Source organism: Streptomyces sp. NPDC002004 (assembly GCF_053593975.1).
Genome location: NZ_JBSFDP010000005.1, coordinates 338,838 through 394,841, shown reverse-complemented (window position 1 = coordinate 394,841; position 56,004 = coordinate 338,838). Strand labels below are relative to the sequence as shown.

At 72.7% G+C, this 56,004-nt stretch carries 51 protein-coding genes, 1 tRNA gene and 2 pseudogenes (1 of these 54 cut by a window edge); 27 read left to right on the top strand and 27 right to left on the bottom strand.

Features of this window, described 5'->3' with window-relative positions; all coding sequences use genetic code 11:
* From ACWCP6_RS12100 to ACWCP6_RS12085, 4 genes and pseudogenes are all read right to left on the bottom strand, one after another.
* Positions 1–359: pseudogene (locus ACWCP6_RS12100) on the bottom strand (serine/threonine-protein kinase); it reaches 1,223 nt to the left of the window's first position.
* 133 nt (positions 360–492) lie between these two features.
* Complete coding sequence (locus tag ACWCP6_RS12095) at positions 493–2,175, bottom strand: nickel transporter (protein ID WP_450932274.1); 1,683 nt, start codon at positions 2,173–2,175, stop codon at positions 493–495.
* Positions 2,172–3,572 (bottom strand): tetratricopeptide repeat protein, encoded by a 1,401-nt coding sequence (locus ACWCP6_RS12090; RefSeq protein WP_450932273.1) that lies wholly within the window; start codon positions 3,570–3,572, stop codon positions 2,172–2,174. The genes ACWCP6_RS12095 and ACWCP6_RS12090 overlap by 4 nt, the downstream gene beginning before the upstream one ends.
* Before the next feature lie 93 nt (positions 3,573–3,665).
* Positions 3,666–5,204, bottom strand: a complete 1,539-nt coding sequence (locus tag ACWCP6_RS12085; RefSeq protein WP_450932272.1) for a DUF4331 domain-containing protein — start codon at positions 5,202–5,204, stop codon at positions 3,666–3,668.
* A 265-nt stretch (positions 5,205–5,469) separates the two neighbouring features.
* Between ACWCP6_RS12085 and ACWCP6_RS12080 the strand changes: the two genes are divergently transcribed.
* The 3 genes from ACWCP6_RS12080 to ACWCP6_RS12070 all read left to right on the top strand — a co-directional run bounded on the left by ACWCP6_RS12080 (position 5,470) and on the right by ACWCP6_RS12070 (position 7,216).
* Positions 5,470–6,012 carry a sigma-70 family RNA polymerase sigma factor gene (locus tag ACWCP6_RS12080; RefSeq protein WP_450932271.1) on the top strand — a complete coding sequence of 181 codons (543 nt, stop codon included), beginning with the start codon at positions 5,470–5,472 and terminating at the stop codon, positions 6,010–6,012.
* Entirely contained in the window at positions 6,009–6,821 is an 813-nt protein-coding gene (locus ACWCP6_RS12075) for an anti-sigma factor (RefSeq protein ID WP_450932270.1), read from the top strand. The genes ACWCP6_RS12080 and ACWCP6_RS12075 overlap by 4 nt, the downstream gene beginning before the upstream one ends.
* Positions 6,822–6,946: 125 nt before the next feature.
* The gene (locus ACWCP6_RS12070) at positions 6,947–7,216 is read left to right on the top strand and encodes a hypothetical protein (RefSeq protein WP_450932269.1); all 270 of its coding nucleotides are present in this window, start codon (positions 6,947–6,949) and stop codon (positions 7,214–7,216) included.
* Positions 7,217–7,378: 162 nt separating this feature from the next.
* Here ACWCP6_RS12070 and ACWCP6_RS12065 read toward each other — a convergent pair whose 3' ends face one another.
* The 3 genes from ACWCP6_RS12065 to hmgA are packed head-to-tail and all read right to left on the bottom strand — an operon-like array spanning position 7,379 to position 10,731.
* The gene (locus ACWCP6_RS12065; protein ID WP_450932268.1) at positions 7,379–8,584 is read right to left on the bottom strand and encodes a type ISP restriction/modification enzyme; all 1,206 of its coding nucleotides are present in this window, start codon (positions 8,582–8,584) and stop codon (positions 7,379–7,381) included.
* A gap of 27 nt (positions 8,585–8,611) precedes the next feature.
* Positions 8,612–9,361: a GntR family transcriptional regulator gene (locus ACWCP6_RS12060; protein WP_450932267.1), complete on the bottom strand. Its 750-nt coding sequence runs from the start codon at positions 9,359–9,361 to the stop codon at positions 8,612–8,614.
* 32 nt (positions 9,362–9,393) lie between these two features.
* Positions 9,394–10,731, bottom strand: a complete 1,338-nt coding sequence (gene hmgA / locus ACWCP6_RS12055) for a homogentisate 1,2-dioxygenase (protein ID WP_450932266.1) — start codon at positions 10,729–10,731, stop codon at positions 9,394–9,396.
* 154 nt (positions 10,732–10,885) lie between these two features.
* On the opposite strand from hmgA, the gene ACWCP6_RS12050 reads away from it, so the two are divergent.
* From ACWCP6_RS12050 to ACWCP6_RS12030, 5 genes are all read left to right on the top strand, one after another.
* On the top strand, positions 10,886–11,410 hold the full coding sequence (locus tag ACWCP6_RS12050; RefSeq protein ID WP_450932265.1) for a hypothetical protein: 525 nt from the start codon (positions 10,886–10,888) through the stop codon (positions 11,408–11,410).
* Positions 11,411–11,495: 85 nt separating this feature from the next.
* Entirely contained in the window at positions 11,496–12,113 is a 618-nt protein-coding gene (locus ACWCP6_RS12045; protein WP_450932264.1) for a TetR family transcriptional regulator, read from the top strand.
* Between the two features lie 108 nt (positions 12,114–12,221).
* Positions 12,222–14,477 (top strand): molybdopterin oxidoreductase family protein, encoded by a 2,256-nt coding sequence (locus tag ACWCP6_RS12040; protein WP_450932263.1) that lies wholly within the window; start codon positions 12,222–12,224, stop codon positions 14,475–14,477.
* Between the two features lie 201 nt (positions 14,478–14,678).
* The gene (locus tag ACWCP6_RS12035; protein ID WP_450932262.1) at positions 14,679–16,067 is read left to right on the top strand and encodes an aldehyde dehydrogenase family protein; all 1,389 of its coding nucleotides are present in this window, start codon (positions 14,679–14,681) and stop codon (positions 16,065–16,067) included.
* Between the two features lie 46 nt (positions 16,068–16,113).
* Positions 16,114–17,193 (top strand): zinc-binding dehydrogenase, encoded by a 1,080-nt coding sequence (locus tag ACWCP6_RS12030; RefSeq protein WP_450932296.1) that lies wholly within the window; start codon positions 16,114–16,116, stop codon positions 17,191–17,193.
* 272 nt (positions 17,194–17,465) lie between these two features.
* On the opposite strand, the pseudogene ACWCP6_RS12025 reads toward ACWCP6_RS12030, so the two are convergent.
* The 3 genes and pseudogenes from ACWCP6_RS12025 to ACWCP6_RS12015 all read right to left on the bottom strand — a co-directional run.
* Positions 17,466–18,419, bottom strand: a pseudogene (locus tag ACWCP6_RS12025) (DMT family transporter); the annotation flags it as partial.
* Between the two features lie 95 nt (positions 18,420–18,514).
* Complete coding sequence (locus ACWCP6_RS12020) at positions 18,515–19,285, bottom strand: ArsR/SmtB family transcription factor (protein WP_450932261.1); 771 nt, start codon at positions 19,283–19,285, stop codon at positions 18,515–18,517.
* A gap of 78 nt (positions 19,286–19,363) precedes the next feature.
* The gene (locus ACWCP6_RS12015; RefSeq protein ID WP_450932260.1) at positions 19,364–20,005 is read right to left on the bottom strand and encodes a TetR/AcrR family transcriptional regulator; all 642 of its coding nucleotides are present in this window, start codon (positions 20,003–20,005) and stop codon (positions 19,364–19,366) included.
* A gap of 64 nt (positions 20,006–20,069) precedes the next feature.
* On the opposite strand from ACWCP6_RS12015, the gene ACWCP6_RS12010 reads away from it, so the two are divergent.
* The 3 genes from ACWCP6_RS12010 (at position 20,070) to ACWCP6_RS12000 (ending at position 22,289) form a co-directional block, all read left to right on the top strand.
* Positions 20,070–21,221 carry an acyl-CoA dehydrogenase family protein gene (locus ACWCP6_RS12010; RefSeq protein ID WP_450932259.1) on the top strand — a complete coding sequence of 384 codons (1,152 nt, stop codon included), beginning with the start codon at positions 20,070–20,072 and terminating at the stop codon, positions 21,219–21,221.
* An 88-nt stretch (positions 21,222–21,309) separates the two neighbouring features.
* Positions 21,310–21,597: a YiaA/YiaB family inner membrane protein gene (locus ACWCP6_RS12005; protein WP_450932258.1), complete on the top strand. Its 288-nt coding sequence runs from the start codon at positions 21,310–21,312 to the stop codon at positions 21,595–21,597.
* A 56-nt stretch (positions 21,598–21,653) separates the two neighbouring features.
* Entirely contained in the window at positions 21,654–22,289 is a 636-nt protein-coding gene (locus ACWCP6_RS12000; protein WP_450932257.1) for a TetR/AcrR family transcriptional regulator, read from the top strand.
* Here the strand turns inward: ACWCP6_RS12000 and ACWCP6_RS11995 are convergent.
* Positions 22,280–22,741: a MaoC family dehydratase gene (locus ACWCP6_RS11995; protein ID WP_450932256.1), complete on the bottom strand. Its 462-nt coding sequence runs from the start codon at positions 22,739–22,741 to the stop codon at positions 22,280–22,282. The genes ACWCP6_RS12000 and ACWCP6_RS11995 overlap by 10 nt on opposite strands.
* Before the next feature lie 191 nt (positions 22,742–22,932).
* On the opposite strand from ACWCP6_RS11995, the gene soxR reads away from it, so the two are divergent.
* The gene (soxR, locus tag ACWCP6_RS11990) at positions 22,933–23,412 is read left to right on the top strand and encodes a redox-sensitive transcriptional activator SoxR (protein ID WP_450932255.1); all 480 of its coding nucleotides are present in this window, start codon (positions 22,933–22,935) and stop codon (positions 23,410–23,412) included.
* Positions 23,413–23,629: 217 nt separating this feature from the next.
* On the opposite strand, the gene ACWCP6_RS11985 is transcribed toward soxR, so the two are convergent.
* Complete coding sequence (locus ACWCP6_RS11985; RefSeq protein ID WP_450932254.1) at positions 23,630–24,709, bottom strand: RNA ligase (ATP); 1,080 nt, start codon at positions 24,707–24,709, stop codon at positions 23,630–23,632.
* A gap of 189 nt (positions 24,710–24,898) precedes the next feature.
* Positions 24,899–25,627 (bottom strand): 3-keto-5-aminohexanoate cleavage protein, encoded by a 729-nt coding sequence (locus ACWCP6_RS11980; protein WP_450932253.1) that lies wholly within the window; start codon positions 25,625–25,627, stop codon positions 24,899–24,901.
* Positions 25,628–25,750: 123 nt separating this feature from the next.
* Between ACWCP6_RS11980 and ACWCP6_RS11975 the strand changes: the two genes are divergently transcribed.
* Positions 25,751–26,269, top strand: coding sequence for a hypothetical protein (locus tag ACWCP6_RS11975; protein ID WP_450932252.1), 519 nt, complete (start codon positions 25,751–25,753; stop codon positions 26,267–26,269).
* A gap of 72 nt (positions 26,270–26,341) precedes the next feature.
* Here the strand turns inward: ACWCP6_RS11975 and ACWCP6_RS11970 are convergent, their stop codons facing one another.
* Complete coding sequence (locus ACWCP6_RS11970) at positions 26,342–26,944, bottom strand: hypothetical protein (RefSeq protein ID WP_450932251.1); 603 nt, start codon at positions 26,942–26,944, stop codon at positions 26,342–26,344.
* A 304-nt stretch (positions 26,945–27,248) separates the two neighbouring features.
* Here ACWCP6_RS11970 and ACWCP6_RS11965 point away from each other — a divergent pair, with 304 nt between their 5' ends.
* A complete protein-coding gene (locus ACWCP6_RS11965) occupies positions 27,249–30,065 on the top strand; it encodes a penicillin acylase family protein (protein WP_450932250.1) in 2,817 nt (938 codons plus the stop codon).
* Positions 30,066–30,114: 49 nt separating this feature from the next.
* On the opposite strand, the gene ACWCP6_RS11960 is transcribed toward ACWCP6_RS11965, so the two are convergent.
* Both ACWCP6_RS11960 and ACWCP6_RS11955 read right to left on the bottom strand, forming a co-directional pair.
* Complete coding sequence (locus ACWCP6_RS11960; protein ID WP_450932249.1) at positions 30,115–31,509, bottom strand: serine-threonine protein kinase; 1,395 nt, start codon at positions 31,507–31,509, stop codon at positions 30,115–30,117.
* 193 nt (positions 31,510–31,702) lie between these two features.
* Positions 31,703–32,980 (bottom strand): exo-beta-N-acetylmuramidase NamZ family protein, encoded by a 1,278-nt coding sequence (locus ACWCP6_RS11955; RefSeq protein WP_450932248.1) that lies wholly within the window; start codon positions 32,978–32,980, stop codon positions 31,703–31,705.
* Positions 32,981–33,201: 221 nt separating this feature from the next.
* Between ACWCP6_RS11955 and ACWCP6_RS11950 the strand changes: the two genes are divergently transcribed.
* Genes ACWCP6_RS11950 through ACWCP6_RS11940 form a run of 3 tightly spaced genes read left to right on the top strand, consistent with a single transcriptional unit; the run spans position 33,202 to position 36,319 of the window.
* Entirely contained in the window at positions 33,202–33,969 is a 768-nt protein-coding gene (locus ACWCP6_RS11950) for an SDR family oxidoreductase (protein ID WP_450932295.1), read from the top strand.
* Positions 33,966–35,699, top strand: coding sequence for an AMP-binding protein (locus ACWCP6_RS11945; protein WP_450932247.1), 1,734 nt, complete (start codon positions 33,966–33,968; stop codon positions 35,697–35,699). Before ACWCP6_RS11950 ends, ACWCP6_RS11945 begins: the two co-directional genes overlap by 4 nt.
* 26 nt (positions 35,700–35,725) lie before the next feature.
* Positions 35,726–36,319, top strand: a complete 594-nt coding sequence (locus tag ACWCP6_RS11940) for a TetR/AcrR family transcriptional regulator (protein ID WP_450932246.1) — start codon at positions 35,726–35,728, stop codon at positions 36,317–36,319.
* Positions 36,320–36,422: 103 nt separating this feature from the next.
* On the opposite strand, the gene ACWCP6_RS11935 is transcribed toward ACWCP6_RS11940, so the two are convergent.
* From ACWCP6_RS11935 to ACWCP6_RS11925, 3 genes are all read right to left on the bottom strand, one after another.
* The gene (locus ACWCP6_RS11935) at positions 36,423–37,637 is read right to left on the bottom strand and encodes an acyl-CoA dehydrogenase family protein (RefSeq protein WP_450932245.1); all 1,215 of its coding nucleotides are present in this window, start codon (positions 37,635–37,637) and stop codon (positions 36,423–36,425) included.
* 4 nt (positions 37,638–37,641) lie between these two features.
* Positions 37,642–38,673 carry a phosphotransferase family protein gene (locus tag ACWCP6_RS11930; protein WP_450932244.1) on the bottom strand — a complete coding sequence of 344 codons (1,032 nt, stop codon included), beginning with the start codon at positions 38,671–38,673 and terminating at the stop codon, positions 37,642–37,644.
* Positions 38,674–38,956: 283 nt separating this feature from the next.
* The gene (locus ACWCP6_RS11925) at positions 38,957–39,253 is read right to left on the bottom strand and encodes a hypothetical protein (protein ID WP_450932243.1); all 297 of its coding nucleotides are present in this window, start codon (positions 39,251–39,253) and stop codon (positions 38,957–38,959) included.
* Positions 39,254–39,428: 175 nt separating this feature from the next.
* Between ACWCP6_RS11925 and ACWCP6_RS11920 the strand changes: the two genes are divergently transcribed.
* On the top strand, positions 39,429–40,364 hold the full coding sequence (locus ACWCP6_RS11920; protein ID WP_450932242.1) for an NADP-dependent oxidoreductase: 936 nt from the start codon (positions 39,429–39,431) through the stop codon (positions 40,362–40,364).
* Positions 40,365–40,493: 129 nt separating this feature from the next.
* Here ACWCP6_RS11920 and ACWCP6_RS11915 read toward each other — a convergent pair whose 3' ends face one another.
* The 4 genes from ACWCP6_RS11915 to ACWCP6_RS11900 all read right to left on the bottom strand — a co-directional run bounded on the left by ACWCP6_RS11915 (position 40,494) and on the right by ACWCP6_RS11900 (position 42,739).
* Complete coding sequence (locus ACWCP6_RS11915; protein WP_450932241.1) at positions 40,494–40,817, bottom strand: DUF202 domain-containing protein; 324 nt, start codon at positions 40,815–40,817, stop codon at positions 40,494–40,496.
* Positions 40,814–41,206 (bottom strand): YidH family protein, encoded by a 393-nt coding sequence (locus tag ACWCP6_RS11910; RefSeq protein ID WP_450932240.1) that lies wholly within the window; start codon positions 41,204–41,206, stop codon positions 40,814–40,816. Before ACWCP6_RS11910 ends, ACWCP6_RS11915 begins: the two co-directional genes overlap by 4 nt.
* Positions 41,203–41,727: an NUDIX hydrolase gene (locus ACWCP6_RS11905; RefSeq protein WP_450932239.1), complete on the bottom strand. Its 525-nt coding sequence runs from the start codon at positions 41,725–41,727 to the stop codon at positions 41,203–41,205. The genes ACWCP6_RS11910 and ACWCP6_RS11905 overlap by 4 nt, the downstream gene beginning before the upstream one ends.
* A gap of 115 nt (positions 41,728–41,842) precedes the next feature.
* Complete coding sequence (locus ACWCP6_RS11900; protein WP_450932238.1) at positions 41,843–42,739, bottom strand: DMT family transporter; 897 nt, start codon at positions 42,737–42,739, stop codon at positions 41,843–41,845.
* 221 nt (positions 42,740–42,960) lie between these two features.
* On the opposite strand from ACWCP6_RS11900, the gene ACWCP6_RS11895 reads away from it, so the two are divergent.
* From ACWCP6_RS11895 to ACWCP6_RS11875, 5 genes are all read left to right on the top strand, one after another.
* Entirely contained in the window at positions 42,961–44,616 is a 1,656-nt protein-coding gene (locus tag ACWCP6_RS11895; protein ID WP_450932237.1) for an FAD-binding dehydrogenase, read from the top strand.
* Positions 44,617–45,024: 408 nt separating this feature from the next.
* Positions 45,025–45,975: a hypothetical protein gene (locus ACWCP6_RS11890; RefSeq protein WP_450932236.1), complete on the top strand. Its 951-nt coding sequence runs from the start codon at positions 45,025–45,027 to the stop codon at positions 45,973–45,975.
* 372 nt (positions 45,976–46,347) lie between these two features.
* Positions 46,348–47,913: an APC family permease gene (locus ACWCP6_RS11885; protein WP_450932235.1), complete on the top strand. Its 1,566-nt coding sequence runs from the start codon at positions 46,348–46,350 to the stop codon at positions 47,911–47,913.
* Between the two features lie 93 nt (positions 47,914–48,006).
* Positions 48,007–48,780: a molybdopterin-dependent oxidoreductase gene (locus ACWCP6_RS11880; RefSeq protein ID WP_450932234.1), complete on the top strand. Its 774-nt coding sequence runs from the start codon at positions 48,007–48,009 to the stop codon at positions 48,778–48,780.
* A complete protein-coding gene (locus tag ACWCP6_RS11875; RefSeq protein WP_450932233.1) occupies positions 48,764–49,408 on the top strand; it encodes a cytochrome b/b6 domain-containing protein in 645 nt (214 codons plus the stop codon). The genes ACWCP6_RS11880 and ACWCP6_RS11875 overlap by 17 nt, the downstream gene beginning before the upstream one ends.
* A gap of 66 nt (positions 49,409–49,474) precedes the next feature.
* On the opposite strand, the gene ACWCP6_RS11870 is transcribed toward ACWCP6_RS11875, so the two are convergent.
* Positions 49,475–50,872 carry a GntT/GntP/DsdX family permease gene (locus ACWCP6_RS11870; protein ID WP_450932232.1) on the bottom strand — a complete coding sequence of 466 codons (1,398 nt, stop codon included), beginning with the start codon at positions 50,870–50,872 and terminating at the stop codon, positions 49,475–49,477.
* 95 nt (positions 50,873–50,967) lie between these two features.
* Positions 50,968–51,495 carry a gluconokinase gene (locus tag ACWCP6_RS11865; protein WP_450932231.1) on the bottom strand — a complete coding sequence of 176 codons (528 nt, stop codon included), beginning with the start codon at positions 51,493–51,495 and terminating at the stop codon, positions 50,968–50,970.
* Between the two features lie 131 nt (positions 51,496–51,626).
* On the opposite strand from ACWCP6_RS11865, the gene ACWCP6_RS11860 reads away from it, so the two are divergent.
* Positions 51,627–52,328: a FadR/GntR family transcriptional regulator gene (locus ACWCP6_RS11860; protein ID WP_450932230.1), complete on the top strand. Its 702-nt coding sequence runs from the start codon at positions 51,627–51,629 to the stop codon at positions 52,326–52,328.
* Positions 52,329–52,403: 75 nt separating this feature from the next.
* Here ACWCP6_RS11860 and ACWCP6_RS11855 read toward each other — a convergent pair whose 3' ends face one another.
* Both ACWCP6_RS11855 and ACWCP6_RS11850 read right to left on the bottom strand, forming a co-directional pair.
* Positions 52,404–52,817, bottom strand: a complete 414-nt coding sequence (locus ACWCP6_RS11855; RefSeq protein ID WP_450932229.1) for a YchJ family protein — start codon at positions 52,815–52,817, stop codon at positions 52,404–52,406.
* Positions 52,818–52,911: 94 nt separating this feature from the next.
* Positions 52,912–52,996, bottom strand: a tRNA-Leu gene (locus tag ACWCP6_RS11850).
* Positions 52,997–53,185: 189 nt separating this feature from the next.
* On the opposite strand from ACWCP6_RS11850, the gene ACWCP6_RS11845 reads away from it, so the two are divergent.
* The 3 genes from ACWCP6_RS11845 to ACWCP6_RS11835 all read left to right on the top strand — a co-directional run bounded on the left by ACWCP6_RS11845 (position 53,186) and on the right by ACWCP6_RS11835 (position 55,935).
* Positions 53,186–54,520 (top strand): M20/M25/M40 family metallo-hydrolase, encoded by a 1,335-nt coding sequence (locus ACWCP6_RS11845; RefSeq protein WP_450932228.1) that lies wholly within the window; start codon positions 53,186–53,188, stop codon positions 54,518–54,520.
* Positions 54,521–54,803: 283 nt separating this feature from the next.
* Positions 54,804–55,037 carry a chaplin ChpH gene (gene chpH / locus ACWCP6_RS11840; protein WP_450932227.1) on the top strand — a complete coding sequence of 78 codons (234 nt, stop codon included), beginning with the start codon at positions 54,804–54,806 and terminating at the stop codon, positions 55,035–55,037.
* A gap of 136 nt (positions 55,038–55,173) precedes the next feature.
* On the top strand, positions 55,174–55,935 hold the full coding sequence (locus tag ACWCP6_RS11835) for a chaplin (RefSeq protein ID WP_450932226.1): 762 nt from the start codon (positions 55,174–55,176) through the stop codon (positions 55,933–55,935).
* Positions 55,936–56,004: the final 69 nt, after the last annotated feature.

Here is a 56,004-nt window from a genome sequence, read left to right as displayed (position 1 = left end):
GGTTTGACGTCGCGGTGCAGCACCCCGGCCTCGTGCGCGGCGCACAGCGCGGACAGCACGTCACCGCCGATCCGGGCGGCGCGCTGCGGCGGCATCGGGCCCTCCGCCTCCAGCACGTCGGACAGCGCGAGGCCGCGGACCAGCTCCATCACGATCCAGGGGCGGCCCTCGTCCGTCGCCACGTCGTAGACGGTCACCACGCCGCGGTGCGAGATCCGGGCGGCCGCCCAGGCCTCGCGCTTCAGCCGCGCGTACAGCCTGTCGACGTCCGCCCCCGGCAGCCCGGCCGGTGCGCGCACCTCCTTGACGGCGACCTCGCGGTGCAGCACCTCGTCGCGGGCCCGCCACACCGTGCCCATGCCGCCCTCGCCCAGCGGGGCCAGCAGCCGGTAGCGGCCCGCGATCAGCCGCGCACCGCCCGGTCCCGCACTCTCCGGCTCTCCGGTCACGGGCGCCCCCCATCCCTGCCGTGCGATCCTCCACAAAAGTAGCTCAACCGACCGCGGATGCAGCCCCCCTGAACACCAATCCGGCACCGAGGGCCACCACGACGAGTGCGGATCCCAGGGGAGCGGTGCGCCGCACCAGCGCCGCGGCCCGTCCGCGGGCCCAGTGCGGCCGCTTCGCGAGGGCCCGGGCCATCCGGTCCCCGGCGCCGACCACGGCGAAACCGGCCGCCGTCAGGGTGAGCGCGAGCCCGGCGCCGTACGCGAGGACGAGCAGGAAGCCGAACCAGGCCTTCCCCAGGGCCGCGGCGCCGACGAGGACCACGACGGCGGAGGGGCTCGGCACGAGCCCCCCGGCGAAGCCGAGCAGGATGGTGCCCCGCAGGGTCGGCGCCACCGGGTGGGTGTGGGTGAAGCCGCCGTGGGAGTGCTCGACGCCGTGGGCGTGCGCGTGGCCGTGCGCACGGGTCCGGTCGTGGCCGTGCTCGTGGCCGTGGGCCTGTTCGCCGTGGTGGTCGTGCGGGTGCGGGTGGCCGTGGGCGTGCGCGTGATCGTGGTCGGGCGGCCGGACGTGCTCCTCGCGCTCCCGGTCGTGGGCGTGGCCGTGGGCGCTCTCGCCCGAGTGCCCGTGCCCGCCCCGGTGTTCGTGTCCGTGGCCTTCCGGTGACGCCGGTACGTGCCCGTGCCCGTGTCCGCGGTTGCGCCACGCCCTGCGCAGGAGGTTCGCTCCCGCCAGCGTCACCAGGACGCCGCTCGTCATGCCCAGCCATGCGATCACGGAGGGCGCCGCCGCGGAGCCCGCGGTCACGAGGAGGCCCAGGGCGACGACACCGAGGGTGTGCGTGACGGTGACCGAGGCGGCGAGGGGGAGGACGTCGCGCAGCGAGGCCCGCCCGCGGGCGGCGGCCGCCGCGGCCATCAGCGTCTTGCCGTGCCCGGGCGCCAGGGCGTGCAGCGCGCCGAGGACCAGGGCGGTGCCCAGGGCGAGCGCCGCGAAGCCGGGGGTGAGATCGTGGCGGGCCACCAGACGGTCCAGGGCGCGGGTCCAGCGGTCGGCCCCGCGGGGCAGCACGGAGGAGGCGGGCGCGTCACGGTGCTCGGGCACGAGAGCCGCCCCGCCCGGCCGGATGCGCAGGGAGGCCGTCGCCCGGTCGGACGGGGACGAGAGCAACTCCTTCGGATAGTGCGTCAGTTCACCCGACACGGACGTCCGGGGGACGTCCGAGGCGGTGAGCGTCGCACGGTCGCCGCGCGCTGTGACCTCGCGCCAGCCGGGTCCCGAGTCCACGGCGGCGTGGAAGCGCAGCGCGACGTTCCCCTTCGGCAGGGGAGCCGTCCAGCGGCACTCGACCCGCAGGGTGTTCAGCCCCGCCTGTCCCGGCCGGGTGCGCGCACGGCTCGCACGGACGGTGAGGGCGGTGCGGTGCCCGTCGGCCGTGACCCGGCTCGCCCGGGCCGCCGCCGTGCACCGCTCGCGCGCCCAACGCGCCATGCCCAGCCGTGCGATCCCGGGCCGGGCCTGTGTCGCCGGGATCTCCGCGAGGTCCTCGACATGGTCGACGCGCAGCGTTCCGGGGGCGGCGACGAGACCGTCGTAGCGGTTGACGGTGAAGTTGCCGAGCGGATGCGCCTGCGCGCTCGCCGCGGGGATCAGGACGAATGCGCACGCGATCAGCAGTACGGCCACGCGGGCGGCGGCGCTCCTGCCTCGCGGTTCCCGGGTCCTCACTCGGTCTCCTTCAGCGCCGTGCGGGCCGCACGGGAACCCAGCGGCGAGAAGCCCGGATTCAGCTTCAGGGCCGCGGACAGCGAGGTGCGGGCCTGCTTCGTACGGCCCGTGGCGCGTTCGATCATCCCGCGGTGGTAGAGGAACACGGCGTTGCGATATCCGGTCGCGGTGGCGCGCCGGGCGTAGGGGAGAGCCTTGGCGTTCTCGCCGTTGACGTGCAGCGCCCAGGCCAGCGCGTCCGCGGTGTGCACCGTGTGGCGGCGCGACCACTCGGCGCGGGCCGCACGCAGGGCCGATGCCCGGTCCCCGTGGTCCGCGGCGGCGAGTGCCGTGTCGAGGTCGGCGTCGACGCCGTTGGCGCGGGCGAGGGCGATCCACGCGTCCACGAGCGCGTACTGCTCATGGGCCTTGGCCCGGTCGCCCTTGCGGCCGCGGGCCTCGTACAGCTCGCCGAGTTCGACGAGGGCCGTCGGCAGGGGGCAGCGGTCCACCACCTCCTGCATACCGCGGATCGCCGCCGCACGGTCGCCGCGCGCGGCCTGCGCACGCGCACGGCCCTCCAGGGCGGGCAGATAGGTGTCGTCGGCGGCCAGGGCCTGCGCGTAGTACGTCAGCGCGCTCCGGTACTTGCCCTGGTTCCAGTCGAGTTGTCCCAGAGCGCTCGCCACGTACGCCACGTCGCCGGGCGACGTCGAGGTGGCGAGCGCCCGCTTCAGGACGCTCCGGGCCGTGGTCACGTCGCCGCGCAGCTCGCGCACATAGGCGTACCGCGTGAAGACCGGGACGCCCGGGCGCCGGGAGTCCGCCCGGTCGACGGCCTTCGACGCCTCCCGGTAGCGGCCGAGTTCGACGAGGGCGTCGACGCGGGAGGACAGCGCGCGCTCGCTGTACGGATTGCGGGCGAGTGCGGCGTCGGCATAGCGGAGCGCGCCCGTGAAGTCGTGGCGGGCCGCGGCGAGGGCGGCGCGCCCGGCGAGCGCCGGGTCGTTTCCGGGCCGCAGTCCGAGGGAGCGCTTCAGGGCCCGCTCGGCCTGCGGATAGCGCGCCGGGTCGCCCTTGGTGCGGGCCTGCTCGACATAGCCGAGCCCCAGGGCCGCCCAGCCGCCGTAGTCCTTCGGCTGGGCCCGGAGATGAGCCTGCAGACTGCGGATGCTCGCGTCGAGATCCCCGTGGGCGAACTGCTCGGGTGAGACGCCGCCGGGTTCGGACGCCACGGCGGCGACCCCGCCGTCGTGCGTGCCCAGCAGGGCGGCGCCCGCGGTGAGGGCGACGGCCAGGGAGGCCGCGCAACCGGCGAGCCACACCGCCCGCCACCGCCGCGACCCCGTCGTGTGCTCCTGGGCGCCTTCGCTGTCCGGTGCGCTCTCGTCCGTACGCCGGGACATGCCTCTCCTCATGTGGCTCGGTGGAACCGGAATTCGTCGTGGTGCGGCGCGGCCCGCGCCGTGGGGGGACGGCTGTGCGCGGGCCGCGCCAGTCGGTGGGGCCGGTCAGTAACCCCGGCTCCGGGTGCGCCGGCGCCACCACATCAGGCCGCTGCCGATCAGCAGGAGGCCGGCGGCGCCCGCCGCGGCGGAGGCGACGAGCAGCATGGTGTCGCTGCCACCGTCCGCGCTCGTGGGCGTCAGCCCGCCGAGCTGACTGCGCAGGGTGCTGTCCTTGCTCTGGGCCGTGCCCTTGGCGAGCGCCCCGCGGGAGCCGGACGTCGGCAGGGCCAGATACGGGAAGGAGTGGCCGAACGACTTGTCGTTCTTGTCGACGGCGTCGCCCAGGTCGTTCTTGGAGCCGACGAGTTCGCCCTCGACGACCTGGAGCGCCTCGTCGACCACGTCGTCGGTGAGCCGGCGGCCGTTCGGGAAGCCCGCGTTGTCGCCGTCGAGCACACCGAGCCGCTTCGGCTTCGCGGTCGGCTTGATCGAGGTGTTGAGCCGCAGCTCCTCCGCGGGCCGTACGCCGGGCGGCTGGTTGAGGCCCTTCACACCCTTCAGGAAGACGTCCACGAGATCGTTGCGGGGTTCCTTGGGAGCCTTGATCTTGTAGATCGACTCGATGAGCTTCGGCAGCTCGGGATTGGTCACGTTCTGCAGGAACTGGGCGTCGTTCCACGGTGCGGACGCGTTGAACTTGTCCTTGTCCTGCTGCGGGTTGACCACCTCGTTGACGAGGGGGTTGCCGAGCCGGGAGACCTGCGTCCAGTCACCGCGCGCGTCCTGGCGCTGCGTCGTCGACCAGATGCCGACGATCGGCTGGCCGTACGACTCGCGGATCAGGCTGTTCGGCACCTGGAGGGCTATCGAGTTGACGTTGTAGCCCTTCAGCGTGTCCCGCCCGACCTCCGAGAGGTTCCCGCCGTACAGCAGGTCGAAGACCCGCAGATCCAGGAAGAACGGGTCGTCGGCCTGCCCCGCGAAGGTCGTCGAACCGTCCGCGAGCGTGCGGACGGCCTGGTCGCGCAGCTTGCCGTAGTACGGCATCGACGCCTTGCCGACGTTCGACGGGGCCACCGGCTCGTCGTGCGCGACCTTCTTGTGGAACACGACGTGCTGGTTGTGCAGCTTCAGCAGATCGACGTCGTAGGTCTGCGTGATGTTCAGGTCCGGGTCGTCGAGGCTGGTGACCGGGCCCGTGTTGTACAGGAACGTCTTGCCGTTCTTCCTGTGGGTCTTGAAGGTGAAGCGGTAGATCAGATCGCCCTGCGCGTCCCCGTTGTTGTCGATGTGCAGGTCGTACTGGGCGTCATCGGCGAACGGGTAGAAGTTCGGCCCGCCGGCCGGCTCCTCGAACGGGATCCAGTTCGCCACGATGGTCGTCGTGTCGGGCCTGTCGGGGCTCACGAAGGCGTACACGTCCGTGTTGTCGTACTGGGGCTGGCCCGAGATCAGCGGGGCCTCCCGGTGACTGGAGGCGGATGCCGCCCCCGGTTCCAGCGCGGTCACACCGACGGCCGCGAGCCCTGCTGCGGCCAGTGCGCCGCTCACGAGGGCCGCGAGACTCCTGCGTCCCGCGCTGCTCCTGGAGAAAGGTGTCATGCCATCCGTCCTCACGTCCCACTTGCCTGACACCGGGCATTCGGAGCCGTCGCGGGGGCGGATTGGTGGCAATCGAAATTGATGTGGCGGACCCGACCGCGATGGATGTGGCGGACCCGACCGCGCCACGGGAACGGACCGTGGTTTTCTCGCTCCCGGACCCGCGCAGCGGGCCCGCTGATCCGTAATCCCATCCGGAGAGGCGCTCGCAGCGAATGCCTCGTGCGAGGGAGCGGTCCGCAGACGGCCGCGGAGAGGGGAACGGGTGGAGGCGGAACGACTTCTGGTGCTCGTGGCCGAAGGAGACCAGAAGGCATTCGAGAACCTGTACGCACTGGTGTCCGGGCCGGTGTTCGGACTGGTGCGCAGGGTGGTGCGCGACCCGGCCCAGTCCGAGGAGGTGGCCCAGGAAGTGCTGCTCGACGTATGGCGCTCCGCCGCACGCTTCGACCCAGGACGGGGCAGTGCCCTCTCCTGGGTCCTCACCCTTGCCCACCGCCGGGCCGTCGACCGGGTCCGCAGCGCCCGCGCGGCGGACGAACGCGAGCAGCGGGAGGGCCGCCGCGCCCAGGGGCCGGCCTTCGACCAGGTCGCCGAGGCGGTCGAGGCGGGGCTCGAACGCGAATGGGTGCGGCGCTGCCTGGACCGCCTCACGGCGCTGCAACGGCAGTCCCTCACCCTCGCCTACTACGACGGATACACCTACCGTGAGGTGGCGGAGCGGCTCTCGCTGCCGCTGGGCACGGTCAAGACGCGGATGCGCGACGGTCTCACCCGGCTGCGCAACTGCCTGGGAGGTGCCGCATGAGTCTCCTCGACCGGCTGCTGGGCCGCGACCCGCATTCGCTCGCCGCCCCCTATGCGCTGGACGCCCTGGAACCCGCCGAGCGCCACCGCTTCGAGAGGCACCTCGGGCGCTGCGGCCGCTGCCAGGCCGAAGTGCGTGCGCTGTCCGAGGACGTGGTCCGGCTCGCCTGGTCCATCGCGGCCCCGCCGCCGGCCGCACTGCGCGACCGGGTCCTGTCCGCCGTGCGCGCGACGCCGCAGGAGACGGCCCCGCAGGGCGATACGCGCACTCGCACGGCGGCCCGGCCGGGCGGCGCACCGGACGGGCCCGCGCGGGTGCGGGGAGCGCGGGGCGGCCGGCCGCTCTTCGTCCCCTTCGCCACCGCCACGGCGGCCGCCGCCCTGGTGGTCGCCTCGCTCTTCGCCGTGCAGGCCACCCGCACCGAGGACACGCTCAACCAGGAGCGGGCGCAGGCACGTGAGATCGCCCACGTCCTGGCCGCTCCCGACGCGCGCGCGACCAGCGGGCACGACGGCAGGGGACGCGGCATGAACGTCGTCGCCTCGGCCACCCAGGGGCGCGCGGTGGTGACCGTCACCGGACTCGGTGCACCGCCGAGCGGGCGCGTGCACCAACTGTGGCTCATGCGCCCCGACGTGCCACCACGCTCCCTCGGCCTGCTGCAAGGCGACGCGCCGTTCGTCGCCGGCGGGCTGGGGACGGCTGCCACGTCACTGGCTGTCACCATCGAACCGGCCGGCGGCTCGCCGCGGCCCACCTCGGCGCCGCTCGTCCAACTCGCCTTGAATTCAGTCGGATTCGGAGAGTAATCGCAAAGTGATCGTCAACACCCTTACGAGAAAGGTGAATCACGGGACCGCGATACACGAGTGCCCCTGAGGAGCGATAGGGTTAGCCTGCCCGGGCAGGGTGTCTCGTACGGGTGGGGAGTGACATGGAACAGATAACAGTGCGCAGCAGGCCACGGGTGCCTGCGATCACTTGCGGGAGCAGCGCGACCAGCTCGCGCCTCGACCGTCATCTCGCGGTGCTGGGCGGTCCCGCTGTGCCGCGTCATGAAATCGTCGAGGCCACGTCCCTCATGCGTGAGCTGACTGCGCGTGACGCCACGCACGACCGCACCGGCAGGGGGGCACGGGTGAGGCGGGTCTCGCTCTTCGCGCCGCTGCGCCGACTGCGGCGGTCGCTGTTCGGCGGGCACTGACCCTTTCGCTCCGGCACGCCGCGCCATCGGCACGCCGCAGTTCGTCGGTACGCCGCCTCCCCGGTCCCCGCCCCGTTCTCCCCACCGGGGCGGCGGCCGACCGGCCTTGCGGACCGACCACCCGCGACGGCCACGGCGCCGGGAGGCGCCGCACCCCACCGCTCACAGCAGCGCCAGCTGCCCCTCCGGGCCCTCCTCCTCGTGATCGAGTACCGAGGTGGGGCGGCGCGATGACTCCGGCACCGGGAGGATCCCGCCGCCGGACAGCTCGCTCGTCGTGATCGACGGGCCGTCCTCCAGAGCCTCCGTCAGCTCCCGCTGCTGCGGCGACAGTTCCGCCAGCAGCGCCAGGACCGTGATCAGTTCCAGGAGTTCCGACGTCCACTGCTGCGGCCAGGACGTGGGAACGATCGACTCCAGCGTGCCCGGTTCCCCGGGCTCCGTGCGCCGGGTGAACCACCGCTCCAGGACGCGCACGCCGCCGACCTGGAAGTCCCAGGCCGAGGCCGGGACCGGGGCGACGCGGCCCTCGTCGATGTGCAGGGTCTCCTCGTCGCGGTCGTAGTGCAGCCCGCAGGGGCGGGCCGGCAGCGGCGCGCGGACATAGGGCCGACGCCCGCCCGGCAGCTTGGGCCGCTCGCCCTCACCACGACGCATCAGCCACAGCATCCGGCGCCCCAGCGCGGTGCCACGCGTCCAGACGCCGGGGTCGGCGGTGAGGGGAACACGGCAGCCCCCCGGGTGCGGGCGGCCCACGGCCAGGGCCCAGCCGAGGACGTCGACCGGCGCGGGGCGCAGGCCCAGGCGGGCGCCCAGGTGGTCGAGGAGGCCCGGCGCCAGATTGGGTTCGAGACCGCCGGGGCGCCGGAACAGGGGGCGGATCCGGCCGGGCCGCCCGGCGGGGGAGTGCCCGTCGGGGAGCACCGCGGACGCCAGCAGCACGGGACCCCCGGCATCGGGGACCTGGCCCTGCTCGACGAGGAAGAGCTGGTGCTCGTCGGCGACCCGCCACAGTTCGGGGCGCGCCGCGTCGATCAGCCGCTGGTCCGGTATCAGCCACTGCTCGTCGAACGGGCCGTGCAGCACCCGCACCGGATCCGGACAGGGGCCCGACTCACGGGCCAGCCTGCCGGTGCCGGTGGCCCGGCCCGGCAGCTGGGCGACCGGTGTGTGCAGGGTGCGGGAGCGCGTCGGCCCGAACAGTGCCTCGCGGCCGGGAGCGTCGGCGCGCACCAGGGCCGCCCAACGCGCCTTCAGCGATGCGGTGTCCGGTGCCATCGGCCAGGCGCGTCCCAGCCGCAGCGGTGCGACGGACCACGGCAGGAGATCCGCGAGGAGCGGCGCGTCGTCGTGGGTCACGCCCGGCATCGTACGACGAGGGGTCCGGCGGCCGCCTCAGTGCGCATCGAGCGTGACCGTGAACGAGAAGCGGTCGCCGCGGTAGTGGATCACGGCCACGTCCAGGACACGGCCGTCCTCGTCGTAGGTGATGCCCGTGTAGTGCAGGATCGGGCTGAGCAGCGGCACATCGAGCAGCCGGGCCGTCTCCGGATCCGCGAGGCGGGCCTCGACGGTGTCGGTGATACGGCTGATGCGGACGCCGACCACGTCCCGGAGCACCTTCGTCATCGGCCAGCGCTCCAGATCGCCGAGGTCGATCCGCCCGGCCAGCTCCGGGCGCACCAGATTGCGGGCGTGGTTCGTCGGCTCGCCGGTCTTCTCGTCGCGGCGCAGCCGGTGGTACGCGGCCACCTCGGCCAGATCCGGGAAGTGTTCGGCGCACTCGGGCGGCACGGGGACGATGCCGTGGTCCAGCAGCCGGGTCGTCATGCCCGACTGCTGGGCCACGATCGCGTCCACGGAACCCAGCAGCCGCACGGGGGCGCCGCGCCGCGCCGCGGGCTCGATGAAGGTGCCGCGCCGCCGGTGCCGGGTGATCAGCCCCTCGTCCTCGAGTTCCTTCAACGCCTGGCGCATCGTGAGCACGCTCACGCCGTAGTGCCCCGCGAGCTGCTCCTCGGTGGGCAGCCGCAGCGGCGCGTCCGGCGTCCGGCCGAGTATGGACGCGCGCAGCGACTGCGACACCTGGTACCACAGGGGCAGCTTGCGGTTGAGGACGATCGAGTCCGGGGCGAAAGCGGTCACGGGCACTCCGTACTAGGACGGGTTACGGCCGTTCACGGCCGGAAATGACGCTCAAGACCCTCCCACACGGCGTCGTAACCGCGCTGCAGATGGTCGGCCGAGGCCGCCTGGGCGGTCGCGGTCACCGGCCAGCGGGTCTCGAACATGAAGGCAAGACCGTCGTCGATCTTCTGGGGCTTCAGCTCGGCGCTGCTCGCCCGGTCGAAGGTCTCACGGTCCGGGCCGTGCGCCGACATCATGTTGTGCAGCGAGCCGCCACCCGGGACGAAGCCCTCCGCCTTGGCGTCGTAGGCACCCTCGATCAGGCCCATGTACTCGCTCATCACATTGCGGTGGAAGTACGGCGGCCGGAAGGTGTCCTCGCCCACCAGCCAGCGGGGCGCGAACACCACGAAGTCGACGCCCGCGAGGCCGGGGGTGTCGCTCGGCGAGGTCAGCACCGTGAAGATCGAGGGGTCCGGGTGGTCGTAGCTGATGGTGCCGATCACATTGAAGCGGCGCAGGTCGTAGACGTACGGCACATGGTTGCCGTGCCAGGCGACCACATCCAGCGGAGAGTGGTCGTAGACGGCTGTCCAGAGATTGCCGCAGAACTTGTTGACCACCTCGACCGGGCCCTCGACGTCCTCGTACGCGGCCACGGGCGCCTTGAAGTCGCGGGCGTTGGCCAGGCCGTTGGCCCCGATCGGGCCCAGGTCCGGCAGCTGGAAGGGGGCACCGTAGTTCTCGCACACATAGCCGCGCGCCGTCGGGCCCTGTCCGCCGCCGGACGCGGCGTCCAGCAGCTCCACACGGAAGCGGACCCCGCGAGGAATCAGGGCCACATGGCCGGGCTCCACATGCAGCAGCCCGAACTCCGTGCGCAGCAGCAGTCCGCCGCGCTCGGGAACGATCAGCAGCTCACCGTCGGCGTCGCTGAACACCCGGTCCATGGAGGCGTTGGCGTGGTACAGGTGCACCGCCATGCCCGTGCGCTGTGTGACATCGCCGTTGCCGCCGAGCGTCCACAGGCCGGCGAGGAAGTCGGTGCCGGGGGCGGGCTCCGGCAGGGGGTTCCAGCGCAGCCGGTTGGGGTCGGGCACGGTCTCGGTGAAGGGCGCCGAGCGCAGGGCGCCGTTGTCCGTGCGCACGAACGCCGGGTGCGCGGCCGACGGGCGGATCCGGTAGAGCCAGGAGCGGCGGTTGTGCGCCCTCGGCTCCGTGAACGCCGAGCCGCTCAGCTGCTCGGCGTAGAGGCCCAGCGGGGCGCGCTGCGGGGAGTTGCGTCCGTCGGGCAGGGCGCCCGGCACCGCCTCGGAGCTGTGCTCGTTGCCGAAACCCGAGAGACAGGTCAGCCCCTCGGCGGTCTTCCGCGCGTCGTCGACGCTCATCTTCGCTCCCTCGTCACTCATTCCTATGCATCACCGTAGGATTCCGTGATCCGCCGCGCAAGAGGGATCCGCGGGAGCGCCCCACGACGACGGCGGGCGGCGAAGGTGAACGCTCCTCTACTCTCCGCACGGCCCTTCCTCTACGCTCCGGGGGATGCCGTCGCCGTACCGGATACGCACCGCGCCCACCGCACGCGCCCGAATCGGGCGGTGCCTCGCCCTGTGCGCACTGCTCACCGCCGCAGGCGTCGGCTGCGGCCCCGCGGACCACGGCGGCGCGGCCGGCACCCTGCTCGGCACGACCGACGGCGACGGCCGCCACTACCGCCAGGTCGACCCGGCCGGCGCGCCGGAGGTCGGCCTCGCCGTCCGGCCCGGCGCCCGCGGCGGCTGGGACGTACGGCTCACGCTGCGCAACTTCCGCTTCTCGCCCGCCGGTGCGGGCAGCCCGGCCGCCCCCGGCCGCGGAAGCGCGCAGCTCTCGCTCGACGGCCGTCCGCTCGCCCGCCTGCACGGCCCGCGCTACCACATACCCGCAGGTCTGCTCTCCCGCGGCACCCACGAGGTCACCGCCCGCCTCTGCGCCGACGACCGCACCGTGTGGGCCGTGGCCGGCAGGCCGGTGGAGAGCAGAGCCTCCCTGACGGCGCCCCGCTCGACCCCCGCGGCCGCCCCCTGATCCCGATGCGGCCCCACGGCCCGCTGTTCCCGTACCGCCCCGCACCTCCCCGCAGGGGAAAGCCCACCCGTATGCGAAAGGCGCCATGAAGCACGTACCCCCGTCGCACTCCCTGCGCCGCACCCCCGTCCAGCGGCGCAGCGCGGAACGGCTGGCCCGCATCCTCGACGTCTGCGCCGATCTGCTCGACGAGGTCGGGTACGACGCGCTCAGCACCCGGGCGGTGGCGGCCCGCGCGGGTGTGCCGATCGGCTCCGTGTACCGCTTCTTCGGCAACAAGCGCGCCATGGTGGACGCGCTCGCCGCCCGCAATCTGGAGCGGTACACGGAGCGCATCGCCGAGCGCATGGACGGCGTCCGGGCCGGTGACTGGCGCGCCGCGATGGACGCCGTGCTCGACGAGTACCTCGCGATGAAGCGCACGGTCGCCGGATTCTCGCTCGTCGACTTCGGCAACCAGATACCCGTGGGAGCCCCCGGCTCCGGCCCCAACCACCTGCTCGCCGACCGCCTCACCGACCTCCTCGCGGCCCATCTGGAACGCGAGCCGGACGACGCCCTGCGCCGCACCTTCCTCGTGGCGGTGGAGTCCGCCGACGCGCTCGTCCAGCTGGCCTTCCGGATGAGCACCACGGGAGACGAGCGGATCATCGACGAGACGCGGGAGCTGCTGCGGGCGTATCTGGCCCGCAGCCTGGACTGAGGTGTTCCCCCGGTCCCTGCCGCCGCGTGACTCTCGCCTCCGTGCATACCGGTCGGTATGCTCGGGTCGCCCGCGCGCCAGCGCCGCCACCCGCACCGGGGAGTGCCCATGCCCGCACAGGAGACAAACCGGACCGCCCTGCGTGTCTGCCCGCTCTGCGAAGCCACCTGCGGACTGACCCTGACCATCGAGGACACCCGGGTGACCGGTGTCCGCGGGGACCGCGACGACGTGTTCAGCCGCGGATTCATCTGCCCCAAGGGCGCGTCCTTCGGCGCCGTCGACACGGACCCCGACCGGCTCACCACGCCCCTCGTGCGCGAGAACGGCAGGCTGCGCGAGGCGACCTGGGACGAGGCGTTCGACACCGTCGCCGCGCACCTGCGGCCGATCGTCGAGGAGCACGGGCCGAACGCCGTCGGTGTCGTGCTCGGCAACCCCAACGTCCACACAGTGGCCGGGGGGCTCTACCCGCCCGCGCTGATCGGAGCGCTCGGCACCCGCTCGCTCTTCACGGCCAGCACGGTCGACCAGATGCCCAAGCACGTCTCCAGCGGCCTGCTGTTCGGCGACCCCTTCGCGATCCCGGTGCCCGACCTCGACCGTACGGACCACCTGCTGCTGATCGGCGCCAACCCGCTGGAGTCCAACGGAAGTCTGTGCACTGCGCCCGACTTCCCCGGACGGCTCAGGGCGCTGCGGGCGCGGGGCGGCACGCTGACGGTCGTCGACCCGCGGCGCACCCGCACCGCGCGGCTCGCCGACCGGCACGTGGCGATCCGCCCCGGCACGGACGGGTTCCTGCTGGCGGCCATGGCGCAGGTCCTCTTCGAGGAGGAGCTGACCCGGCCGGGCGCGCTCGTGGACCTGGTGGACGGCATCGACGAGGTGCGCGAGGCCGTGCGGGAGTTCACCCCCGAGGCCGTCGCCGAGCGGTGCGACGTACCCGCCGGGACCGTGCGCACACTCGCCCGGGAGCTCGCCGCCGCACCGACCGCAGCCGTGTACGGGCGCATCGGCAGCAGCACCGTCTCCTTCGGGACGCTCACCAGCTGGCTCGTCGACGTCCTCAACGTGCTCACGGGCAACCTCGACCGGCCCGGCGGAGCCCTTTTCCCGCTGTCCGCGACGGACAGGGCCCCGCGGCCGGCCGGACCCGGCAAGGGGTTCGCACTGGGCCGCTGGCGCAGCCGGGCCGGGGGTCACCCGGAGGCCAAGGGGGAACTGCCCATCGCCGCACTGGCGGAGGAAATCGACACTCCCGGCGACGGCCCGGGCGGCGGCCCGGTCCGCGCCGTGATCTCCATCGCGGCAAACCCGGTGCTCTCCGCGCCCGACGGGCACCGCCTCGACAAGGCCCTGGAGTCCCTCGACTTCATGGTCAGCGTGGACCCGTACCTCAACGAGACCTCGCGCCACGCCCATGTGGTGCTGCCCCCGCCGCGGCCCTCCCGCAGCCCCCACTTCGACTTCGCCTTCAACGGACTCGCCATACGCAACCAGGTGCGCTACACGCGCGCCGCGGTGCCCCTCGACCACGGCGCCATGGCGGAGACGGAGATCCACGCCCGGCTGGTGCTCGCCGCGGGGCGTGGGACGCACGGAGCGCAGCCGGAGGCCGTCGACGCGATGGTCGTCGACCGGACCCTCGGCAAGGAGGTCGCCGATCCGCACTCCCCGGTGCACGGCCGCGACCCGCGCGAGCTCGCGGGGCTCCTCACCGGTGCGAACGGCCCGGAACGCCGGCTCGACATGATGCTGCGACTCGGCCCCTACGGCGACGGATTCGGGGCAGATCCGAACGGGCTGAACCTGGAGCGGGTGCTGGCCCACCCGCACGGCATCGACCTCGGACCGCTGCGGCCCCGGCTGCCGCAGGCGCTGCGCACCAGGAGCGGACGCGTCGAACTGCTTCCGGAGCCCATCGCCGAAGAACTGCCGCGCCTGGCCCGGGCCCTGCGTGAACCGTCGGACGGGCTGGTCCTGGTCGGGCGCCGCCATCTGCGGTCCAACAACAGCTGGATGCACAACGTCCGCCCCCTCACCGGGGGTTCCAACCGCTGCACCCTTCAGGTCCACCCGGACGACGCGGCCCGGCTCGGCCTCGCCGACGGCGTGGCGGCGCGCATCAGCGGCGCCGGGGGAGAGGTCACCGCCCCGGTGGAGATCACGGACACCGTCCGGCCCGGCGTGGTCAGCCTTCCGCACGGCTGGGGCCACGACCGCCCCGGCACCCGCCTGAGCGTCGCAGCCCAGGACCCCGGCGTGAACGTCAACCAGCTGCTCGACGGCACCCTGCTCGATCCGCTGTCGGGGACGGCGGTGCTCAACGGGGTGCCGGTACGGGTGGGCGCGGCAGGGTGACCGGCACCGGACCTCCGCCGGGCAAGGCCGGGTGACCGACATCGGACCCCGCCGGGCGCCGCCGGTTGACCGGCCCGCCCGGCCCGGTGGCACGATGCCCGGGGAGACCTGCGCGACATCGGCGCGGGGACCTCTGGCGCCCAAAAACTAACACCGCTAGTTTAGGGCGGGTACGACAGCCGCAGCCCGGGAGGAAACACGATGAAGCCCCACGACGGCATGTACATCGACGGCGCATGGCGCACCGCCGCGGGCAGCGGCACGATCGCCGTCGTGAACCCCGTCGACGAGCAGGTGATCGGCCATGTCCCGGCGGGCACCGCCGAGGACGTCGACGCCGCCGTGCGCGCCGCCCGAGCCGCCTTCCCCTCCTGGGCGGCCACCCCGCCCGCCGAGCGCGCCGCCCGGATCGCCGCGCTGCGCGACGCGCTCGCGGCCCGCGCCGACGAGATCGCCGAGACCGTCACCGCCGAACTCGGCTCGCCCCTGGCGTTCTCGCAGCAGGTGCAGGCCGGTCTGCCCATCGCCGTCGCCGGGACGTACGCCGAGCTGGCGGCCTCGTACTCCTTCGAGGAGAAGGTCGGCAACTCGACCGTCCTGTCCGAACCGGTCGGCGTCGTCGGGGCGATCACCCCCTGGAACTATCCGCTGCACCAGATCGTCGCCAAGGTCGCACCCGCCCTCGCCGCAGGCTGCACCGTCGTCCTCAAGCCGGCCGAGGACACGCCTCTGACGGCCCAGCTCTTCGCCGACGCGGTGCACGAATCGGGGCTGCCCGCCGGTGTGTTCAACCTGGTCACCGGGCTCGGCCCGGTCGCGGGCCAGGCACTCGCCGAGCACGCGGACGTGGACCTGGTCTCCTTCACGGGCTCGACCGCGGTCGGAAAGCTCATCGGAGCCACGGCGGGCGGCGCCGTCAAGCGGGTCGCCCTGGAGCTGGGCGGGAAGTCGGCCAATGTCATCCTGCCGAGCGCCGACCTCGCCAAGGCGGTGAACGTCGGCGTCGCCAACGTCATGTCGAACTCCGGCCAGACCTGCAGCGCGTGGACCCGGATGCTCGTCCACGAGGACCGGTACGACGAGGCCGTCGCCCTCGCCGCCGAGGCCGCGGCCAAGTACGGCGACCGCATCGGCCCCCTCGTCAACGCCAAGCAGCGCGACCGCGTGCGCGGCTTCATCGAGAAGGGCGTCGCCGAAGGCGCCCGGGTCGTCGCCGGCGGTGCCGACGCACCGCGCGATCAGGGCTACTACGTCAGCCCCACCGTCTTCGCCGACGTCACCTCCGAGATGACCATCGCTCAGGAGGAGATCTTCGGCCCCGTCGTCTCGATCCTGAAGTACACGGACGAGGACGACGCGCTGCGCATCGCCAACGGCACCGTGTACGGACTCGCGGGCGCCGTGTGGGCCGGCGACGAGGCGGAGGCCGTCGCCTTCGCCAGGCGCATGGACACCGGTCAGGTCGACATCAACGGCGGCCGCTTCAACCCGCTCGCCCCCTTCGGCGGCTACAAGCAGTCCGGCGTCGGCCGGGAGCTCGGCGCGCACGGGCTCGCCGAGTACCTGCAGACGAAGTCCCTCCAGTTCTGAGCCCCGCACAGCTCTCAGGTCCGCCCCTCCCGAGGAGTACGTGAACGTGGTCCGCGCCGCCGTCCTGCCCGCCGTCGGAGCTCCGCTGGAGATCACCGACATCGTCCTGCCCGAGCCGGGTCCCGGCCAGGTGCGGGTGCGCCTCGCCGCCGCCGGGGTCTGTCACTCCGACCTGTCCCTGTCCGATGGCACCATGCGGGTGCCCGTTCCCTGCGTGCTCGGCCACGAGGGTGCGGGCACCGTGGTGTCCGTCGGCGAGGGCGTCACGCATGTCGCGCCCGGCGACGGCGTCGTCCTCAACTGGGCACCCTCCTGCGGCGCCTGTTTCCACTGCTCCATCGGCGAGGTTTGGCTCTGCGCCAACGCCCTCGTCGGCGCCGGCGCGGTCTACGCCAAGGCGGCCGACGGCACGGACCTGCACCCCGGACTGAACGTCGCCGCGTTCGCCGAGGAGACCGTGGTGGCCGCGGGCTGCGTGCTCCCCGTCCCCGACGGGGTGCCGCTCACCGACGCCGCCCTCCTCGGCTGCGCCGTGCTCACCGGCTACGGCGCGGTGCACCACGCCGCGCGCGTCCGCGAGGGCGAGACGGTGGTCGTCTTCGGCGTGGGGGGCGTCGGCCTGGCCACGATCCAGTCGGCCCGTATCGCCGGAGCCTCCACGATCGTCGCCGTCGACGTCTCGTCCGAGAAGGAGGGCCTCGCGCGCGGCGCCGGGGCCACCGAGTACGTCGTCGCATCCGACGACACCGCCCGCGACATCCGCAAGCTGACCGGTGGTCAGGGTGCCGACGTCGCCGTCGAGTGCGTCGGCCGCGCCCGGACGATCCGTACCGCCTGGGATTCCACCCGGCGCGGCGGCCGCACCACCGTCGTCGGCATCGGCGGCAAGGACCAGCAGGTCTCCTTCAACGCGCTGGAGGTCTTCCACTGGGGCCGTACCCTCGCCGGTTGCGTCTACGGCAACTCCAACCCCGCCCAGGACCTCCCCGTACTCGCCGGCCACATCCGGGCCGGCCGCCTCGACCTGGGCAGCCTTGTCACCGACCGGATCGCCCTCGACGGCATCCCGGCGGCCTTCGACAACATGCTCGCCGGCAAGGGCGGCCGGGCCCTGGTCGTTTTCTAGGGACAGGAGGGCCCTTCGGCTTCGGGGCAGGACGGCCCCTCGGCCTCGGCTCCGTCGGGATCCCCGCGGGTCGGGCCCGTTCGCACCGACGCCGGCGTGGTCTCCGGCTCCCTCGGCTCACACCCGGGGGAGGGAGCCCGCGCCGCGCCGGGGCACGGAGTGCGCCCGGCCGCGGGGACGGTCGTGCCTGCTGCACGCCGCGCCCCCGGGGCCGCCGATGTGCTGCGCGCCCATCCGCAGCGGACCGACCCGTCAACGCCCGGGCCGCACCGGCCCGTCACCGGCGCTCGCCGCCCCCGCGAACGCGACACGGCGACCCCTGCCAGGCACAGTGCCCCGCCGCCGAGCGTGAGCGGACCGGGCACCTCGTCGAGCGCCACCCAGGACAGCAGCACGACGAAGGCGGGAACGGCGTAGGTCGTGGCGCCCATGCGGCCGGCCGTGGTCCGCGCCAGGGCGTAGGCCCAGGTCGTGAAGGCCAGCGCGGTCGGGAACAGGCCCAGATACAGCATGTCGAGGGTCGCGGGGACGGGCGCCCGGGCGGCGTCGTGGACGAGCTGCCCCGCGAACGGCAGACAGCAGACCGCCCCGATCAGACACCCGAACGTCGTCGCCTGCAGCGCGCTCGCCGAACCGAGCGCGGGCTTCTGCGCCACCACCCCGCACCCGTAGGCAAGCGCGGCGAGCAGGCACAGTGCCACGCCCAGCACCGAAGCACGGCCCTGGCCCGACATCGACATGCCGACGGCGACGACGCCCGCGAACGACACGGCCATGCCGCCCAGCAGACGCGGCGGCAGCGGATCGCCGAGCAGACGCGAGCCGAGCAGCGCCATGACCAGGGGGCCGACGTTCACCAGCAGCGCCGCCGTGCCCGCGTCGACCTTCTGCTCGCCCCAGTTCAGGGCCACCATGTAGCCGCCGAACCACAGCACCCCCGACAGCGCGATGCCCCGCCAGGCCGTACGCGGCGGCAGGCCCTCGCGCCGGACGGCGCACACCACGCCGAGCGCGGCCGCACCGACCCCCATCCGCCCGAGCGCGAGCGCGCCCGGCGCATAGGCATGCCCGGCGCTGCGCACCGCCACGAAGGCGGAGGCCCACAGCACGACGGTCACAGTCGCCGCGAGGGCGGGCAGCACCGCCGAACGGCGCCAGGAGGAAGGTGACTCGGGCAGGGCCCGCACCGTGGGGTGCGCCGGGGACTCGGCTGGGGAGTTCGTCATACGACGAGGCTAGGAGCGGGACGGTTCGGCGCCGACCGAACCGTGTGCGGTACGGTCCGCCCGCAACCGCATCGGTGCCCCCGGAGGGACACGGCTCAGCGCAGCGCGGACGGCTCGATCCCCAACGACGCCGCCAGGGCGTCCTCTCCGGCCTGCGTGACCTTCACCGCGCGCTCCGAGCCGATCCGTACGCACCACCCCGCCGTCAGGGCGTGCCGGCACAGCGCGGCTCCCGCCGTACCGGCGAGGTGCGGGCGGCGCTCGGTCCAGTCGAGGCAGCCCCGGGCCAGCGGCCGCCGCCCCGTGCGCTCCAGCGCGATGCCCTGCTCGGCGAACCAGCTCAGCCCGTCGTCGGTGAGCGCGAACCCGGTGTCCTGCCGCAGCAGCCCCCGCGCGGTGAGCGCATCCGTGACGGCCATGCCGAGCCGCCCGGCGAGATGGTCGTAGCAGGTCCGGCCGCGCGCCATCGCCGAGCGTGCGCCGGATGCGGCGAGGGTCCGCGGGGCCGCGGCCCGGGGCGCGGCGTGCGCGGTCAGGTCCTCGACCAACTGCGCGACCCGGTCGTCGGCGAGGCGCACGTACCGGTGCCGGCCCTGCCGCTCCTCGGCGAGCAGCCCGCCCGCGACCAGTTTGCCCAGGTGCTCGCTCGCGGTCGACGCGGTGACTCCGGCGTGCCTCGCCAGTTCACCGGCGGTCCAGGCGCGCCCGTCGAGCAGGGCCAGCAGACACGCGGCCCGCGTCTCGTCGGCGATCAGAGCGGCCAGGGCGGCCAGTGCCGGTGCGGCGGTGTTCCCGGACGGGCGGGACGTCCCGCCCGCCGCGGCGGAAGGGGCCGCGGCGGTTGCGTACGCGTTCCTGGAGACCATGACACCAGCATGCGCGCCCGACGATGCGGCGACGGCCGAAAGGTCGTCGCAGGGCGCCGCCGTGGCACCCCGGGTCCGTCAGGCCGTGCGTGTGAGCTGCTCGTACTGCAGGGACAGACCGTCGAGAAGCGCCGTGAGACCCGTGGCGAAGGCCCGGTCGTCGATCAGCTCCTGGCGCTCGGCGAGGAGGTGGGCCTGGCCGAGGTGGGGGTAGTCCGCCGGATCGTAGGCGGTCTCGTCGTCGACGAATCCGCCGGCGAAGGAGCCGAGCGCCGAGCCGGTCACGAAGTACCGCATCAGTGCACCGATCGACGTGGCCTGCGCGGGCGGCCACCCCGCCCCGACCATCGCGCCGAACACGGCGTCCGCGAGCCGCAGACCCGCCGGGCGGCGCCCGGGGCCGCGGGCCAGCACCGGGACGATGTTCGGATGGTCGCGCAGCGCCGCCCGGTAGGAGACGGCCCAGTCGTGCAGGGCGGTCCGCCAGTCCCGGCCGTCCTCGAACATCGACAGGTCGACCTGGGCGCTCACCGAGTCCGCGACCGCCTCCAGGATCTCGTCCTTGGTGCGGAAGTGGTTGTAGAGAGAGGGCCCGCTGACCCCGAGTTCGGCGGCGAGACGGCGGGTCGACACCGCCGGGAGCCCCTCGGCGTCCACGAGCGCCCGGGCCGCTTCGACGATGCGGTCGGTGCTCAGCAGGGGCTTGCGCGGTCGGGCCATGCGGCACATAGTAGGGCTGCCACACAGAAACTAGCAGTGCTAATTTAAATCGGGAGTGGTCACCGTGAACCTCGAGCTCAGCGAGGAGCAGTCCGCCGTCCGGCGGCTCGCCAGGGACTTCGTGGACCGGGAGGTCGCTCCGTACGCCGCCACATGGGATCGCGCCGAGGCGGTGGACCGCTCCGTGGTCGGGAAGCTCGGCCGGCTCGGCTTCCTCGGCCTGACCATCGACGAGGAGTACGGCGGCTCGGGCGGCGACCACCTCGCGTACTGCCTGGTCACGGAGGAGCTGGGGCGCGGCGACTCGTCCGTGCGCGGCATCGTGTCGGTGTCGCTGGGCCTCGTCGCCAAGTCGATCGCGCACTGGGGCAGCGAGGAGCAGAAACGCCGCTGGCTTCCGGGCCTGACGTCCGGCGAGTACGTCGGCTGCTTCGGCCTCACCGAGCCGGGCACCGGATCGGACGCCGGCAACCTCGCCACCAGGGCCGTGCGCGACGGTGACGCGTACGTCGTCAACGGCACCAAGATGTTCATCACCAACGGCACCTGGGCCGACGTCGTCCTGCTCTTCGCCCGCACCGGCGACGCCCCCGGCCACAAGGGCGTCTCCGCCTTCCTCGTGCCCACCGACACCCCGGGGCTGACGCGGCATGAGATCCACGGCAAGCTCGGCCTGCGCGGCCAGGCCACCGCCGAACTCGTCCTGGAGGACGTGCGGGTCCCGGCGTCGGCGATGATCGCACCCGAGGGCAAGGGCTTCTCGGTCGCCATGTCCGCGCTCGCGAAGGGCCGTATGTCCGTCGCCGCCGGCTGCGTCGGCATAGCCCAGGCCGCGCTCGACGCCGCCGTACGGCATGCGACCGAGCGCGAGCAGTTCGGCAGGACCATCGCCCACCACCAGCTCGTACAGGAGCTGATCAGCGACATCGCCGTCGATGTGGACGCGGCGCGCCTGCTCACCTGGCGCGTCGCCGATCTGATCGACCGCGGGCAGCCCTTCGCCACCGAGTCCTCCAAGGCCAAGCTGTTCGCGTCCGAGGCCGCCGTCCGTGCCGCGAACAACGCCCTGCAGGTCTTCGGCGGGTATGGCTACATCGACGAGTACCCGGCGGGCAAACTGCTGCGCGACGCCCGCGTCATGACCCTCTACGAGGGCACCAGCCAGATCCAGAAGCTGGTGATCGGCAGGGCGCTGACGGGCGTGTCGGCCTTCTGACGCCCGGCCCCGCGCCGGGTGCGGTCTGAGTACCCGTCTGAGTACTCCGACGGATGTGGCCCGGGCCCCGTCCGGCGAGGCTGGGCGCATGACTGATACATCCGTCAAGCAGCAGAGCACGGCGGCGTTCTACGGCCAGGCCGCCGCCTCCTTCTCCGTCGCCCTCCTCGCGACGGCCATCGGCATCTACAGCCTCCGGGCCGACGCCTGGGTCCGTGGTTTCCTCGGCATCGCCGTCCTCTACCTCGTCACCTCCTCCTTCACCCTCGCCAAGGTGATCCGTGACCGGCAGGAGGCCGGGCAGCTCGTCACCCGCGTCGACCAGGCGCGGCTGGAGAAGCTGCTCGCGGAGCACGACCCCTTCACAAAGCTCTAAGCGACCGCTCAGCTTCGGGGTATGGTGTTCGTCCTGGAAGAGGGAAGGGGCCAGCGATGACCACGGCGGAGGAGACGGCCGGCGGCGAGAGCCAGCCGTGGGGTGAGGTCACCCCGGACGCGGCCCGGAGGCTGCTCGTCGCCGCGGTGGAGGCCTTCGCCGAGCGCGGGTACCACGCGACGACCACCCGGGACATCGCGAGCCGGGCCGGGATGAGCCCGGCCGCGCTCTACATCCACTACAAGACGAAGGAAGAGCTGCTCCACCGCATCAGCAGGATCGGCCACGAGAAGGCCCTGGAGATGCTCCGTTCGGCGGCCGACGCCGAAGGCACCGTGGCGGAGCAGCTCGCCGACGCCGTCCGCTCCTTCGTGCGCTGGCACGCCGCCCAGCACACCACCGCCCGGGTCGTGCAGTACGAACTCGAGGCGCTGGGCGACCAGGCGCGCGAGGAGATCCTTGCGCTGCGCCGGCGTACCGATGCCGTCGTGCGCGACCTCATCGAGGACGGGGTGCGGGCCGGGGAGTTCGACGTCGCCGACGTGCGGGGCACGGCGACCGCGGTGCTGTCGCTGTGCATCGACGTGTCCCGCTGGTTCAACGTCGCCGGACGCCGGACGCCCGACGAGGTCGGCGCGCTCTACGCCGACCTCGTGCTGCGGATGGTGGGGGCCAGGAGCCCTCAGAAGTAGTAGCGGGACACCGACTCGGCCACACAGACCGGCTTGTCGCCGCCCTCGCGCTCGACGGTGACGGCGGCGGTCACCTGGACTCCGCCGCCGGCCTCCGTGACGTCCTTCAGCACGGCCGTGGCCCGCAGGCGCGAGCCGACCGGTACGGGGGCGGGGAAACGGACCTTCTCGGTGCCGTAGTTGATGCCCATCCTCATGCCCTCGACCCGCATCACCTGGGGCACCAGGGCCGGCAGCAGCGACAGGGTCAGATAGCCGTGGGCGATCGTCGTCCCGAACGGCCCCGCGGCCGCCTTCTCCGGGTCCACGTGGATCCACTGGTGGTCGCCCGTGGCGTCCGCGAAGAGGTCGATCCGCTTCTGGTCGATCTCCAGCCAGTCGCTCGGGCCCATCGGCTCGCCGACCGCTGCGCGCAGCTCGTCGGCGGACGTGAAGATCCTCGGCTCTGCCATGTGTCCCGGCCTCCCAAACGTTGTCTAAGCGCTTGCTCAGCATGGTCGGCGGGGTGGGTCCCTGTCAACGGAAAGCGGTGCCCGCGGGGCAGGATCCCGCGGGCCGGTGCCGGGCATCAGGCACGGCGGGGTCCCGGGCCGGGCGCCCGGCGGGCGGATCGTTGCGGTGGGGGATCGGTAGGGTTGGAGGAGTGCCCCAGATTCCTGAGAAGGTCCACGAACTCACCGTCGGCCAGCTGTCGGCCCGCAGCGGTGCCGCCGTCTCGGCGCTGCACTTCTACGAGTCGAAGGGGCTGATCAGCAGCCGCCGGACGTCGGGCAATCAGCGGCGCTACCACCGGGACGCCCTGCGCCGTGTCGCCTTCGTGCGGGCCGCGCAGCGGGTCGGAATTCCGCTGGCCACCATCCGTGACGCGCTCGCGGAGCTGCCCGAGGAGCGCACGCCGACCCGGACGGACTGGGCCCGGCTCTCCGAGACATGGCGGTCCGAGCTCGACGAGCGGATCGCGCAGCTCGCCCGGCTCCGGGACCACCTCACCGACTGCATCGGCTGCGGCTGTCTCTCCCTGGAGACGTGTGTCCTGTCCAACCCCGACGACGTCTTCGGCGACCGGCTCACCGGATCCCGGCTCCTGGGGGAACGCCGGGGCACGGGGGAGCGGGGCGAGTAGGGGTCGCTGCCGCGGGTTCCCCGAACCCACCCACTTTCCCGGCCCGGGACGTCGCCCCGGACTCCGGCCACCGGCCTCGAACGGCTGCGTCCCCGTCGCCGGGCGGGCTCGAACCCGCCGAGGTGTGGGGCCGGGAAGAGTCCCACCGCTGCCAGTACCCCCGTATCCGGCAGCGGTGGGAGATCGGTTGCCCGGCGGCACGGGCACCGGCACCGCCCTACTCGAACTCGGTGCCGCCCTTGCGGGTCAGATAGGCCGGGCTGACCGCCTTGGCGATGGCGCGCCCGCCCGTGACGGGGCTGTACCGCTCGACGGCGGGCCGGATCACGACCCCCTCGCGCAGATGGACCCCGCGCCCGGAGACCGTCTCGCGCCCCGAGGCCGCTGCGAACACCCGGTCGACGTCGTAGGGCCCCTCGTACAGCCGCGGTACCAACGGCAGTTCGCCGTCGAGCAGCTCGGCCGGGTCCAGCCAGACGACCGAGCCGTCGATCTCCGCGGCCACGTCGAAGACCGCGTAGCCGAGGGTGTCCCGGCGCCCGTCCGCCCCGTACGTCAGGTCCTGCACCCCCGCCCCGTACACCTCGCCGAAGATCCCGACCCGGCGTGCGCCGAGCCGCTCGGCGATCCGGGCAGCGGCCTCGGCGACGCCGTGCCCGCGGACCGCACGCCAGTACAGGTTCCGCGGATCCTCCCGCAGCGCCAGCGACTTGGCCCCGAATCCCTTGGACGAGACGAGCACCCGGTCGCCGGATCCGCCGTCCGCGACGATGTACGTGAGCAGGCACGCCGTCCCGTGCAGCTTCTCCGTGAGCACCACCGGCTCACCCGGTTCGAAGATGTCCGGGTGGCGCTGGATGTTCTCGATGTCGACCCAGGGGACGAGGTCGGGTGCGGCCTCCACTTCGCCGTTCATCCGGGGCGGGATCGGCGGCACCCACTTGGTGATGCCGAGGCGATCGGTGAAGTCCGTGCCGTCGGCCGCCGCCCGGGTCAGGTCGACGCCGGCCAGCGCGGCGGGCCGGCAGACGATGCCCTGCGACAGCTCTCCGCGCAGCCGTACCGCCTTGACCCGGTCGGCGTTTCCGCCCGCGAGCCGTCCGGTCAGCCCCAGCTCCTCGATCAGCGGGGCCGGGAGCACGGCCTGCTCGGGGATGTAGACCGCGGCTTCGCCGGTGCGGTACGCGCCCTTGGCGACGACGGCGCGATACAGGCCCACCTGGGCGAGTTCGAGGGCGTCGGCGTTGGGGTGGTCGTGAACGGTCAGCACTTCGGCGGTGACGCGCAGCGTCGACATGGCGTGGGCTCCTGCTCCTTGGGCGTGCCTCAGTCGTGTGTCATCGCGCACCACTGTTCCGGTGGAAAATTCAGGGGGCCAACGGATTTACGCCTGATACCGTCGCGCCCGGCCACGCCGTCGCCCCGTCGCCCCTTCCCCGGTCCCGCCTGCCGTCCTGCGCGCTCTGCCCCGTCGTCGGTCCCGCCGTCACCCGCTGCGGCGCGCTTCCTCGTACTCCGCCAGTCCCGCCGTCACCAACTCCGCGTTGGACGCGGCCCGTCGGCCGTCCGGCAGGAGCAGCGTGTCCTCCAGGCCGATACGGGTCGCGAGGCCCAGCCGGGCGGCGAGACGCAGGACCGGCCAGGCGCTGCCGTCCACGCCGTGCAGCAGCACGGGCCGGCCGTGTGCCGTCCCCGTCGCGGCGAGCAGCGCCCGCGCGGCGTCCTCGGCGCCTTCAGGCTCCGGATCGGTCACCTCGGCGAGCACCCGGAGCACCCGGGGGCCCAGTGGCGAGGCCGCGAACCGCGCCGCGGCGTCCGTCCCCGACCACAGGCCCGCCTCCACGGCGACCCCCCGCTCCAGCAGAGCCGCGGCGACCCGTTCGGCGCCCGGCTCGTGCCAGTTCACGGACGCATGGTCGGGCAGCACGGTCCAGGACCGGATCCGCTCCGCCCTGCGCGCCGGGTCCTCCTCGGTCCAGGCTCCCGTGGTGACCCCTACGGGTACGCGAATCCGGGAACGTATCCCATCGAGGGTCGCCGCCAGAACACGCGGCGACAACGAGTCCTGTCCGCAAGGGGTCTTGGGGTGCACATGCACATCGAGGGCACCGGCCGCGACGGCCTCCGCCGCCGACTCCGCCAGCGCCCCCGGTGAACCGGGCACCACCGCACCGTCGCCCGCTCCGCGGGCACCGTTCAGACAGACCTGCACCATGCCCCCGATGGTGCCATCCGCCACCGACAACCGGCCCCAGCCGGAAGGGCCGCACGGGCCCGGGGCACCACGGGGGCGCCCGGGACGGGAACCGTAGCCGACCGGTCAGGAGGAGATCCGCCGATGAGCGTCGCCGTCTGTTCGCTGAAGTGGGAAGCCGCACGCACCGGGCCGCAGCGCATCACCTACGACAAGGACGGGTACCACCTCGTCCGCTTCCCCTACGCCGCCGACGAGGAGTCGTACGACCCGTGGCGTATGCACGACCCGGCGCACGGCGGAGCCCGGCCGTCGGCGTTCCCCGACACCCGCTCCGGGCTCATCTGGCCGAGTCACGACGGCTGGGCCCTGCTCTCGGCGCTGGTCTTCTGGGCCCCGTACACGGGCCAGGCCGAGTACCGGGCCCGCTTCGTCCGCGACCCGCTGGGCGCCTCGACGGGATACGACTCGACCGCGACGAACGACTCGGCGGCCACCCGGGGCGGTCAGTACCGGACCTATCTGTGGCAGATGTTCGTGCATCCGGGCACCCCGGTCGGCCTGAAGATTTCTGCGCGCGGCCCCGGGGACACCAAGCTCGCCACCGCACTGATCGCGGCCGAGTTCAAGCTGGCCGTCCACACGGACGTCATCACCCCCTGAGCCGCACACCGGTGTCGCCCGAGCCCCCTGCGTGCCGAACGGTCACCCCCGCGCGAACGGCACGCCGGGACGTCACGCCGACACCAACACCCGCGCCCGCCGGGCCTCCTCCAGCGCACCGGAGGTCAGGACGGGGCTCGGCACCACGATGCCGCAGGTCGTGCAGACCGGACCCGACGACGGCTCGTGGTCCAGATCGTGCCGCCAGACGAGCCGGGTGCCACGGCACACCGGGCAGGAGGAGCCCGGTGTGCGCTCCAGTGCCGCGATCAGCCTGCGCAGCACCTCCGCCAGGGGCTGCGCAGGGTGCACCTGGGGATCGTCGCACCAGGCCACCCCGAATCCGCCCCAGGTGAGCCGGTGCCAGTCGTCCACGCTGCCGGGCCTGCGCAGCCCGTCGTGTTTCTCCTTCCTGCGGCGCTCCGCGAACTCGGCCTCGTAGGCCAACCAGACGGCCCGTGCCTCCTCCAGTTCGTCGATCGCGGACTCCAGTCGCGCCGGGTCGGGGGAGCGGTCCTCGGGACCGAATCCCGCCCGGACGCACAGGTGGTCCCAGGTCGCCCGATGCCCGTACGGGGCGAACCTCTCCAGGCACTTGCGCAGCGAGTACCGCCGCAGTGCCAGATCGTTGCGCGGGTCGCGCACCTGTCTCGCGAGACTCCGGAAACCGGCCATCGTCCTGCACCTCCGTCACACCTGCACACGTACTTCGTACTCGAAACTCGGCCCCGTACTCCTCCGTGCGGGGCCCCGTAGCTCGGCGTCGTCGTACGGACGTCGCCGAATAGACGTTCCGGCCTGTCGATCGGCTCCCCGGCCGGGCGGATTCGAGCCATTCGATTTCCGATGGCGGCCATCAGTGGGGCGCCCCGGGCGGCTCGGTCGCGTGTGGCGATTCCGAAAAAGTGACGCCTGCTCATCTTCAACTACCCGCGTACCGCCGGTAACCTCCGGCCCAACTTCGTCGGGAGGAGTAGGAATGCGACGGCGCATCCCACGGTTCACATCCCTCGCCGCCACCGCGGTCCTCGTGCTCACCGCAGGTCTCCTGGCGCCCCCGGCACAGTCGGCCGCCGCCGACGACCCGCCACCGGGCGCCGACTACTGCCACGGCCAGTGCGCGGACGTCCTCCCGCCGGGGGCGAACGGCAGTGCCACCCTCGCGGAGATACTCGGCAACCGCCTCTTCGGCATCCAGCCGCCCCATGCGGACGACCAACTGGGCCCGTACGACGCCCTTTCGTCCGGCTACCAGTCCCTCACCGACGACTCGCTGACGCAGTTCTTCGCCGACTCGTCCTTCGGCGTCCCGGACGGGCAGGCCGCTTCGGTCACCCGTCCCCGCGACGACGTGACGATCACCCGGGACAAGACCTACGGCGTCCCGCACATCAAGGGGACCACGCGCTACGGCACCGAGTTCGGCGCGGGCTACGCGGCCGGGCAGGACCGGCTGTGGCTCATCGACCTGTTCCGCCACATCGGCCGCGGCGAGCTGACGTCCTTCGCGGGCGGTGCGCCCGCCAACCAGGGCCTGGAGCAGGAGTTCTGGCCGCAGGCCCCGTACACCGAGGAGGACCTGCAGAAGCAGGTCGACTGGATCCGTACGCACAACGGGCCGCGCGGCGAGCAGGCGATGGCGGACGCACAGGCCTACGTCGACGGGCTCAACGCCTACCGCGAGCAGTCCAAGAACGGCCGGTACTTCCCCGGTGAGTACGTCCTCACCGGCAAGATCGACGCGATCACCAACGTCGGTGAGATCCAGCCCTTCAAGCTGACCGACCTGATCGCACTCGCCTCGGTCGTCGGCGGACTGTTCGGCAACGGCGGCGGGGGAGAGGTCGACAACGCGCTGTCCCTGCTGAAGGCCCAGCAGAAGTACGGCGTCGTCGAGGGCACCAAGGTGTGGGAGTCCTTCCGGCAGCGCAACGACCCCGAGACCGTGCTGACGGTCCACGACGGCTCGTCCTTCCCGTACGTCGGAAAGCCGAAGAACCCGCGCGGCGGCGCGATGCCCGACCCCGGCTCGGTCCAGCGCGAACCGCTTGTCTTCGACCGCACCGGCGCCGCGAAGACCGGGGCGAAGGCGCCGGTCAAGGCCCCGCCGAAGCTGAAGCCGCTGCAGGGCATGTACGACAAGGGCGTGTTCCCGCCCGGCCTGTTCACCTCGAAGGCGACCAAGCGCGGCATGTCCAATGCGCTGCTCGTCTCCGGCCGGCACACCGCGAGCGGCCATCCGGTCGCCGTCTTCGGGCCGCAGACCGGCTACTTCGCGCCGCAGCTGCTGATGACGCAGGAGATCCAGGGCCCAGGCATCAGCGCCCGCGGCGTCTCCTTCGCCGGGGTCGGCATGTACGTGCAGCTCGGCCGCGGCCAGGACTACGCATGGTCGGCCACATCGGCGGGCCAGGACATCACCGACACCTACGCCGTCCAGCTCTGCGAACCCGACGGCTCCCGGCCCACCGAACAGTCCACGCACTACCTCTACCGGGGCACCTGCACACCCATGGAGACCCTGGAGAAGCACAACTCCTGGAAGCCGACGCTCGCCGACTCCACCGCCGCCGGCTCCTACACCCTGCGGGTGCACCGCACCAAGTACGGCGTCGTCACCCACCGTGCGACCGTCGGCGGCAAGCCCGTCGCATACACCTCGCTGCGCTCGACCTACCGGCACGAGGCCGACTCGATCATCGGCTTCCAGATGCTGAACGACCCGTCGTACGTCACGAGCGCCGCCACCTTCCAGAAGGCGGCGCAGCACATTTCGTACGCCTTCAACTGGTTCTACGCGGACTCCCGGGACATCGCCTACTACAACAGCGGCGCCAACCCGGTGCGCGCCGACGGCGTCGACGCGAGCTTCCCGGTGCAGGCAGAGCAGGCCTACGAATGGCGCGACTTCGACCCGGCCGACAACACCGAGGAGCAGACCCCGCCCGCCCAGCACCCCCAGTCCGTGAACCAGGACTACTACGTCTCCTGGAACAACAAGCAGGCCAAGGACTACAGCGCCGCCAACTTCAGCCTGGGCGCCGTCCACCGCGGCAATCTGCTCGACGGGCGGGTGAAACGGCTCGTCGACGAGGGCGGCGTGACCCGGGCCTCGCTCACCCAGGCCATGGCCGAGGCGGCCCTCACCGATCTGCGGGGCGAGCAGGTGCTGCCCGAGCTGCTGAAGGTCGTCCGCAGCAAGCCGGTCGACGACCCCAAGCTCGCCAAGGCCGTGGAACAGCTGGAGGCCTGGCGCCGGGCCGGCGCCCAGCGCAACCAGACCTCGGCGGGCTCGCACACCTACGCCCACGCCGACGCCGTGCGCCTCATGGATGCCTGGTGGCCGCTGCTCGTCCCGGCCGAGTTCAAGCCCGGCCTCGGCGACGGACTGTACGACGCGCTGACCTCCGAGCTCGGCGTCGACGAGTCACCGTCCGCGGGCCACGGCCCCACGGGCGGGCACGCGGGTTCCGCCTTCCAGTACGGCTGGTGGGGATATGTCGACAAGGATCTGCGGGCCGTGCTCGGGCAGCCCGTGAAGGGCCCGCTCGCCCGCACGTACTGCGGCGACGGCAAGCTCGACGCGTGCCGTGACGTGCTGCTCACCACGCTCGGACAGGCCGCCGACAAGTCCGCCGCCGAGGTGTACCCGGGCGACGACAGCTGTCACGCGGGCGACCAGTGGTGCGCGGACGCCATCGCCCAGCGTGCCCTGGGCGGCATCACCCACCGCATGATCCAGTGGCAGAACCGTCCGACGTACCAGCAGGTCGTCGAATTCCCCGCACATCGCTAGACCGGCAGGACCGGGGCCGGGGTGAGCGCCCCGGCCCCTTGGCGGCGGGTCAGCGGATGCGGCCCGCCGCCAGCACCACCCGCGCCAGCTCCGGGTGGCAGATGTCGCTGTGCGCCCCCGCGGGCGGCCCGCCGCGCCGCACCACACCGGCCGCGTCGACGCTGATGAAGCCGGTGGCGGGCAGCCCGGAGCCGAGCGCGTCCGCGAGCGCCAGGCGGGTCGCGCCGTCGACCGACTGCACGCCGTCGTGGCCCATCGCGCCCCACGTGGCGCCGTCCAGGCCGAACACCGACGTGGCGTCCCCGGACATCCGCGAGGCCAGCGGGTACATCACGCCGAGTGCCGTGTCGTGGCGCGAGAAACAGCACACCAGCGGCCCGTCCACGCGTCGTTCCCGGCCGTTGAGGGCTCCGCTGCCGTGCATCCCGTGCGGCAGCCGGGCCGCGAACGCGTAGTGCGAGAAGGCGCCTTGGAGCAGCGTCACCGACTTCACCGACCGCACCCCGTCGGGGAGCCCGTCCAGCGCGAACGACACCAGCCGCCCGCCGAAGCTGTGCCCGACCAGATGCACCCGCACCCCGGGCGCGGCCTGCGCGAGATGCCCGACCGCCGGGCCGAGGCCCTTGGCGCCGACGGTTCCGGCCCGGCGCTTCATGGTGAAGTACGTGACCTGGCGCAGCAGTTCCCGTGCGCCCTCCCAGACCTTCGCGAGGCCGTCCCCGAGGAACGGGGTCTGCTGCCCCGGCGCAGGAGCGGCGCCCGCGGTTCCTGCGTGGCCCGAGCCGTTCGGGGCGCCCGCCCCTTGCGCCGCACCGGTTCCTTCGGCCGTGCCCGCCGCGGCCGTTCCTCCCGCCGGTCTCGCCCCGACCGCGGCCAGCGCATCGGCGAGGCCCCGGCACACGGTCAGGGGGTCGTCGTGCAGCATCGCCGGGTCGCCCTCGCCGTCCGCGTCCGCCGCGCATGCCTGCGGGCCGGCCGTGGCGAGCCGCCGTACGAGCTCCACGTACTCGTCGAGTGCCGCGGGGTCGTCGGGCCGCTCGTCGAGGAGCTGCGCGATCCGGGACAGCGCGGCCGCACAGTCCGGGAAGACCGCGGCGAGCGCCTGCCGCGTGCCCGGGTCCAGCGAGGGGCCCGCGGCGACCGCGTGCGCATGCGGGTAGTCCGGGATCGGCTCGTCCGTGAACCGCATCGACGGCCACAGCACCCCGACGTAACCGAGCCGTGCGCCGGGCGCCAGCGAGGGGAACGGCGCGAAGAAGCGGTCGTAGAGCCAGATGGCCGTGGAACGGTCGTTGTTCCAGCCGTGCGCGAACACCACGAGATCCCTGACGTCCCGGTCACGGAGCTGCGCGGTGAGCCGGTCGCGCTGGTGGACGTCGACGTCGCCGTCCGCGTCGAAGGTCAGTTCCCAGTAGGGGGCCACGCCCACGTCCGGCTCCGCCATGACCAGCCTCCCTCGGCCCGCAGTCCGATGTGCGCGCATCGTCCTGCGGGGCGGGGGAGTTGGCCAGAGTCGCGGGCGGCCCGGTTCCGCTGCGGACCGCGCACCGGTGCCTACCGGTGGCGGACCCCGGTGCCCGCGGACGCCGCCCCGAGCCCTTCGCGCCGGCGGCCGCGGGGCGCGCCGGACGGCGGGGTCAGCGGTAGACCAGGTACTTCTCGCGCACCTTCCGGAACCCCGCCAGCTCGTCCTGCCACGCGGCCACGACATCGTCCGCGGACGCCCCCGCGTCGATCATGGTCCGCACCCGGGTGCTGCCGGTCAGCTTGTCGATCCAGTTGTCGGAGCGCCAGGCGAAGCCGCTCCACACCTTCTTCGCCGTCACCAGCAGCGCGACGCCGGTGCGCACCGGGTCGTAGGCGGCCCGGTCCCGCACATGGATCTGCACCCCGCCGATCGTCGTGCCCTGGAACTTCGAGAACGTCGGCGCGAAGTACGCCTCGCGGAAGTCCACGCCGGGCAGGCCGAGCGCCCGGGCGGCCTCGGCCCAGCGCCGGTCGATGCCGTCGGCCCCGAGCAGTTCGAACGGCCGTGTGGTGCCGCGCCCCTCGGACAGGTTCGTACCCTCGAACAGGCAGGTCCCGGAGTAGACGAGCGCGGTGTCGGTCGTCGGCATGTTGGGGCTCGGCGGCACCCAGGGCAGCCCGGCGGCCTCGAAGAAGTCCGTGCGCTTCCAGCCCGTCATGAGGACGGTGTCCAGCGGCACGGGCTTCGCCAGGAACTCGCCGTTGAACAACCGCGCCAGTTCGGCCACGGTCATCCCGTGCGCCTGGGAGATCGGCTGCCGTCCGACGAACGTCGCGAACTCCTTGTGCAGGACGGGTCCGTAGGCGCCGCGCCCCGTCACCGGGTTCGGCCGGTCGAGCACCACGAACCGCTTGCCCGCCATCCGGGTCGCCTCCATGCAGTCGTACAGCGTCCAGATGTACGTGTAGAAGCGGGCGCCCACGTCCTGGATGTCGAAGACGACCGTGTCCACGCCCGAGGCGGTGAAGACGTCCGCGAGCGGCCGGCCGCTCTTCAGATAGGTGTCGTAGACGGGCAGCCCCGTCGCCGGGTCGTCGTAGCGGCCCTCCGAACCGCCCGCCTGGGCGGTGCCGCGGAAGCCGTGCTCCGGGCCGAAGACCGCCACCAGGTTCACCCGCTCGTCGGCGTGCATCACGTCCACGATGTGCCGGACGTCCCTGGTGACTCCGGTGGGATTGGTGACGACGCCGACCTTCCGGCCGGCGAGCAGCGCATAGCCGTCCGCGGAGAGCCGCTCGAACCCCGTACGCAGTTTTCCGTCGCGCTTCGCGTCGCGTTTCCCGTCACGCTGCGCGTCCTCGTCGCCGTTGCCGTGGACGGCCGCGGGTACGGCGGTCGCCGCCACGGTCGCGGTCGCGGCCAGCAGGCCCCGTCGGGACAGGTTCATCGGCAGACCTCCGGTTGATCGCGGATACGCCCGGGACGCCGGGTCCGGACGTCCGCCCGGAGCCGACACGGCCACGCACGCTAGCGTGCGGACGGCCCCCGGGGAACGAGGCGGACAGCGGCGCCCGGGTGGTCGTGCCCCTCTTCCCCTCATCTGACCGACCGCTTAGTCTGTCGTCGGAGCCGTGGCCCTGCGCCGCACGTCGAAGTCGAAGGAGACCGATCGTGGACACCCTGCAAGGGACGGGAGTCGTCGTCACCGGAGCCGGAGGCGGCATCGGAGCGGCACTGGCACGCAGGTTCGCCGCGGCGGGCGCGCGCGTCGTCGTCAACGACCTGGACGCCGGGAAGGCGAAGGCCGTCGCCGAGGAGATCGGCGGCACCGCCGTCCCCGGCGACGCGTCCGCGATCATCGACGACGCCAGGGACGCGCTCGGCGGCCGGGTCGACGTCTACTGCGCCAACGCCGGCCTCGCCTCCGGCGGTACCGAGGACGCCGACGAGCAGGTGTGGGCCGCCGCCTGGGATGTCAACGTCATGGCTCACGTACGCGCCGCCCGCGCCCTGCTCCCCGACTGGCTGGAGCGCGGCAGCGGCCGCTTCGTCTCGACCGTCTCCGCCGCCGGGCTGCTCACCATGATCGGCGCGGCCCCCTACAGCGTCACCAAGCACGGCGCGTACGCCTTCGCCGAGTGGCTGTCGCTGACCTACCGGCACCGTGGCCTCAAGGTCCACGCCATCTGCCCGCAGGGCGTGCGCACGGACATGCTCACCGCCGCCGGATCCGCGGGCGACATCGTTCTCGCGCCCACCGCGATCGAGCCGGAGGACGTGGCGGACGCCCTCTTCGCGGGAATGGCCGACGACCGATTCCTGATCCTGCCGCACCCCGAGGTGGCCGACTTCTACCGGGTCCGCGCCGCCGAGCCCGACCGCTGGCTGGACGGCATGTCCCACATCCAGCAGAAGTGGGAGGCGGCCGGACAGTGACCACCCCCTCCTCGTTCCCCTCCTCCTCCTCGACCTCTTCGTCCTCCTCGCCCTACGCCGCACGGCCCTGGCTGGCCCAGCTCAGCGACGCCCAGCGCGCCCCGGTCAGCCCGGCCGACTCGCTGGTGCACGCCTTCCGCGCGGTCGCCGCCGCGTCGCCCGGCCGCACCGCCCTCGCCTACTTCGACGCCCGCCTGAGCTACCGCGAGACGGACGCGCTCAGCGACGCGGTCGCCGGGCACCTGGCCGCCCGGGGCGTGGCACCGGGCGACCGGGTCGCCCTGATGCTCCAGAACACCCCGCACTTCGTGATCGCCCTGCTCGGCGCCTGGAAGGCCGGCGCGATCGTCGTGCCCGTCAATCCCATGTACAAGTCGGCGGAGGTCGGACATGTGCTGCGGGACGCCGAGGTCACCGCGCTCGTGTGCGCCGACCGTGCCTGGGAGGCGTATCTGCGCGCCTGCGCAGCCGACTCGCCGGTACGCGTCGTGCTCACCGCCTGCGAACGCGACCTCCAGAGCCGTGACGACCTGCGCGTCCTCGCCTTCGAACGGATCCCGCAGGCAGCCGACGCCGAGGACCTGCTGACGGTGGCCCGCACGGGCACCCCGGCTCCGGACGGCCGGGCGCCGGGCCCCGACGACATCGCCCTGATCAGCTACACGTCGGGAACCAGCGGCACCCCCAAGGGCGCCACCAACACGCACCGCAACATCATGTACAACGCGGAGCGGCAGCGCACCGGCCACGGACTGCCCGAGGGCTCCGTGTACTTCGGGCTCGCCCCGCTCTTCCACATCACGGGCATGGTCGCCCAGCTCGCCGCCTGCTTCACCGGCGGCGGGACGCTGGCCCTCGCCTACCGCTTCGAGGCGGGCGTCGTCCTCGACGCGTTCCTCGAGCACCGTCCCGCGTACACCGTGGGGCCCGCCACCGCCTTCATGGCGCTGGCCGCCCACCCGGCCGTCACGCGCGACCACTTCGCCTCCTTCCGGATCATCTCCTCGGGCGGCGCGCCGCTGCCGCCCGCCCTGGTGGAGAAGTTCCGCGCCGGCTTCGGCCCCTACATCCACAACGGCTACGGCCTCACCGAGTGCACCGCCCCCTGCGCCTCCGTACCGCCCGGCAGGCAGGCCCCCGTCGACGCGGCGTCCGGCACTCTCGCCGTCGGCGTGCCCGGCCCCGAGACGCTGGTGCGGATCGTGGACGAGCTGGGCCGCGAGGTACCGCTCGGGGAGCAGGGCGAGATCCTGGTGCGTGGTCCGCAGGTGGTGCCCGGGTACTGGCGCCGCCCCGAGGCCACGGAGAAGGCGTTCCCCGGCGGCGAACTGCGCACCGGGGACATCGGCTTCATGGACGCCGCCGGCTGGCTGTACGTGGTCGACCGCAAGAAGGACATGATCAACGCGTCCGGCTTCAAGGTGTGGCCGCGCGAGGTGGAGGACGTCCTCTACACCCATCCGGCGGTCCGCGAGGCCGCCGTCGTCGGAATCCCCGACGGCTACCGCGGAGAGACCGTCAAGGCGTACGTCAGTCTGCGCCCCGGCGCCGGCGCGGCGCCGGAGGAGCTTGCCGCGTACTGCAAGGAACGGCTGGCCGCGTACAAGTATCCCCGGCAGGTCGAGATCCTGGACGACCTGCCGAAGACGACAAGTGGGAAGATCCTCCGGCGGGAACTGCGTTCAGCAGGCGGGGCCCCAGCGCAGAGCTCCGCCGAGGACGCGAGCTGACGACACGGAAAGGCAGGTGGCGGCAAGTGCCCAGGACGACGGACGGCGACGGGGTGCCCGTCCCGCAGCGACTGCTGGCGGCCGCCACCCGCCTCTTCGCCGAACAGGGATACGACCGCACGTCGGTCCAGGAGATCGTCGAGGCGGCAGGCGTCACCAAGGGGGCCCTGTACCACTACTTCGGCTCCAAGGAGGACCTGCTCCAGGAGGTGTACGCCCGTGTGCTCCGCCTCCAGCAGGAGCGGCTCGACGCGTTCGCGGACGCCGACGAGCCGGTCGAGAAGCGGGTGCGCGACGCCGCGGCCGACGTCGTCGTGACGACCATCGAGAACCTCGACGACGCGTCGATCTTCTTCCGGTCGATGCACCACCTCAGCCCCGAGAAGAACAAGCAGGTACGGGCCGAGCGACGGCGCTACCACGAACGCTTCCGGGCGCTGATCGAGGAGGGCCAGCGCAGCGGCGTCTTCTCCACGGCCACCCCGGCCGACCTGGTCGTCGACTACCACTTCGGGTCGGTCCACCACCTCTCCACGTGGTACCGCCCCGACGGCCCCCTCACCCCCCAACAGGTCGCCGACCACCTGGCCGACCTCCTCCTGCGGTCCCTGCGCCCGTAGGGGCGGGGTGCCCGGCCCCGGGACCCGCGAGCAGGCGTTCGGCAGGCCTCGGGCCCGGCCCCCGCAAGGGGCCGGGCCCGAGGCGCTCACGAGGTCATGGCCCCTAGAGGAACCGCTTCAGCTCCCGCCGCGCCAGCGACCGCTGGTGGACCTCGTCCGGCCCGTCCGCAAGCCGCAGCGTCCGCGCCCCGGCCCAGAGCTCGGCCAGCGGGAAGTCCTGGCTGACCCCGCCCGCACCGTGCAGCTGGACCGCCTTGTCGAGGATGTCCACGACCGTGCGCGGCGTGGCGATCTTGATGGCCTGGATCTCCGTGTGCGCGCCCTTGTTGCCGACCGTGTCCATCAGCCAGGCCGTCTTGAGGACCAGCAGCCGCAGCTGCTCCACGGCGACCCGCGCGTCCGCGATCCAGGTCTGGACGACGCCCTGCTGCGCCAGCGGCTTGCCGAAGGCGGTGCGCGAGACCGCCCGCTCGCACATCAGGTCGATGGCCCGCTCGGCCATGCCGATCAGCCGCATGCAGTGGTGGATACGGCCCGGCCCGAGCCGTGCCTGGGCGATGGCGAAGCCGCCGCCCTCCTCACCGACCAGGTTCGCCACGGGGACCCGGACGCGGTCGAAAACGACCTCGGCGTGGCCGCCGTGGTAGTGGTCCTCGTACCCGTACACCTGCATCGCCCGCCGGACCTCCAGGCCCGGTGTGTCCCGGGGCACCAGCACCATGGACTGCTGGCGCCGGATGTCGGTCCCGTCCGGGTCCGTCTTGCCCATCACGATGAAGATCCGGCAGTCCGGGCTCATCGCCCCGGAGATGTACCACTTGCGGCCCGTGATGACGTACTCGTCGCCGTCCCGCTCGATGAGCGTGGTGATGTTGGTGGCGTCGGACGAGGCCACATCCGGCTCGGTCATCGCGAACGCCGACCGGATCTCGCCGGCGAGCAGCGGTTCCAGCCACTGCTTCTTCTGCTCGTCGGTGCCGAACTGCGCCAGCACCTCCATGTTCCCGGTGTCCGGGGCCGCGCAGTTCAGCGCGGTGGGCGCCAGCTGGGGCGAGCGTCCGGTGATCTCGGCGAGCGGGGCGTACTGGAGGTTGGTGAGCCCCGCCCCGAACTCCTCGTCGGGCAGGAAGAGGTTCCACAGCCCCTGCCGGCGCGCCTCGGCCTTGAGCTCCTCGACGACCGCCGGGGTGTCCCACGGCGAGGCCAGCTCCGCGCGCTGCTCGTGGGCGACCGCCTCCGCCGGGTACACGTACTCGTCCATGAAGGCGAGGAGCCGTCGGCGCAGTTCCTCGGTGCGCGCGTCGAACGCGAAGTCCATGGGGTCAGCCTTCCTGTCGTCCCTGGAGAGTGGTGAGGCCGTGCTCGATGAAGGCGGGGACCAGTTCGCCGATCCGGTCGAAGCCGGCGCCGACCGTCTGGCCGAGCGTGTACCGGTAGTGAATGCCCTCCAGGATCACGGCGAGCTTGAACCAGGCGAACGCCGTGTACCAGGACACCGCCGACACATCGCGTCCCGACCGTGCGGCGTACCGCTCGATCAGCTCGGCCGCCTCCGGGTGTCCGGCCGCCGTTGCGGTGGTGCTGATGGGGGAGTCGGGCAGCTCCAGCGGAGTGCTGTACATGGCCAGCAGACCCAGGTCGGTCAGCGGGTCGCCGAGCGTCGACATCTCCCAGTCGAGGATCGCCCTGATCCGGTCGTCCCCGCCGATCAGTACGTTGTCGAGCCGGTAGTCGCCGTGCACGACGGTGGGGGCGGGCGAGACGGGCAGCTCACGGCCGAGCGCGGAGTGCAGCTCGTCGATGCCGGCCAGGTCGCGGTTGCGTGAGGCGTCCAGCTGCTTGCCCCAGCGGCGCAGCTGCCGGTCGAGGAAGCCGTCGGGGCGGCCGAAGTCGCCGAGGCCCACGGCCTCCGGGTCGACCGCGTGCAGATCGACGAGCGTGTCGACGAGTCCGAGCACGGCGGCCCGGGTCCGCTCGGGACCGAGCGGCGCCAGCTGCTCCGCCGTGCGGTACGGAGTGCCCTCCACGAACTCCATCATGTAGAAGGGTGCCCCGAGCACCTCCTCGTCCTCGCACAGGAGTACGGGCGCGGGGACCGGCACGCTCGTCGGGTGCAGGGCGCTGATCACCCGGTGCTCGCGCTTCATGTCGTGCGCGGTGGCCAGGACGTGCCCGAGCGGCGGGCGGCGTACCACCCAGCGGCCGCTGCCGTCCGTGATGGTGTACGTGAGGTTCGACCGCCCGCCCTCGATCAGCCGGCCGGCCAGCCGCCCGTCCGTGAGGCCCGGGCGCACCTGGTCGAGATGGTCCCGCAGCCGGTCGAGGTCGAGCCCCGGCGGGTGGTCTGAGCTCATGCTTCAACTCCTTGTGTCGAACACGTCGGCATCATCATGCCGACCAGTCGGTATGTCGTCCAGTGTGCGATCCGAACGTGACCGGCGTCTCGCGCGGCCCCTCGCCGCGCACGGCGACGGCCCCCCGGACACACCGATCCCCCGAACCGTGGCCATGGCCTGGGTCAGAGCCTGCCAGTTGACGCCGATTCGGGGGAGTGCCGGGGAGGACGGAGTGCGGGTGCGTCCGGGAGGGGCCGTGACGTGCCCGGGCGGGCGGGCCCGGGGGTGTCCGGTGGACCGGTCAGTGGTCGTCCCAGTGGCCGTCGTGCGCCGCGTGCCGGTGGCCGTCGTGGAGGTAGTCGAGGTGGTCCCCGTGCATGACCGCGGTGTGCCCGCAGCCCTCGCCGTGCTGGTGGTCGTGACCGCTGTGCGTGACATGCCCGCCCGGCTCGCACTCGTCCCAGTGGTTCTCGTGCAGCCGGTGCAGATGGCCGTCGTGGGCGTAGTCGACGTGGTTGCCGTGCGGCACCTCCGTGTGTCCGCACGTCGGACCATGGATGTGGCCGTGGACGGGGTGCTCCTGGTGGAGGGTGGTCATGTCGCTCACCTTCGGTGAAATTCCCGTGCCGTCGTCGGCACGATGACCCTCTCAGGCTAGCCCGCTATGTCGGGCTTATTCATCTATGTCAGGTTCGTTAACACCAGGCATGTCGGACGGTGGCGTGCCCGGTCCTGCCGTTGTCGTGCGGAACTCTCCCGAGGTGTGCGAGCGAATGAAGGCGATCAGCTATCCCCGCTACGGCGGTCCCGAGGTGCTCGAGTACGGCGAGCGGCCCGACCCCAAGGTGGGACCCGACTCGGTGCTGGTGAAGGTCAGGGCCGCAGGGGTCAACCCCGTCGACTGGAAGTGCCGCGAGGGCCATCTGGACCGCGTCCTCGACGCGGTCTTCCCCGTCGTCCCGGGCTGGGACGTCGCCGGGGTGGTGGTCCAACCCGGCGCCGCCGTCACCGAGTTCGCCGTCGGCGACGAGGTCATCGGCTATGTGCGCGAGGACTTCCTCGGCCGCGGCACCTTCGCCGAGTACGTGGCCGCGCCGGTGCGCACGCTCGCCCGCAAACCGCGCAACCTCTCCTTCGAGGAGGCCGCCGGGCTGCCGCTCGCCGGGCTCACCGCCTACCAGGTCGTGATCAAGGCGCTCGACGTGAAGGAGGGCGACGTGGTCCTGGTCCACGCGGCCGCCGGCGGCGTCGGCTCCGCCGCCGTCCAGCTCTGCCGCCACCGGGGCGCTCGCGTGATCGGCACCGCGAGCGAGCGCAACCACGACTTCGTGCGCTCGCTGGGCGCGGAGCCGGTCGCGTACGGCGACGGCCTCGCCGAACGCGTCCGCGCCCTCGCCCCGAAGGGCGTGGACGTCGCGTTCGACACCGTCGGCGGCGAAACCCTGAAGCTCTCCGCGGGACTGCTCGTCCGCGGCGGGCGGCTCGCCTCCATCGCCGACGCAGAGGTGATCGGGCTCGGCGGCCGCTACGTCTTCGTGCGCCCCAACCCCCACGACCTCGCCCATCTCAGTGAGCTCGCCGAACAAGGCGTGGTCACCGTCCACGTCGACGAGACGTTCCCCCTGGAGCGCACGGCGGACGCCCAGCGCAGGAGCGCGGAGGGACGGACACGGGGGAAGATCGTGGTGACGGTGGACTGGGAGGAGTGAGACCGGCGCGAGGCGACGGGCGGGAGGCGACCCACCGAAGGGGCCCCGGCCGCCGCGCCCGGGGACGGCACGGCCGCGGTCCCGGGGGCGCCGACGCGCCCTCGGCGCACCGCCGCGACCCCCGGGGCCTCAGAAAACGACCGCCAGCGCGCACACGGCCAGCGCCACCGCACACGCGGCGGCGGTCGTGGCGGTGCGCGGCGTCAGCCGGGGCGGATCCGCCGGATGCCCGGCGAGGGTGCGGATACGGCGGTGCGCCACCGCCAGGAAGCCCAGCCACAGCAGGCAGGCCGCCGCGCACGCCACCGCGCCGACCGTGCTCGGCCCGCGGAGCGACGCCTTGGCGGCCAGCACCGCGGCCACGGTCGCCGACAGGGTCGTACGCCGCCAGGCGAGGCGGGTGCGCTCCGGCTGGAGACCGGGGTCCCGCGCCTTGCCCGGTGAGGGCGTCATCCTTCCCAGCCCGCAAGGACGATCACGACCATCGCGATCGCGACCACCGCCACCGCGATGCTCAGCAGTACCGGGAAGCGTGACACGGGCAGATCCTCGCCGCGCCGCATGGCCCGCTCGCACCGCACCCAGTGGTTGACCGCGCGCAGTGAGCACAGCACGCCCGCCGCGAGCAGCGCTAGCGCGAGCCCGGCGCGCCATGCCCAGCGCAGGTCCGGCAGGAACTGGTCCACCGCGAATCCGCCGCCGATGAGCGCGAGCGCGGTCCGCAGCCAGGCCAGGAAGGTGCGCTCGTTGGCCAGCGAGAACCGGTAGTCCGGGGTGTCGCCCTCCTCCGCGACCCGAGCCGGCGCGAACCACAGCCGCAGGGACTGCCTGAAGTCGCTCACGCGCCCCCCTCGGCCCGGAACGCCCGTAGCCTCTCGTACGCGGCAAGCCCGTCCGGCACCCACGGCCAGGACTCCAGGTGCCGCACCACCTGCAGCTCGGGCAGGAAGTCGTACCAGGCGACCTCCTCCGCCTGCGGGTGGACCGGCAGCTCGCAGCGCACCTCGTACACGGCCGACCACCAGCTCCTGCCGGCCCCGTCGTCGTACAGGAACTTGAACAGCGGCACCGGTCGCGGGAGCCCGGAGACGCCCAGCTCCTCCTCGGCCTCGCGCAGCGCCGCGTCGTCGTACGACTCCCCGGCGCCGACGACACCGCCGACGAACATGTCGAACATCGAAGGGAACACCAGTTTGCCCGGGGTCCTGCGGTGCACGAAGACGCGGCCGTCGGCGTTTCTGGCCTGGACGAAAACACAGCGGTGACGCAGCCCCCGCGCGTACGCCTCGCCCCGCGGGACCTGGCCCACCACCTCGTCGTTCTCGTCGACGATGTCGAGGATTTCGTCAGCGGCACTACTCATACCGCCATCCAATCAGGCCACCGGATCATCCGCTCCCGGTGTCCCGGGGCCGTGACCTGGGTTTCGGTGCCGCCCCGGCGCGCCGACGGCGAACCCCGGGCGGCAGACGCAGCGTCTAGCGCGACTGGACCTCGGGCACCCGCTCCAACGGTGCGGTCCCGCGTGGCATCGCGGGATGCATCCCCAGCAGTACGATCCCGAGCACGATCGCCGCCAGCCCCGCCGCCTCCCAGGCGAGCGCCCCGCTGTCGGTCCGCAGCCGGTCCCCGAGGAATCCGACCCCGCACGCGATCCCGGCCAGCGGCTGCGCGGCGGTCAGCGCCGGCAGCGACATCCTGAGCGGTGCCATCTCGAACGCGCTCTGCACGAGCAGCAGCCCGGTCACGCCCAGCGCGATGACTCCGTACGGCTGCCACGACGAGAGCACCTCGCCCAGGCCGCCCGTGGCGAACCGCTCGCCGCTCACCCGGGTCAGCGAGTCCTGCACCCCGTACAGCAGCCCGCCCGCCGTCCCCAGCAGCGCGGGCTCCGCGGCGCTCAGCCGCCTCCGTTTCGCGGACGCGGTCAGCGCCAGCGCCCCGCCGACCATCAGGCCGATGATGAGCCAGTGCCGCAGCGGACTGTCGACCGCCTGCCCGCCCCGCGGCTCGCCGGCCACGATGAAGGCGGTGACACCCCCGGCGAGCAGGGCAAGGCCGGTCCACCCCTGGCGCCCCAGCGGCTGTTTCGTCTGCCGCCGGGAGAGGGCGAGCGCGAAGAGGAGATTGGTCGCGAGCAGGGGTTCGACCTGGGACAGCTCGCCCTGGCCCAGGGCTATCGCGCCCAGCACCATGCCCGCCACCATGAAACCGATACCGCCCAGCCAGCGCGGCATCCGCATCAGGTCCAGCAGCAGCCGCCAGGACAGGAAGTCGCCCAGCGGGGCCCGCTGCGCGGCGTTCTGCTGGAGCACGAAGCCGATGCCCAGGCAGAAGGCGGCACAGACGGACAGGATGGTGACGAGGACCGACACGCTGTGCACCTCACGACGGCAAGGACCCAAGACCGGCGGGGGGACGGGTACTTGGCCGACGATAGCGCCCGGAGACGCAGCCCGCCCGGCGAGTACCCGCAACCGGAGGGAACCGGAAGGTTGACGCCGGTCATCGGGTCCCGAAGGATCTGACTCACCAGTAACCATCAGTATGGCACCGGATCCGTAAGGCCGGTGTGCGAGCCGGGGAGGGCGTGCTCATGGCCTACGACGCAGACGTGATCGTGATCGGGGCCGGCCTCGCCGGCCTCGCGGCCACGGCGGAACTCGCCGACGCGGGCCGCACGGTCATCCTGCTCGACCAGGAGCCCGAACAGTCCATCGGCGGCCAGGCGCACTGGTCCTTCGGGGGCCTCTTCTTCGTCGACTCGCCGGAGCAGCGGCGGCTGCGGATCAAGGACAGCAGGGAGCTGGCGCTCCAGGACTGGATGGGCACGGCCGCGTTCGACCGTCCGGAGGACCACTGGCCGCGCCGCTGGGCCGAGGCGTACGTCGACTTCGCGGCCGGCGAGAAGCGGTCCTGGCTGCGTGCGCAGGGGGTGCGGTTCTTCCCCGTCGTCGGCTGGGCCGAGCGCGGCGGGTACGACGCGACCGGTCACGGCAACTCGGTGCCCCGTTTCCACATCACCTGGGGGACCGGCCCCGGCCTGGTCGCGCCCTTCGAGCGGCGGGTCCGCGAAGGCGTCGCCAAGGGGCGCGTCCAGCTCAGGTTCCGGCACCGCGTCACCGGTCTGGGCCGCAGTGCGGGCGCCCTCGACACGGTCACCGGCGAGATCCTGGAGCCCTCCGGAGCCGAGCGCGGCAGGGCCAGCAGCCGCACCGTCACCGGCGCCTTCGAGCTGAAGGCGCAGGCCGTGGTCGTCACCTCGGGCGGTATCGGCGGCAACCACGACCTCGTCCGCGCCAACTGGCCCGACCGGCTCGGCACCCCGCCCGAGAAGATGATCTCCGGCGTGCCCGCGCACGTCGACGGGCTGATGCTCGGCATCGCCGAGGGGGCCGGCGCGCACCTCATCAACCGCGACCGCATGTGGCACTACACCGAGGGCATCGAGAACTGGAACCCCATCTGGGACAAGCACGGCATCCGCATCCTGCCGGGGCCGTCCTCGCTCTGGCTCGACGCGCGCGGCAGAAGGCTGCCCGTCCCGCTGTTCCCCGGGTTCGACACGCTCGGCACGCTCGAACACATCATGGGCACCGGCTACGACCACACATGGTTCGTGCTCAACCGGCGCATCATCGGCAAGGAGTTCACCCTCAGCGGCTCCGAGCAGAACCCCGACCTGACGGGCAAGTCCGTGCGCGGGGTCATCGACCGGGCCCGCGCCGACGTGCCGGGGCCGGTGAAGGCCTTCATGGAGCACGGCGCCGACTTCGTGGTCGAGAGGGACCTGGCCGCCCTGGTCCGCGGCATGAACGCGCTGACCAAGGAACCCCTCATCGACGAGGCCGAGCTGCGCCGCACCCTCACCGCCCGCGACCGCGAGATCGCCAATCCGTTCACCAAGGACCTCCAGGTCACCGCGATCCGCGGGACCCGGGCGTTCCTCGGCGACCGCCTCATCCGCACCGTGGCCCCGCACCGCATCCTCGACCCCAAGGCCGGACCGCTCGTCGCCGTCCGCCTCAACATCCTCACCCGCAAGACGCTCGGCGGCCTGGAGACCGATCTGTCCTCGCGCGTGCTGACCGAGGGCGGTGAGCCCCTGCCGGGCATGTACGCGGCGGGGGAGGCCGCCGGGTTCGGCGGTGGGGGCGTGCACGGGTACCGCTCCCTGGAGGGCACCTTCCTCGGCGGCTGCCTCTTCTCGGGCCGCACGGCCGGGCGTGCGGCGGCGAAGGCGGTCGGCTGACACCGTCTGCCGGGCGGGTGCGCCCGGGCTCCGGACGCCGTCTGCCGGGCGGGTGCGTCCGGATTCCACCATGCCCGGCGTGCCGATCCGTGTACGTCGGAGCGCCGGGCGGGCCGACTCCGTGTACGTCGGAGTGCCCGGCGTGCCCATCCGTATGCACCGGAGTGCCCGGGCGGTACCTCGCGCGGCCCGGACGCCGGGCGGGCCCGCGGACGGGCCTCGGCGGCGGTCGTGACCGGTGGTGTGCCACCGTCCGTCGCCCGAATGTTTCACCCTTGTCGACTACCGTTCCCGGAGGTGGCGTTGACACGTGTACGCCTTGAGGGGGCGCTTGACGTGGAGCGCAGGCTACCGGTTTGCTGTGCGTGATCAGTCGCTCGCAAACCGCGTCGTGGAGGGTGTCCCGCGGTGTCCCCACCCCCGCCCCCCTTCGGCCGTCCGCGCAAGCGTGGCCGCCATCCGTTCGACGCCGCGCTGGACGACACCGAACTGATCACGGCCCGTGCCGCCCTGACCCAGGGCCGCTGGACGGCCGTCCGCGCCCTGCTCAACCGGACCGGTGACGACTGGGACCGCCGCGGCCACCGCATCACCGTCCTCGCCCAGGAGAACGGCACCGAGGCCTGGGTCCGTGACTGGCTGCTCGCCGAGCCCGAGTCCGCCGACGCCGCCGTGCTGCTGGCCCTCGCGGGGGTGCACCGGGCCAGGCTCGGCAGGGAGCGGCCGGACACCGCCCGCGAGGCCTGCCGCACCGCCGCCGCCCGGGTGCCCGACGACCCCACGCCCTGGCTCGGCCTGCTGCTCCTGGAGCGTGCCCTCGGCAGCGAGGAGGACGTCGTACGCCTCTTCGACGAGGTGCGGCACCGGCATCCCGAGCACCACCACGCCCACCATGTGATGGTCGCCCGGCTCGCCGAGCGCCGTGCCGACGCGGGCCAGGACCCGCTCCACGAGGTGTACGACTTCGCGGCCTGGTCGGCCGAGCAGGCACCCGCCGACTCTCCGCTGGCGATCCTGCCGGTGGTCGCGCACGCCGAGCGGTTCCGTGTGCTCGCCGCGGCAGGCGTCGAGCCGGCCGACCCGTCGGCCTCCGGGCACTGGGTGGGCCGTCGTGCCCGCCAGGTGATGAAGGCCGCCTTCGACTGGTGGCTGGAGTGGGACCACGTCGGACACCCGCGGGCCCGCGTGGACCTCAACTTCCTCGCGCACGCCAAGGCCGCGGAGGGCCGCGGGGCGGAGGCCGCCGCACTGTTCCACCGCATCGGTCCGCACGCCACGCCCGAACCCTGGTCGTACCCGGACCGGGACCCGTACGAGGCCTTCGCGGCTGCACGTGCCGCCGCGCTGGGTACTTCCTGAGACGCCGCGGAACCCCCGGCCGTGCGGGAGCAGATCACCTCTGGGACCTGCGACCGCGCGGCGCGCACGAACCCCGGGGCCCGGCCCGCCAGGACCCCTGGCCCCAGGACGCACCGCCACCGCACCGAACGCACCGCCAACTGCACGGGACGTACGACCGCACCGAACGCACCGCCAACCGCACAGGACGTACGACCGCACGAAGCGCACGACCGCACCGGACGCACCACCGCTCGGGAACCACGACCGCGCGCATCGCTCGACCGCGCGAAACGCACAACGGCAGGAAGCGCTCGACGACCGCACGGCACGCACGACCCGCGAACCACCGACCCCGTAACAGCCCCTGACCCCCAGAGAGGACAACCCGCCATGACGACGGGCAGTTCGAGTTCGAACACGAGCGACGCAAGACCGGCCCCCGGCCCGAGCGGCGGCGGGATCAGTACGTTCAAGGGCCAGGAGAGCGCGTTGCGCGCCGGCCGGCTCGGCACGGCGGGACTGCTGCTCTCCGTCCTCGCGGCGACCGCCCCCCTCATGGTCGTCGCGGGTGTCATGCCCACCACATTCGGTGTGATGGGCATCGTCGGGCAGCCGCTGCTCTTCGTCGTGCTCGGCGTGGTGCTGGCCCTGTTCGGCTTCGGCTACGCGGAGATGAGCCGGCACGTCCACAACGCGGGCGCGTTCTACGCGTACATAGCGCGCGGCCTGGGCGGCACCGCGGGCGCGGGCGCGGCACTGGTCGCGCTCGTCGCCTACAGCGCACTTCAGGTCGGCATCTACGGCATCTTCGGCTTCGAGGCCTCCGGCCTCTGCGCCACCTACCTCGACCTCACCGTCGCCTGGTGGATCCCCGCCCTGCTCGCCGTCCTGCTCGTCGGCGCGCTCGGCTGGCTGAAGATCGACGTCAATGCGCGCGTCCTCGGCGTCCTGCTGCTCATCGAGGTCGCCCTCGTCGTCGTCTTCGACATCGCCGCCGTCGCCGACCCCGCCAAGGAGGGCCTGTCCCTCCACGCGTTCAACCCCGACACCCTGACCGGCGCGGGCATCGGCACGGCACTCTGCTTCTGCATCGCCGCCTTCCTCGGCTTCGAACAGGCCCCGGTTTACGCGGAGGAGACCAGTCGCCCGCATGTCGTCGTCGCCCGAGTGATGTTCCTGGCCGTCGGATTCGTCGCCGTCTTCTTCGCCGTCAGCTGCTGGGCGCTCACCATCGCCGCCGGCCCCTCGCACATCGTCGCCGTTGCGCAGAAGCAGAGCGCCGGACTGCTGTTCTTCCTCAGCGACGGCATCCTCGGTGCGACCTTCACCGACGTCCTGCACATCCTGTTCGTGACCGGCATGTTCGCGGCGATGGTCAGCTTCCACAACGTCGTCGCCCGGTACGCCTTCGCCATGGGCAGGGAGGGCCTGCTGCCCTCTGCGTTCGGCCGCACCAACAGCTCCAGCGGCGCGCCCGTCACCGGCTCGCTGCTCCAGACGGTGATCTCCGTGGTGGCCGTCGCCGCCTTCGCCGTCACCGACTCCGGGCCGGCCGGCGACCCGACGGCGCCGGTGCTGCACCTGTTCACCTGGATGGGCAACGTCGGTGCGCTCGGCGTCATCCTGCTCATGGCCGCCGCCTCGCTCGCCGTCATCGTCTTCTTCGTACGCCGCGGCGCCGCCCGCGCCCAGGCCTGGCGGCTCACCGCCTCCGCGCTCGCCGGTCTCGCGCTCCTCGTCATCGCGGGCTACACGGTCAAGGACTTCGACGTGCTGGTCGGCGCGGGGCCCGGCTCGGCACTCAGCTGGGGTCTGCCCGCGGTGATCGCCCTCGCCGCCGTCGGGGGCCTCGTCCAGGGCGCCGTCCTCAAGGCCCGCAGGCCCGATGCGCACGCCCGGATCGGCCTCGGCAACGAGGCCTTCCAACTGGAGAAGGCGGCACGGTCGTCGGAGTGACGCCCGCGCCGCGCCACCGCCGATGTATGACGGAATTCTGACGGACACCCGCGGCCCCTGGTATCGGACGGCCGCGGGTGCTCGAATCGGTGGGTGAACTCCGAACCACCAGATGCACGAGCCGAGCGGCCCGAGCAGCCCGAGCAGCCCGAGCAGCCCGAGGAGCACGGGGCGCCCGTGGGCCGGCGGCTCGTGCTCGGCATGCTCGGCCTCGGCGCCCTGGGCGTGGCGGCCGCGCCCCGGCTCCAGCGGACCCTGGAGTCCTTCCTCGGCGCCGCCTCCGGCAAGGACCCGACCGGCCTCACCGGCCTGCTGCCCAACGGAGGCGGCTTCCGCTACTACTCGGTCGCCGCCTCCGTCCCGCGCCGCTCCGCCGCCGACTACCGTCTGACCGTCGACGGGCTGGTCGACCACCCCGCCACGTACAGCCTCTCGGAGCTGGCCGCGCTGCCGCAGACCCGTATGGTCCGCGATGTGCAGTGCGTCACGGGGTGGCGCGTCCCCGGCACCCCCTTCGAAGGCGTGCGGCTCTCCCGGCTGCTCGACGCCGCGGGGGTGCGCAAAGGTGCGCGCGCCGTCCGCTTCCGGTGCTTCGACGGGGCGTACACCGAGAGCCTGACCCTCGACCAGGCGCGCCGGGACGACGTCCTGGTCGCGCTGCGCATGCAGGACAAGCCCCTGGGCCACGACCACGGCGGCCCCGTGCGTCTGTACGTGGCCCCCATGTACTTCTACAAGTCCGCGAAGTGGCTCTCCGGCATCACGCTCACCGACCGTGTGGAGCCCGGCTTCTGGGAGCGGCGCGGCTACGACGTGGACGCCTGGGTCGGCCGGTCGAACGGACGGGACGATGCCCCCACTGCCTGAAGCCCCCGTGCCCGAAGCCCCCGTGCGGGCCGACCCGTCACGGGTACGCCGCTTCACCCCCGCCCAGCGCCGGGTGCACCGCGCCACGGCCGCCCTGATGGGGCTGTGTGTCGCCACCGCGGCCTGCCTGTACCTTCCCCAGCTCGCCGAACTCGTCGGGCGGCGCCTCCTCGTGGTCACCGTCCACGAGTGGTCCGGTCTGCTGCTCCCCGTCCCCGCCCTGCTGGGTCTGGCGTCCCGGGCCTTCCGGGGCGATCTGCGGCTGCTGAACCGCTTCGGCCCGCACGACCGGGTCTGGCTGCGGGCCGCCGTGCGCCGCGACCGCCGGCCCTCCGCGCGGCCCGCGGGGAAGTTCAACGCCGGGCAGAAGGTCTACGCGGCCTGGATCTCCGGCGCCGTGCTGGTCATGCTCGGAACCGGCTCGATGATGTGGTTCACGCACCTGGCCCCCCTGCTGTGGCGCACCGGGGCCACCTTCGTCCACGACTGGCTCGCTCTGGCCGTCGGCGTCGTCCTCGCCGGGCACATCGGCAAGGCCCTCGGCGATCCGGAGGCACGGCGCGGGCTGCGCAGCGGATGGGTCGACCGGGAGTGGGCGGAACGCGAACACCGGTTGTGGCGCCCGTGACACGACGGCGGCCGGCGCGAACGAGGCGCCGGCCGCCGAGCGGTACGGAGGGAACGGAACGGGCCGTCAGACCACCAGCGAAAGCAGCAGGACCAGGGCGCCCGCCACCACCGAGATGATCGTCTCCATCACCGACCAGCTCTTGACGGTCTGGCCGACGTCGAGCCCGAAGTACTCCTTCACGAGCCAGAAGCCCGCGTCGTTGACGTGGCTGAAGAACAGCGAGCCCGCGCCGATCGCGAGCACCAGCAGAGCGGTGTGCGTCGTCGACAGGTCGGCGGCCAGCGGCGCCACGAGACCGGCGGCCGACACGGTCGCCACGGTCGCCGATCCCGTCGCCAGGCGGATCACCACGGCGATGAGCCAGGCCAGCAGCAGCGCCGGGATCGACCAGCTCTTGGAGATGTCCAGGACCATCTGTCCGACACCGGAGTCGATCAGGGTCTGCTTGAAGCCGCCGCCCGCGCCGACGATCAGCAGCACACCGGCGATCGGGGCCAGGGACTTCTCGACCGTGCGGGAGATGCGCTCCTTGGTGAACCCGGCGGCCCGGCCCAGCGTGAACATCCCCACGACGACTGCGGTCAGCAGGGCGACCAGCGGGGAGCCGATGACGTCGAAGACCCGCTGCACCGTGTGCGTGGGGTCGTCGACGACGATGTCGACCAGTGCCTTCGCCAGCATCAGCACGACCGGCAGCAGCACGGTCGCGAGCGTCGCGCCGAAGCCGGGACGCTTCTCCAGCTCGTCGGACGCGCGCTGCGGCGTCATCTTCTCCGGCACCGGGACGTCCACCCAGCGGGCCGCGTACTTCGAGAACACGGGGCCCGCGACGATCACCGTCGGGATGGCGATCAGCACGCCGAACGCCAGGGTGACGCCGAGGTTGGCCTTCACCGCGTCGATCGCGACCAGCGGGCCGGGGTGCGGCGGAACCAGACCGTGCATCACGGACAGACCGGCCAGCGCGGGAACGCCGATCCGCATCAGCGAGAAGTTGCCGCGCTTGGCGACCATCAGTACGACCGGGATCAGCAGCACGATCCCGACCTCGAAGAACAGCGGCAGACCGATCACGGACGCGATCAGCACCATCGCCCACGGCATGCCGCGCCCGCCCGCCCTGGCCAGGATCGTGTCGACGATCTGGTCGGCGCCGCCCGAGTCGGCCAGCAGTTTGCCGAGGATCGCGCCCAGGGCGATCAGCACGCCCACACCGGCGACCGTGCTGCCGAGCCCCGTGCTGAAGCTCGCTATCGCCTTGTCCAGGGGGGCGCCGGCGACGGCGCCCAGCGTCAGCGAACCGATCGTCAGGGCCAGGAACGCGTGCAGCCTGAACCTGGTGATGAGCAGGACGATGACGGCGATGCCCACGAGGACGGCTATCCCGAGCTGGGCATGACCCGCCGAGGTGATCGGCTCGACGGGGTCCGCTGCCAGCATCTCGACGCTGAGACTGGTCACGGTGTCTTTCCCTTGCAGGTGAGGGGACGGGGGAGGGGTGCGGTGAAGGGCACCGGGCATGGGGGTGCCCGGCGTGTGCAGAGGGGAGCGGGGCCTCAGCCGGTGGGGGCCTCCAGGCCGCGCAGCGCGGCGACGGCCCGGTCGGTGATCTCCTCGGGCCCGCCGGAGACATCGACGGCGACGCCCGGCTCGTCCGGCTCCAGCGGTTGCAGCGTGGCGAACTGCGAGTCCAGCAGCGCCGTCGGCATGAAGTGGTTCTGCCGCCGCGTCATACGGTCCTCGATGAGCTTCCGGTCACCGGTGAGATGGACGAAGACGACACCCGGAGCGGCTGCCCGGAGCCGGTCGCGGTAGCTCCGCTTGAGGGCCGAGCTGCTGACCACCCCACCGAGCCCCGCCCGCCGGTGCGCCCACGCGCCGATGGCGTCCAGCCACGGCCGACGGTCGTCGTCGGTCAGCGGGACCCCGGCCGACATCTTGGCGATGCTGGCCGCGGGGTGGAAGTCGTCGCCCTCGGCGTACGGAACGCCGAGCCGGGCCGCGAGCAGGGGGCCGATCGTGGTCTTGCCGGTCCCTGCCACGCCCATGACCACGACGACATGGGGGGTGCGCTGAGGCTCCATCGTGCTCTCGCTGTCTTCGTCGACATCGTTGTGACACGACACTGAAGCCCATTAGGTCAGACGAATTCAAGAGACTGTGACGCAAAAGTCTGACTTTTTGTTTCCGCAGGTCGCCTCGTACGCTGAGCCCCATGACCACACGGGGCGGGGGCCTGCATGCCCATGTACTGGACACACTCGGGCCCGCGATCACCGCGGGGGAGTACCCGCCGGGCAGCGTGCTGCGCACCGACGAGCTCGCCCAGCGGTTCGAGGTGTCCCGGTCGGTCATGCGGGAGGCCGTCCGCGTACTGGAGTCGATGCACCTGGTGGAGTCCCGCCGCCGCGTCGGCGTCACCGTGCTCCCGGCCGACGAATGGAACGTCTACGACCCGCAGGTCATCCGCTGGCGCCTGGCCGGCGCCGACCGCGCCCGCCAGCTCCGCTCGCTGACCGTGCTCCGCTCGGCCGTCGAACCGGTCGCCGCCGGTCTCGCCGCGCGCCACGCCACCGCCGAGCAGTGCGCCCAACTCACCGAGTGCGCCCTCGGCATGGTCGCCACCTCACGCGGACAGCAGCTGGAGGAGTACCTGATCCACGACGTCGCCTTCCACCGCGTCATCCTCAACGCCTCCGGCAACGAGATGTTCGCCCGGCTCGGCGACGTCGTCGCCGAGGTGCTGGCGGGCCGCACCCACCACCAGGTCATGTTCGAGGACCCCGACCCGGCCGCGGTCACCCTGCACGTCCAGGTCGCCGAGGCGGTCCGGGAGGGCGACGCGGTCCGCGCCGAGGAGCTCACCCGCGAGATCGCTCTGGGCGCCCTGCACGAGCTGGACATCCTCGCGCCCTGAAACGTCCCACCTGAGGCCCCGCAACGGCCGGCGAGGTCCAGCCACTCCGGGCCCGCAGGGTCCGGACGACAGGTGCTAGGCCAGGAAGTCCCCGTCGACGTACACCCACGCGCCGTCCACCCGGGTGAACCTGCTGCGTTCGTCGAGCGCCCCGCCCTCGTACGACGCCCGGAACGTCACCGTGCCGGTGGAGTGGAACGCCGATCCCTCGCTCGTACCGAGGATCTCCAGCCCGGTCCACCGCAGCCCGGGCTCGAACTCGACCGACGCGGGGCGGGTTCCGGGATGCCAGGTGCGCAGCAGATAGGCCTCGTCGCGGACCACGAATGCGCTGTACCGGGACCGCATCAGCGCCTCCGCGGTCACCGCGGCGGCCTCGCCCGTGTGACAGCGCCCGCAGCACTCCCGGTACGCGGATCCGGAGCCGCACGGGCACACGTCGGGGTGCCGGGGAGCAGGGGCGGAGGGGCGGGGCTTGCGTCGGGCCATGGGCCCATTCTGCCGGGCCCGCGACCGGCCGACGGGCACGGTGTGCCCGGAAACGCATCGAGGACCGTGACTGCCGTCACGGTCCTCGTCGATGTGTCCGAGGGGGGACTTGAACCCCCACGCCCGATAAAGGGCACTAGCACCTCAAGCTAGCGCGTCTGCCATTCCGCCACCCGGACCGGTGGTCTGTCGCGGTTTCCCGCGGCGACGTGGAAAACCATAGCAAACATTCGGGGGTGCCTGATCACCCCCACCTTCCGCGGCTCCCGGCGTGAACGGCGTATGACGGGCCGGGACCGCCCTTGGGCGGGCACGGGGTCGGGAGGGAGGATGAGGGGCCAGCAGTGTCGACAGCGGGAGGAGCAAGCGTGAGCGAGTCGAGCGGGTCCGACAGGGCCAGGTCCGTCTCCGGCGAGGACGAGGTCGTCGACCTCTGCCGCGAACTTATCCGGATCGACACCAGCAACTACGGCGACCACTCCGGGCCCGGCGAACGCAAGGCCGCCGAGTACGTCGCAGAGAAGCTCGCCGAGGTCGGGCTCGAACCCGAGATCTTCGAGTCGCACCCGGGGCGCGCCTCGACCGTCGCCCGGATCGAGGGCGAGGACCCGTCGCGGCCCGCGCTGCTCATCCACGGCCACACCGACGTCGTACCGGCCAACGCACAGGACTGGACCCACCACCCGTTCTCCGGCGAGATCGCCGACGGATGTGTGTGGGGGCGCGGCGCCGTCGACATGAAGGACATGGACGCGATGACCCTCGCGGTCGTGCGCGACCGGCTGCGCAGCGGTCGCAAGCCGCCCCGCGACATCGTGCTGGCGTTCCTCGCCGACGAGGAGGCGGGCGGCACGTACGGCGCGCGCCACCTCGTCGACAAGCACCCCGGCCTCTTCGAAGGGGTGACGGAGGCCATCGGCGAGGTCGGCGGGTTCTCCTTCACCGTCAACGAGCAGCTGCGTCTCTACCTGGTCGAGACCGCCCAGAAGGGCATGCACTGGATGCGGCTCACCGTCGAGGGCACGGCGGGCCACGGCTCGATGACGAACAACGACAACGCGATCACCGAACTGTGCGAGGCGGTCGGGCGGCTGGGCCGGCACACCTGGCCCGTGCGGGTCACCAAGACCGTGCGGTCGTTCCTCGACGAGCTCTCGGACGCGCTCGGCACCCCCCTCGACCCCGAGGACATGGAGACCACGCTGGCGAAGCTCGGCGGCATCGCCAAGATGGTCGGCGCGACGCTGCGCAACTCCGCGGCGCCCACCATGCTCGGCGCCGGCTACAAGGTCAACGTGATCCCCGGCGAGGCCACGGCGCACGTCGACGGGCGGTTCCTGCCGGGCTACGAGGAGGAGTTCCTCGCCGACCTCGACCGGATCCTCGGCCCTCGCGTCAGGCGTGAGGACGTGCACTCCGACAAGGCGCTGGAGACCAGCTTCGAAGGCGACCTCGTGGATGCCATGCAGACGGCGCTGCGCGCCGAGGACCCCATCGCCCGCGCCGTCCCGTACATGCTCTCCGGCGGTACGGACGCCAAGTCCTTCGACGACCTCGGCATCCGCTGCTTCGGCTTCGCGCCGCTCAAGCTGCCGCCGGAGCTGGACTTCGCGGGGATGTTCCACGGAGTCGACGAGCGGGTCCCGGTGGACGGCCTGAAGTTCGGCGTCCGGGTGCTGGACCGGTTCATCGACGCGTCCTGACGGCCGGCCGGCCGCCCGCCGGCCCCGCCCGCAGAGCGGGGCGCTTGCACACTGCCCGGAGAGGCGGCCCCACCGGATCGGATTCCGGTGGGGCCGCCTCCGTGCGTTCGGACCGATGCGCCGACGACCGGGCGTGCTGGACCGAAACACCGATAATCGCCTGCGTGTACGGAGTTGACTGAGAAGAGTGAATGCGACCATAAGCTCGTAGCTCCATTACTCCCTCCTCGTTACAGGTGGTGCGGTCCGCGGCTTGGGACCGCATTGCCAACAAGGAGGAACAATGCTCAAGAAGGTCGTCGCTGCTGCGGCTGCCACCGGTGGTCTCGTTCTCGCGGGCGCGGGCCTCGCCGCCGCCGATGCCGGTGCCCAGGGTGCGGCTGTGCACTCCCCGGGTGTCCTGTCCGGCAACGTCGTCCAGGCGCCGATCCACGTGCCGGTGAACGTCTGCGGGAACACCGTCTCCGTGATCGGGCTGCTGAACCCCGCCTTCGGCAACACCTGCGTCAACCACTGACGTCGTGCCTCACCCCATAAGGGTCTGAGTCCTGGGCCCCGGAGTGCGTGCCATGCATTCCGGGGCCGATTGGGCATTCCGTGCACGCGCAAGGAGGCGCGTGTGCATTCCGGTAGGAACAAGGCAGGGAAAAGCTATGCGACAGGTCACGCGCAAAGGCCTGATCACCGTGGCGGCCGCGACCGGCGTACTCGCCGTCACCGGCGGCTACGCTCACGCCGACTCGGGCGCCCAGGGCGCCACTTCGGACTCGCCCGGCGTTCTGTCGGGGAACACCGTCCAGGTCCCGGTGCACATTCCGGTCAATCTGTGCGGCAACACCGTCAACGTCATCGGGGTGCTGAACCCGGCCGTGGGCAACCGCTGCGCCAACACGTCGCACAGCGGCAGCACCACGCCGTCCCGGGGCGGCGGGTCGCACGCGGGCGGCCACACCGGCGACTCGCCGGGTGTCGGCTCCGGCAACCACGTCCAGGTGCCCGTCGACGTGCCGGTCAACGTCTGCGGCAACAGCGTCACCGTCGGAGGCCTCGGCAACACGGCCACGGGCGACCGGTGCGACAACGGCGGAACCCCGAGCACGCCGCCCGACCGCCACGTCCCGACGAAGCCGCCCACCACGCCCCAGCACCCGGGTCACCCGACCACCCCGGGCGGGCACACCCCGGGCGGGCACACCCCCGGCGGACACACCCCGGGCCACCCGAACCAGCCGGGGAACCCGAACCAGCCGGGAAACCCCAACAACCCGGGCACCCAGGTCGTCGCCCCGCCGCAGCAGACGGCCCAGCTCGCCGAGACCGGCAGCTCCCTGCCGCTGGGCACGATCCTGCCCGTCGGCGCCGGTGCGCTGCTCGGCGGCGTGATCCTCTACCGCAGGGCACGAGCGGCCGCGTAGTCGGCGTCCGGCGTGCACGGCCGTATCGGCAGAAACAGATCGGGCTCCGCACCGTGCGGAGCCCGATCT

Bases quoted from the DNA above. Each gene is read 5' to 3' on its own strand.
- ACWCP6_RS12090 (WP_450932273.1), bottom strand. From the start codon at position 3,572: ATGAGGAGAGGCATGTCCCGGCGTACGGACGAGAGCGCACCGGACAGC.
- ACWCP6_RS12085 (WP_450932272.1), bottom strand. From the start codon at position 5,204: ATGACACCTTTCTCCAGGAGCAGCGCGGGACGCAGGAGTCTCGCGGCC.
- ACWCP6_RS12075 (WP_450932270.1), top strand. From the start codon at position 6,009: ATGAGTCTCCTCGACCGGCTGCTGGGCCGCGACCCGCATTCGCTCGCC.
- ACWCP6_RS12070 (WP_450932269.1), top strand. From the start codon at position 6,947: ATGGAACAGATAACAGTGCGCAGCAGGCCACGGGTGCCTGCGATCACT.
- ACWCP6_RS12065 (WP_450932268.1), bottom strand. From the start codon at position 8,584: ATGCCGGGCGTGACCCACGACGACGCGCCGCTCCTCGCGGATCTCCTG.
- hmgA (WP_450932266.1), bottom strand. From the start codon at position 10,731: ATGAGCGTCGACGACGCGCGGAAGACCGCCGAGGGGCTGACCTGTCTC.
- ACWCP6_RS12050 (WP_450932265.1), top strand. From the start codon at position 10,886: ATGCCGTCGCCGTACCGGATACGCACCGCGCCCACCGCACGCGCCCGA.
- ACWCP6_RS12045 (WP_450932264.1), top strand. From the start codon at position 11,496: ATGAAGCACGTACCCCCGTCGCACTCCCTGCGCCGCACCCCCGTCCAG.
- ACWCP6_RS12040 (WP_450932263.1), top strand. From the start codon at position 12,222: ATGCCCGCACAGGAGACAAACCGGACCGCCCTGCGTGTCTGCCCGCTC.
- ACWCP6_RS12035 (WP_450932262.1), top strand. From the start codon at position 14,679: ATGAAGCCCCACGACGGCATGTACATCGACGGCGCATGGCGCACCGCC.
- ACWCP6_RS12020 (WP_450932261.1), bottom strand. From the start codon at position 19,285: ATGGTCTCCAGGAACGCGTACGCAACCGCCGCGGCCCCTTCCGCCGCG.
- ACWCP6_RS12015 (WP_450932260.1), bottom strand. From the start codon at position 20,005: ATGGCCCGACCGCGCAAGCCCCTGCTGAGCACCGACCGCATCGTCGAA.
- ACWCP6_RS12005 (WP_450932258.1), top strand. From the start codon at position 21,310: ATGACTGATACATCCGTCAAGCAGCAGAGCACGGCGGCGTTCTACGGC.
- ACWCP6_RS12000 (WP_450932257.1), top strand. From the start codon at position 21,654: ATGACCACGGCGGAGGAGACGGCCGGCGGCGAGAGCCAGCCGTGGGGT.
- ACWCP6_RS11995 (WP_450932256.1), bottom strand. From the start codon at position 22,741: ATGGCAGAGCCGAGGATCTTCACGTCCGCCGACGAGCTGCGCGCAGCG.
- ACWCP6_RS11985 (WP_450932254.1), bottom strand. From the start codon at position 24,709: ATGTCGACGCTGCGCGTCACCGCCGAAGTGCTGACCGTTCACGACCAC.
- ACWCP6_RS11980 (WP_450932253.1), bottom strand. From the start codon at position 25,627: ATGGTGCAGGTCTGTCTGAACGGTGCCCGCGGAGCGGGCGACGGTGCG.
- ACWCP6_RS11975 (WP_450932252.1), top strand. From the start codon at position 25,751: ATGAGCGTCGCCGTCTGTTCGCTGAAGTGGGAAGCCGCACGCACCGGG.
- ACWCP6_RS11970 (WP_450932251.1), bottom strand. From the start codon at position 26,944: ATGGCCGGTTTCCGGAGTCTCGCGAGACAGGTGCGCGACCCGCGCAAC.
- ACWCP6_RS11965 (WP_450932250.1), top strand. From the start codon at position 27,249: ATGCGACGGCGCATCCCACGGTTCACATCCCTCGCCGCCACCGCGGTC.
- ACWCP6_RS11960 (WP_450932249.1), bottom strand. From the start codon at position 31,509: ATGGCGGAGCCGGACGTGGGCGTGGCCCCCTACTGGGAACTGACCTTC.
- ACWCP6_RS11955 (WP_450932248.1), bottom strand. From the start codon at position 32,980: ATGAACCTGTCCCGACGGGGCCTGCTGGCCGCGACCGCGACCGTGGCG.
- ACWCP6_RS11935 (WP_450932245.1), bottom strand. From the start codon at position 37,637: ATGGACTTCGCGTTCGACGCGCGCACCGAGGAACTGCGCCGACGGCTC.
- ACWCP6_RS11930 (WP_450932244.1), bottom strand. From the start codon at position 38,673: ATGAGCTCAGACCACCCGCCGGGGCTCGACCTCGACCGGCTGCGGGAC.
- ACWCP6_RS11925 (WP_450932243.1), bottom strand. From the start codon at position 39,253: ATGACCACCCTCCACCAGGAGCACCCCGTCCACGGCCACATCCATGGT.
- ACWCP6_RS11920 (WP_450932242.1), top strand. From the start codon at position 39,429: ATGAAGGCGATCAGCTATCCCCGCTACGGCGGTCCCGAGGTGCTCGAG.
- ACWCP6_RS11915 (WP_450932241.1), bottom strand. From the start codon at position 40,817: ATGACGCCCTCACCGGGCAAGGCGCGGGACCCCGGTCTCCAGCCGGAG.
- ACWCP6_RS11905 (WP_450932239.1), bottom strand. From the start codon at position 41,727: ATGAGTAGTGCCGCTGACGAAATCCTCGACATCGTCGACGAGAACGAC.
- ACWCP6_RS11895 (WP_450932237.1), top strand. From the start codon at position 42,961: ATGGCCTACGACGCAGACGTGATCGTGATCGGGGCCGGCCTCGCCGGC.
- ACWCP6_RS11885 (WP_450932235.1), top strand. From the start codon at position 46,348: ATGACGACGGGCAGTTCGAGTTCGAACACGAGCGACGCAAGACCGGCC.
- ACWCP6_RS11875 (WP_450932233.1), top strand. From the start codon at position 48,764: ATGCCCCCACTGCCTGAAGCCCCCGTGCCCGAAGCCCCCGTGCGGGCC.
- ACWCP6_RS11865 (WP_450932231.1), bottom strand. From the start codon at position 51,495: ATGGAGCCTCAGCGCACCCCCCATGTCGTCGTGGTCATGGGCGTGGCA.
- ACWCP6_RS11860 (WP_450932230.1), top strand. From the start codon at position 51,627: ATGACCACACGGGGCGGGGGCCTGCATGCCCATGTACTGGACACACTC.
- ACWCP6_RS11855 (WP_450932229.1), bottom strand. From the start codon at position 52,817: ATGGCCCGACGCAAGCCCCGCCCCTCCGCCCCTGCTCCCCGGCACCCC.
- chpH (WP_450932227.1), top strand. From the start codon at position 54,804: ATGCTCAAGAAGGTCGTCGCTGCTGCGGCTGCCACCGGTGGTCTCGTT.
- ACWCP6_RS11835 (WP_450932226.1), top strand. From the start codon at position 55,174: ATGCGACAGGTCACGCGCAAAGGCCTGATCACCGTGGCGGCCGCGACC.